This window comes from Microcoleus sp. FACHB-68 (genome assembly GCF_014695715.1).
Classification (GTDB): domain Bacteria; phylum Cyanobacteriota; class Cyanobacteriia; order Cyanobacteriales; family Oscillatoriaceae; genus FACHB-68.
Genome location: NZ_JACJOT010000001.1, coordinates 57,672 through 115,342, shown reverse-complemented (window position 1 = coordinate 115,342; position 57,671 = coordinate 57,672). Strand labels below are relative to the sequence as shown.

The following is a 57,671-nucleotide window of genomic DNA, read 5'->3' as shown; positions in this document are numbered from 1 at the left end:
GTTTCAACTTGGCCGTTTTCCTCGCTGGTCGAGGTAATCTCTTGATTGTTAGTGTCGGTAGTCTCGGTAGTCATCGTGGAAGCAGCTGAGTAGGTGGTGGTAAATTGACGGATGGCTTCTAAACCGGCCCGATCACAAAAATCCCCAAAACTTTCTGCAGGTTGCCGTTCTTTTTTGAAATAAACAAAAATCGGCTCTAGAAAAGTTTCCAGGTCATTGATATGCAGCCGGTCGTCGTAGGTTTGGGCTAGCCGCGTCTGGTTGGGAGAACCCCCCAGCCAAACCTGATAGGTTTCCGGGGCACGGCCAACAAACCCTAATTCCGCCATGTAAGGACGAGCGCAGCCATTTGGGCAGCCGGTCATCCGCACGACAAAATGCTCTTGTTCCATGCCCAGCTTGTCCAACAGCGCCCGAATCCGATCCAGTATACCAGGCATCGCCCGCTCTGATTCGGTCGTGGCCAAGCCACAGGTGGGCAAAGCTGGACACGCCATTGACAAGCGTAGCAAGGGATCGATTTCTTTGAGCTGTTGAATGCCGCAGCGATTGAGAATCTCTTGAATTTCGGCTTGGCTTGCTGGGTCAATATCATACAGCAGAACGTTTTGATGGGGCGTCAACAGCATCGGCACGTTGAACTTCTGTACGATTTCCCGCAGGGCAGTTTTTAGCTGGAATTGGTCTTCATCTTTAATCCGGCCATTTTCCACGGAAATGCCAACAAACAGCTTGCCATCTCCCTGTTCGTGCCATCCTAAGAAGTCTAAATACTTCCACTCAGGCAGCGGTTTTAACGGCTGGATCGATTTGCCGAAGTAGCCTTCTACTGTGCTGCGGAATTTCTCAACCCCCCATTCTTCAAGGAGATATTTCATTCGCGAATGACGCCGGTCTGTGCGGTCGCCATAATCGCGCTGCGTCGCTACAATGGCTTTCACCAGGTCGTAGACATCTTCTTTGGCAACATAGCCGATCGGGTCGGCTAAACGCGCAAAGGTTTCTTCTTTATTATGAGTGCGGCCCAAACCGCCGCCGGCAAACACGTTAAATCCTTCTAATTCCCCTGCTTCATTGGTCATTACCACCAAGCTCAGATCCTGGGAAAAGAGGTCTACTGAGTTATCGCCCGGTACAGTGACGGCGCATTTGAACTTGCGCGGCATATAATGAGTGCCGTAGATCGGCTCCACTGTGTCGTGGAAGATGGTGCCGTTACCGTTACGCTGTCTGGCTGCCACCACTTCTGGGTTTTCTTCAGCAGAAATAACTTTTTCGCCATCCAACCAAATTTCATAATATGCGCCGGTTTGCGGGGTCAGCAGATCGGCGATGTTATTGGCGTACTCGAAAGCATACTGATAGTCACGGCGGTTTCTGTACGGTGCCGGTGGTCCCATCACGTTACGGTTGACGTCGCCGCAAGCACCTAAAGTTGACCCCATGTTTCTGATAATGGAGGAGAAAGCCGCTTTGAGGTTTTTCTTTAAAATGCCGTGCAGTTGAACGCCTTGGCGAGTGGTGACGCGAAGGGTGTGGTTGCCGAACTCGTCAGATAGCCGGTCTAGTGCGAGATATAGCTGCGGCGGAGTGAAACCACCGGGGTTGCGGGTACGCAGCATGAACTGGTAGTCCTTCTCCTGCCCCTTAACCCGATTATCCCGGTTGTCTTGTTGATACGACCCATGAAATTTGAGAATTTGAATGGCATCTTCAGTGAAATGAGTCGTATCTTCTAGTAATTCACTTGCAACAGGTTCGCGCAAGAAATTGCTGCGTTCCTTAAGACCTTCCACTTTGGAAGGTTTGCGTTCAGTGGGAGTGGGGATGGGAGTTTTAACCATGAGAACGATGCAGTAGAAGTTGGCAAAAGGGCAAGGAGTTGAACAGGGTGTCTCTGTACGTGCGATGATTCGTCAGGCCGCGCACGATAGAGACTTGCTAGGGAAACAAAAATCTACAGACGCCTAACTTTGGGAATACGAACAACGGAAATCCGGTCGGAATTGTGATGAATACTCTAAGTTTATCATTGCCTGTCCTTTACTGGGACTTTTTTATAAATTATGAGTAAATATCTCGTCCTAAGCAGAGGGGATTGACCGACATTAAGACCTGTTGGGCAGTCTTTCAACAAATTTAATTAAATTTTCATAAAGCAAGTAGGGTGAGCATCGCCCACCCTACTGATAAGAAGCTGAGAAACCTTTACAGACGTGCCTACTCGGTTTTCTACAAGCTATTTCAAGTTTTTTGGAAACGATTAGAAGTGATAACCGGCACCGAATTGGAAGCTAAGAGCAGAAGCAGGACTATTTTGATAAGCATTAATTCCTAGCTTGGCATCTGAGTAAACAACAATGCTTTTAGCGACTTTCGCTTCTACGCCGGTTGTTAGCACGACTGCATCTTTATTGCCGGCAGGCGTGGGTTTTCCATTAGATTCTACAAAAGAGTAGCCAACGCCGGCATAAAGATTCGTGTTATTGTTAACGGCTAAATCGTAAGAAACTATTGGCATAATTGCACTGGTTTCATTACTGAAAAGCACTGCGCCCCGCAGAGACACCGGCACATTTGGAAGTGCATAACGCCCTTGAATATTTCCGCCTAATGTAGCCGCATCACCCTCTTGTCCACCATTAGTAACCCCAGCAGAAACGCCGGCACCAATATAGCTGAATTTATGGGGTTCAGGCTGGGCAGACGCTTTGCCGGCAGCTCCTAAAATGGGGGCAAAAATCAGAGCAGACAAAGCAGAAATTGTGAGGACAGACTTCATAGAAAATTTCATAGTATTCTCTCGAATCCTTGAGTTATGATTGCGTTCACTTACCTTTAAAGTCGTCTCCTCAAGTTTGAAAGTTCCAATTTTTTTTCAAAAATATCTTGACGAAAATCACTAGAAAGACTTTCGTTTATCTCTAAAGTTCCCAAGCATTTTTGCGCTCTTCTTTCCCTTCTACCGCAACCGAGGTAAACTATTGGAATGGCATATTAGAGAGCGAATTATTTCCTGAAAGACCGCTTATAGCGCAGTATTAAGATAGTAACCACCCTTAATAGACTGTTTGCAAACTGTCACAACTTGCAGCAAGAGGATTGTTAGATGGAATCTTTGCTAAACAGAAAAACCATAAATTATTAAATAAAAAGAATAACTAGAGAAGCTTTTTATTATTCCAAAGAAGACAAGCGCAATTGCCAAACATCCGATAGAAATAGGGAAAGGCAGATAGAAGGGAGGCAGGATGCCGGCATCCCAGATAAATTTTGCGATGTCACAGCACCGAAAAACACAAAACCCGCATGACAAAGCCTGAAATTGCTTCATCTTGCGGGTTTATTTAACCGCTCACCGGCAGCTCAATTGGAACCTAGAGCGCCGGCAAGATTTCAGTTAGTCTTCCTCAATATAGACTTCGTCTTCGTTATCTTCAGCCTCAATCTGCGTAACCGAGTTTGCTGAAACAACAGCACCGAGTTCCAGTTTTTGACGGACGAGCTTCTCAACTTCGTCTGCAACAGCCGGATTGTCTTCTAGATACTTAATCGTATTATCGCGTCCTTGACCGATGTTATCACCGTTGTAGCTATACCAAGCGCCCTTGCGGACAATCACAGCGGTTTCCTCGGCAATGTCAAGCATACAGCCGACGCGGGAAATGCCCTTGCCAAACAAAATGTCAAACTCGGCAATCCGGAAAGGCGGGGCAACCTTGTTTTTAGCCACTTTGACTTTGGCGCGGATACCAAATTCTTCGGTGCCTTTTTTCAGAGTTTGCGCCCGACGAATATCCAGGCGCACTGAGGCGTAGAATTTGAGAGCATTACCGCCGGTTGTGGTTTCTGGGTTGCCGTAGGTAACGCCGATCTTTTGGCGCAACTGGTTAAGGAAAATAACCGTACAGCCAGATTTACCGATGTTGCCGGTGATCTTCCGCAGCGCTTGGCTCATCAAACGAGCTTGTAAGCCCATGTGGGAGTCGCCCATGTCGCCTTCAATTTCAGCACGGGGCACCAGCGCGGCGACTGAGTCAACAACGACGATATCAACCGCAACAGAACGGACAAGCTGATCGACGATTTCCAGCCCCATCTCACCCGTATCTGGTTGGGAAACCAGCAGATTTGCGATATCGACATTCAGCGCGGCGGCATAGGTGGGATCTAGCGCGTGTTCCGCATCGACGAAGGCAGCAATCCCACCGGCTTTTTGCACTTCTGCGATCGCGTGCAGCGCCAGAGTCGTTTTCCCAGAACTCTCAGGACCATAAATTTCAATAACCCGTCCCTTGGGCAAGCCTCCGCCCAAGGCTAAGTCTAAAGTGAGTGCGCCGCTGGGGATGGTCTCCACCTTCATGCGGGTGGCATCTCCAAGTCGCATAATTGACCCTTTGCCAAAGCTGCGCTCAATTTGGTTGAGCACCATGTCCAAAGCTTTTTGCTTTTGGGCTTTATCAGTGGATTCTGTTGTTGCCATGCCTCGCCTCAAGGTGAGAATTGTGGGTCGTTAGGATTTGGATGAGAGTTTTATTTTAACGTTTAGCTGGGGGGGTGGGGTGCTGGGAAATACCGAAGAAGAGAGGGAGTAGGGGCATGGGGCATGGGGCATGGGGCATGGGGCATGGGGCATGGGGTCAAAAGCAAGCTGGAGTCTGGTTCCGGCATTGTTTAAATTTTTGTTAAGCATTTTAAGTTTCGCGCCGGCACTGAAACTGACTAGGTATTTCTGCCCTGTTTGCCTACTCTTCAGCACCCTAGACAAATTTTTGCCAAAACCATAGTTCAGGTTCGGATACCCGATGCCGGTTAGACTTCTAGGGTCTTTATCGCTCAGAATATACCAGCGCTCACACTGTCTGGTGTCCTATTATCCTTTTGTGCGAATTTTTGTATCATTTAAACCCCTCGAAAATCTCACTCATAAGAATAGTTCCGTGATTTCCCGGTCGCTAGCAGTTACCTTACCCTCAATACTAAAAAGAGAATTAACTGCTCTAACCATGAAAACAAAGTCGCCGCTTCTAATGATTTTAGCTGTCTTAGCTTCTTCTCTTGCTGTAGCGCTACCCGCTAAAGCTGAAAGAGTGTGCAAAGTAACAGACCCGACAGGAACTCCACTTAATGTGCGTGATCGACCAAACGGTCAAGTTATAGATACTCTACTCAACGGTTATAGGGTCTACATGGAAGACTCAGCTACCGACGACCAAGGGCGTACTTGGGTTAAAGTAGGCAGCTATACTGAGGAAGGCTTCCGCTCATGGGGTTGGGTTATTAGAGAGTTTATTAGCTGCTACGACCAGTGAGTTCACATTCCAATTCCAATGAGTTGGACTGCGTCTTTGACACTCGATTTCTGCTGATTTTGGGATATAAATTTTTCCTAATCTTTGGGAAAACAATTGAATAAACGTTTAATGGGTAAAGTAATGAAAAGAAATTGGCTAATTACACTCGCCCTTGTCTCCATCACACTTCCAGTTAGCGCAGAGGAAACTAGATGTGGATGGTTACATAATCCCACGCCTGGAAACTGGCTTCTAAGAGATAGAGATAACAATTGGATTATTTCCAGGCAAATGGGATATCAAGCAGAGGGAACGGACAACATACCCAATTTTAATCCACAGGAGTATGTTAAAACTAATCGTTTGTATGGATATGGCTGCGCTTGCTTAGATGTTGAAACAGATAGCAACACGGGGAAAATTCTCACGATTCAAGGTGGTGAGATATTACCATTAAATGCTTGTCGCACAGATCCAGACTTGCCACAATTTTGAGTTGTTGAATAAGCTTTAAAACTTTCTATACATAGCAGTTCTCAATTAGATGAAAAACTGGAAAAAGTCAAAAAGAGCTTGGAGGGAAGCTCCCTAAACCCCCTCCAAATGTGGTGATTTGCTGAGCGTCAAGACCCCCAAGGGCGATTGTGAAAGAGTCATTCGGATTTGAAACTCTAGATTGAATAAGAACGAGAAATTATACAGTTAAGCAATGCTGCCGCGCTTGCGGGCTTCCTTATACGATGTGCCCACATTTTGTAAGCCGGCTCTAATCATTTCTCGTTCCAGAAGCGAAAAGAAACGAGCGCGATCGCCTCCTCGCACCACTGCCTGATTGTGAGCTTCTGCAAGCGCAACGGGATAGCCATAGCCTTTCTGCACCTGGGCGATGGTTAAACTCAGGGTCGAGTCTAGCAGGGAAGGGTTTTCAGCCACCCAAGCCGGCACCTCTATTCGGGCAATTTCAGTCCCGACATGGACATAGCAGAAATATATCGTGTGAGGGCCATATTGATCCAAAATAGGGGCGGAACTGCGCCACAGGGGACTGCGCTGCCCCGGTTCCAGCAGGGATGCCCACAAGGCAGCATCTCGCAAGGGTTCAAAAACCTGACAGGGTGCTTTGATCGGTTTGCCGGCAGCGTCTAAGGGCATCGTCGGCGGGCAGTGGGTGACGCAGTTGGGAACTTCGTGAGGGCAAGCTTCTAAGCGCAGAAAGTTGATCGCTTCAATGCTGCGGGAGGCGCTGAGATAGCCGACAATGGGAATTTGAGCGGCTTGTAGCTTGTCCCAGGCATCGAGAATCGTGCAGAGGATGCGATCGCGTGCCTCAGTTGGCAGCGGTTCTAAAAACCAGTAAATTAGCGAACCGTCCACCATTGCGATGGTTGGAATCGGCAGCGCGGGAGCTGGTGCCCACACATTACACGCAAGTTCTGCTAATATCGTTGCCTCCGATGCCGTGCGCCGGTAGCCCATCCACTCTTCTGTGCGAATTCCCCATTGCCGAGATTCATACAGGTCTTCGGGCCGGTAGAATACTTCGGGAAGGCTGTCTAAAAGGGGATGCCGGCTTTCGCCATAGTGCAACACTACTCTGCCCACGTTAATTAAATAGCAGTAGGCGATTTCATGGTGGTTCGGGGCAATTTGAGAGCCATCTGTGGCGATGACGGTGTGGACGGGTGGTGCCGGCGCAATGTATACGCGAGTTTGTAAATCCTCAACCGGCTCAGCAGCGGTAAAGATCAGGCGATTTCGCCAAGCTTGTTGTTTCGTGACTAATTCCGCATAATGAGCTTCTGCTCTCTGCATCAGCTGCTGGGCTAAGTCTAAGCGGTGGCGACCTGCATGGGCTTCTTGGGTGAGGTGCTTGCTGATGCCGGGAAGTTGCCGTGCGAGTTGTGTGAGATCAAGCATAATAATTCATGGTTAGTCATTAGCAGTTAGTGGTTTTCTCTTCACGACTTTTTTTAAGCCACTAACCTGTCTCATGATTTTATGCAATTTCAAAGCAAAATGGGATGAAATTTTAGATTTCTAAGTGAATAAGCATCTAATTTGCCAATTTGGTGCCGGTTAAAATACCTCCCCATCTCCCACTCTCTTTTTAGAAAACCTCTGACTGAGCAGCTTAAGGCCACGCCGCAAAATCTCCGGCAAATTGCGAAAGAGATAACAGATGAATGTGTGGAGTTTGACCGGCTGCTTCCCGTTCAACGGCTGTATTGTACCCCCAATCTGCTAGATAAAGCCTAACTTGGTTGAGGTCTGGCTGCTGCTGCACAATCTGCAATGTTTTTAGCCGGTCTTCGACAAACCAAATCACCGGCTCATCAGCCGGCGGTTGCAATAATTCTGGCAGAATAAACGGTACTAAAGCGCAATTAAGTCTACAGGATATGATTGTTAAACCCTATAAATGCGCTATAATGTATATTTATTTATCTTGTCTTAATTGAAACCACTCACTTAGAGGCTAGTATACGAGTTCCCAATTTGGTAAATTGAGTTGTCACCAAACATATATTATTAAGTAATTTTAAATAACCTGAATTTAATCCATGACTCAAGTTCAGCTTCCTAAAAAAATTTTGATTCTCTCAGCTAATCCAATAAAAACTCCTCAACTACGTCTGGATCAAGAAGTGCGTGAGATTAAAGAGGTCTTACAAAAAGCTAGAAATCGAGATAGCTTTGAGGTTTTGATTGAAACAGCAGTTCGCACAAGAGATATTCAGCAAATCATGCTGGAACACAGACCACAAATTGTTCACTTCTGTGGACATGGTGATAGCAGTCAGGGTTTAGCATTTGAGGATATCGATGGAAGAGTAAAATTCGTTACAGCCAAGGCACTTTCAACATTATTTTGGCTATGTGCAGCTGATGTGGAGTGTGTGGTACTCAATGCTTGTTACTCGGTTGCTCAAGCAAAAGGTATTGCTAATCACATTAAATATGTAGTTGCTATGAGACAGGCAGTAGGTGACAAAGCTGCTATAGAATATGCGCGGGGTTTCTACTTGGCTATATTTTCTGGTAAAGCCTACGATATAGCTCATGAGTTTGGTCGCAGTGCTATCCAAATTGAGAACCTTGGTGAAGAAATGACCCCAATAATTAAAAAAAAAGAGAGGGATTAATTGCTGAAACTCAAGCAGATCTTTGTGGGGAGACTGCAAAATATCCGTTAGCAATCGTAAAAATTTTTAGTGGGCTGCCTGAAAAACTTCAGAAACCTGTGGTTGTAGCCATGATCACTATTAAGGTAATTAGAGACATCCTAAAAATTTGTCTTGTTATTTTCCTGCTATGGGCTTGTGGTTATATCACGCTAAAGCAGTTGTTACTGTTTTATTTCATTTTAATGATAGGAATTATATTGTCTGCTGTGGCACCTGCCATATCGTCTATTTACTCCGTTCGCTCTGAGTGGGTAGGCTTGAAGCCTGCAATGATTCTCTTTAAGAATTTTACAGATGAAAATATAGATACAATAAATTGTCTAGAAGAAGAGAATGAATTAGAAAAAGCTGTACAAAGATATAGCGAAGCAGCAGAGATTATTTCTAAACATTTGTCTAATTCTTCAGATTTGTTGAGTAAATATCCTGAAATAAGTGAAGTATTTAAAGAAGTTAACATCGGCCTTATAGAAGCTAAAAGTAGGCACAATGTAAAAAGACAACAACGAGAAGAAAGGGAAGAAGAAGAAAGACAACAAAGGCTTCGTAACGAAGAACAAAAAAGACGGGAAGAACAAGCCTACTGGCAGTCCGTCAAAGAAGAGCGGAGCAAGCGAGGATTCAGTTATGGTGTACCTCCTATAGACAACCGTTGTCCGGTGCAATTTCCTATCCGAGCTACGGCCAATATTGATGAATCCTCCGCACGAGGCATCTACTATTACGAGGATGAAAGGGCTGTGGAGGTTTGTTGGTGTTTTGCTAATCCAGAGGAAGCAAAAGCTGATAATTTTCGGCGTCCTAAAAAGAAACCACCCAAACGGCAACCCAGGTAAAAGTAAATTACACAGTAAGCACAGAGGGCTAACAAGTCAATTAAGCAGTTTTTATTTGGCAGCATAGCGGTTGTTTACCGGCACTTAGCATTACCATTGTGTAGCAAAATAATAATTGGTAGCAGTTGATAGCCTTGAATATGATTAGCGATATGAAGTCACCCAAAGAAGTTCTACGCGACTGGGTTGCTGCGTATAACGCTCGCGACCCTTACACACTTATCGATCTTTATCACGATGACGCTATCAACCATCAGGTTGCCTTTGGTGATCCTCTCCAGGGGCGCGAGGCACTGCTTGAGAGTTTCATCGCCTTCTTCAACGCGTTTCCAGACAACTACACGCATCCTGAAAATATCTTCGAGGATGGTAACTGGGCGATTATCGAGTGGAGCGGTGGCGGCACCTTCTTGGGTGAGCTTGGCGGCAACGCACCCACCGGCAAAAGTTTCACACTGCGCGGGTGTGGCTTCTTTCAGATCGTTGAGGGCAAAATCTGTTTCCAGCGTGGCTACATTGACAAGTACACTTGGTTCAGGCAAATAGGTTTACCAGTCTCATAGGCTTGTAAGTGCTGCACAACGGCTAAGTTTAATTGTGCTACTCCAACCCAGCCCTTAATGTTGAAGTGTTGACTGCGGTACTGCTGCACTATTTGAACTATCAGACAGTTTCTCTTCCTGGTTAAATCATTACTCCTTCAGCAACGCCAGAAAATCTAATGCTGAGCAGCTTAAGGCCACGCTGCAAAATCTTGAGAGAATTGAGAGAGAGACAGCAAATTGATGTGTGGAGTTGCACCGGCAGCTTCCCGCTCAAGAGCTGTATTGTAACCCCAATCTGCCAGAAAAAGCCTGACTTGGGTGAGGTCTGGCTGCTGCAGCACGATTTGCAATGTTTTGAGCCGGTCTTCTATAAACCAAATGATCGGCTCATCAACAGGCGTTTGCAATAATTCTCGTAGAATAAAGTGCTTAGGACGCTGCACTTCCTTGCCAAAAATACAGGCATCTGGCAGTTCAATGTCTTGTTGCTGCAACAGTTGCCGAACGAAGCGCCCTTCTTTGGTGGTAATAATTACTAAGCGCACCGGCATTTGTTGCAATTGCCGCAATCTTTCGATGACGCCTGGATAAAATCGGTGATAACTCAACCAGTCTGCGACATCAGTGGCGATCCATTCATCCCGCAGCCGATCAAGTTGCGTGCCGGTGTCTGCGGGTTTGAGTCCTTCTTCTAACAATAGTTGTGGCGCAATTGTTTGCCAATCGAGCAGTATTTTCTCTTCAGAAATGCCTAATAGCAAGGCGCGGATCAACACCGGCATCTCCCAGCCGGTTTCGATCACAGGTCGCAGCCGGTAAAATATGGGGGCTAACTCTGCCGGTGGTGTGGCGTCTGCCGGCGTCCAGATTTGACAGTAGGTGCGCCATGCAGCTTGGAAATACTCAAGCAGTCCATCACAAAGGACGCCATCAAAGTCAAGCGCGAGAAGTGTGGGATGGTTCGCCGGCATGGTTTGTCGAGATGCAACGTCGCTGTCTATGATCGCACAGTTGAGCAAAGCGTGAGCGCAGATATGTTGCACTCAGTAAGGCAGCAGGAAAAACTTAAATTATCACTTCAGTATTTATCTAGATTTTTGCTCAAAACTTGCATGATCTTTAATCTCACAATTTCCTTGCTTCTTTAAATTAAGCAATTCCAACTGTAAAACTTAAAATTCAAAATTGAAGGCCGGCAGATTAATCGCTGCCTTTTTTATCTTAAAAGAAAAAATAATAAGTTGCATTTAAATAGTGAGTTAATATAAATATTGATTCGCAGCGCATCCTGAGTCCGAAAATTTACACAAATCATTTATCCGGTAAATTACACAGATTAATCTCAATAAATTCACGGATAAACACTAATGATGAGTCTGCTTAATCTGTAAAGTTCTGAGTTCTGGCAACTTCAGAAAAAAGCTTTTCTTAACGTGTTTTTATGCACAATCTTGCAATCTTGTATAGTAAAGCGTTTAACTTTAACGTGAAGTTTTAATGAAGAACAATCTGAGTAAAGCACTTAAGTGGTAAAAGAAAGAATTAAGCAATATCACTGCCATTACTTCATGTAAATGGCTAATGTCATGTCAAGCCCGTCACCTGTCAAGGTTAGTTTTAACCAAAAAAATGCAAGGATAAATCAGCCCTCAGCCATGCGGTTGCCCCGGAGCCTCAGCGCCGTTGAAACCTGGGGTTTTGGTCTGACAGGTCACTTGGTATGGATTGGCACCGCACCGCTGATACACGCTGCGCTTGGACCCTCTGCGATTTTCGTGTGGTTGCCTGCCGTAGTTGTGGGGGTGTTACTAAACTTGCAGGTGAAGCGCTTAGGGGAAGAGTGGCCCGATGTATCGGGCGGAACGCCCAATTATACAACCAGGCTGCTCTCGAAGTATCCAGGGCTGGGTCGCTATGCGGCGATCGCATACTTCGTAAGCTGGGCCGGCTATTTGTCGATGAACCCGATCATCCTCACCGCGCTGATTAAAGCCAACCTGGAACCCTTGGGCATTGCTTGTCCGGAAACCGCGCTTAAAATTGGATTCACGCTAATCGCTTATATTGTGGCGTTGAGCGGCACCCGCACCTTGGGAATTTTGCACACATTTTTTATTTTCCCAGCCGTGGGATTCCTGCTGGTGTTTTGCGTTCAAGGTTTGGGATGGTTAGCCTTCTCGCCGGCTAGTCCGGGACTTTTGCCCAGCAGTTTCTCGCCCTTAACCTTTACTGACTGGGCGAAGTGGTTCTTCTTTGCCGTCTACATGGCTTATGCGTGCGAAACAGCCTCCTCATTTGTCGCAGACAGCCGACGTCCCGGAGAAACGTTGCGATTTCTCAAGCTAGCTGCTGGGCTGATCCCTGTTGTGGTTCTGGGCGGATCTTGGGTGCTAATGCGTTTGGCGACGCAACCGGGGCTGGGCGAGGACACATTTATGAATTTGTTCGCCGCAGCAAAGCCATTCTGGGGTGAGTCAGCCTCTTGGATCGTGACGCTACTGATTGCCTCCAGCACCCTTCTCACTTGTGCCACTACGGTTTCCAACTCTCCCCGCATTTTGTACCAACTCGCCTTAGACGGACACCTTTCACCCGTCTTCGCCATCGTCTCGCGACAGGGTGTTCTGCAACCCGGCCTGATTTTTTCCCTGTTCATCAGCCTGATTTATTTGGTTTGGGGAGATATCTCCCGGATTGTGGTCGTCACCGGCAGTGCCTATCTGGCAGCCATAATGTTAGTTCATCTGGGACTGTGGCTGCGCCGGGGCCGGCCAGAAGTACGATGGCCTTGGTGGTCGCTAGGCTTCTTCATCCTTGAGGCACTTGTCCTGGTGGTGGCAGGCTTCGCTTGGAGTTGGCAAGACGTGCTGATCGGGCTGCTGTTTCCCCTTGCCGTTTTGATAGTAGATGCCGTTAGCCGCCGCATTGCCTTTCCACCGTTTCATCCAGCCTGGTGGATTGAGCGTTACCGCCGGCGGAGTCGTCAGTTCCAAGATTTTGTTGCCTCTCAGGTTGTCATTCTACTGGTATTAGTTTGTAGCGCCACAGCAGTCACCTGGGTGATTCGGGACAAGTTAGAGCGCATCGATCCCTTCGAGCAGCTCAATCCCAATGCCACCAACAATCTTTTAGTTATTTTGCTCCTAACAAGTGCATTTGTGGCGATCGCCGTTGCCTGTTGGACAAGCTTGCCTCAAGTGGCTGCGATTGATGAAGCCCGCCAACACGCAGAAAATCTTTTTATTGCTGCCCTTGACACGGTTCCAGATACGATTCTTGTGGTCGGTGAAAACGGGGCAATTGATCAGGCAAACCCAGCCGCTGAGGCACTCTTCGGCTTAAATGCCCATGAATTGCTGGGGGAAAATTTGAACACGCTTTTACCCGGTTTAGGACATTCGCCGGCTCAGTGGTCAAACCAAAGCGAACAGGCATTGGAACGCTATCAAGGCTTACGCATCATTGAAGCGACAGTTTCCGAGCGTTCAAATCGCAATCTTCCAGAATATATTGTTATCCTGCGCGACATTACAGAGCGCAAGCACGCCGAGGCGGTTTTGCACGAAAGCGAAGAACGATTTCGCTTGATGGCAGATACCGCGCCGGTTCTAATTTGGGTTGCCGGCATTGATAAACGCTGTCATTACTTCAATAAAGTTTGGCTAGAATTTACCGGCAGAACAATGGAGGAAGAATTCGGCTACGGCTGGCTTGAAGGGGTTCATCCTGAAGATAGACAGCGCTGTTTAGATAGTTATATCACCGCATTTGACGCCCGCCAAAGCTTCCAAATGGAATACCGTATCCGGCGTGCTGACGGCGAGTATCGCTGGATTTTGGATACCGGAAATCCCCGGTTTTTAGCAGATGGCAGCTTTACTGGCTACATTGGCTCCTGTATTGACATTACTGAACGCAAGCAGATTGAGTCAGCACTACAAGCATCTAACCGGCGAACTGTAAATATTTTAGAAAGTATTACTGATGCTTTTTTGGCTTTAGACCGACAGTGGCACTTCACTTATATTAACCGACAAGCGCTTTATTTTTTTCAAAGAAGCACACCCGAAGAACTCCTGGGTAAGAATATTTGGCAGGAGTATCCGCAACCCGCTGATTCGCTCTTTTACCATCAGTATCATAAAGCTGTCGCTCAACAAATTCCTGTAGCATTTGAGAGCTACTCTCCACGTTTAAATATTTGGTTTGAAGTCCGCGCCTATCCGGCTGAAGATGGGCTTTCTGTTTACTTCCGCGACATCACTGAGCGCAAGCAAGCGGAAGAAGCACTACAAACATCAGAAGCTCGTTTGAGAGCGCAAGCAACGCAACTAGAACAAACGCTGCAAGATTTACAACGAACTCAAACTCAACTCATTCAAACCGAGAAAATGTCAGGTCTCGGTCAGTTGGTTGCCGGTGTCGCTCACGAAATTAACAATCCGGTTAACTTTATTTATGGCAACATCACTCACGTCAGCGAATACGCTCAAGATTTGCTGAATTTAATCCACCTTTTCGAGCAGGGTTATGGCTACAGCGCTCCTGAAATCCAAAATTGCATCGAAGAGATGGAACTTGATTTTATTATTGAGGATATGCCAAAAATGCTGTCTTCTATGAAAGTGGGGGCTGAACGCATCCGAAATATTGTGCTGACGTTGCGAAATTTCTCCCGGCTTGACGAATCAGATATGAAGCCGGTTGACATTCATGAAGGCATCGAAAGCACGCTGTTAATTTTGCAGAATGCGCTGAAAGCTAAACCGGATTTTCCCGGAATAGAAATTATCAAGAAGTATGAAGCGTTACCCCTCGTTGAATGTTATGCCGGCCAGCTAAATCAGGTGTTTATGAACATCCTCACCAATGCCATAGACGCTTTGCACAAGCATGACAGAAAGCGAACGCCCGAACAGATCAAAGACAACCCCAGTCAAATTACAATTTACACGCAATTGCTGTCTAGTTCTCGCGTGGGAATTCGATTTAAAGACAATGGGCCGGGAATGAGCAAAAGCGTTCTGGCGCGAGTGTTTGATCCGTTTTTTACAACGAAACCTGTGGGAGAAGGCACCGGCTTAGGATTATCGATCAGTTATCAAATTATCGCTGACAAGCATAGAGGCCGGCTAGAATGTCACTCAGAACCCGGAGAAGGCGCAGAGTTTCGGATAGAAATTCCCATTAGGCAAAGCTGAGTGGGAGTTAAATGAGCGCACTTGATAGCTGAGTTCAAATCCGCAGAAGCGAGCCGGTGCATCCAGCCGATCAAAAACTCAAATAATTATTTTATTTTCAATCAAAATTTAAGTAAAAATGCCTACACAGCCTTTTACAGGTGTGGATAATCCTCAGCGCGACGCTACGCGCCTACCTCGTAGCTTGAGTGCGCTGGAAACTTGGGGGTTCGGGCTTACCGGCCATCTGGGATGGGTCACCAATGCGCCGGCAATCCACTTGGCGCTGGGACCGGCTGCCATTTTTGTTTGGTTGCCGGCAGTATTCGTGGGAGTGCTGCTCAACCTGCAAGTGAAACGCTTGGGGGAACAGTGGCCAGAAATGTCAGGCGGAACGCCCAATTATATAACCAAACTGCTGAGTCACTATCCCGCTCTAGGCCGTTATGCCGCAATCGCCTATTACTTAGCTTGGGCCACCTTTCCGCCGGCAAGCGCCATCATCCTCACAGAAATTGTCAAAGCCAACTTAGAACCCTATGGCATCACTTCTGGCGAACTCATTCTAAAAATTGCATTTACCCTCATCGTTTATATTGTGGCGTTGAGCGGCACCCGCACCTTGGCGATCTTGCAAGCATTTTTCATCTTCCCAGCCATTGGATTTTTGCTAGTCTTTTGCGTTCAAGGTCTTGGCTGGTTGGCCTTCTCGCCCGACAGTCCCGGATTTTTTCCTACCAGTTGGCCGAACTTAACCTGGATCGAGTGGGGCAAGTGGTCTTTATTCGCAATCCTGAGCAGCTGTGCCTGCGAAACCGCTTCATGTTTTGTTGCTGACAGCCGGCGTCCAGGGGAAACCCTGCGATTTCTAACCTTCGCCGCTTGGCTGATTCCTCCCGTCTGTCTGGGGGGTTCCTGGGTGCTCGCGCGGTTAGCAGCCTCTCCAGGCGTGAATGACAACTCTTACTCGCTCTTAGTAACCGCTGCCACCATGTTTTGGGGCACTTGGGCAACATTACCTGTAACACTCCTGCTTGCCTCAAGCTGTCTCGTAATTGCCGCAACTTCCGTCGCCAATGCGCCTCGCGTTTTATACCAACTCGCGCTAGACGGATACCTTTCACCCGTGTTCAGCATCGTCTCTCCAGAGGGCGTTCTGCAACCGGCCCTTATCTTCTCCCTTTTAATCAGTTTGATCGCGTTGGGTTGGGGAGATTTAGCGCAACTGGTTGTACTCACCTGTACGCCCATGATTATAACTTTCATGGCGCTACATCTAGGACTGTGGCTGCGTCGGGTTCAGCCAGAAGTGCGCTGGGGGTGGTTGTCCCTAGGCTTTTTCGCCTTTGATACGCTGGTGCTAGTAATGGTTGGCGTGGGATGGGGTTGGCAAGATTTAGCCATCGGGTTGCTATTGCCGGTGGCAATTGTAGCAGCGGATGCAGTGATCCGCCGTGTTTCCTTGCCACCCTTCTCCCCACAGTGGTGGGTGAGGCGAAGCGTTGTGCCTTTCAATAGCAAGTTTAAAGATTTTCTGGTGCTTCAGGTCGTTACCCTACTCGTATTAGTCTGTGGCGCTACGGTTATAGGCTGGGCGCTCAGGGCAGTATTAGATAGAAGCGCTGAAAGTGCCGGCAACGATCTTTTAATTGTCTTATTGCTAACAGTTGCCTTTTTTGCGATTGCAATTGCTTGCTGGACAAGCTTGCCCCAAGTTGCTTCAATTGCCAAAGCACGGGAACAAGCAGAAAACTTGTTTATCACTGCCCTTGATACCGTTCCAGATGCCATTCTCGTCGTGGGTAAAAACGGCGTAATTCTGCAAACTAACCCAGCCGCATCCGCACTTTTTGGCATCGGCACCGTTGAGCTAGTGGGGCGTCATCTTCATGATTTTCTGCCGGCAATAACGTTGGAACCAGAGTTAGGGCAAAGCAGAAGCGAACAGATATTCAAGCGGGGAGAGCAAGACTTACGCACGCTTGAAGCAACGATTTCACACCGAGCAAATCGAAAGCTGCAAGAATATATTGTGATTTTTCGCGATGTGACTGAGCGCAAGCAAGCTGAGTTAGAATTGCGGCAAACATTGCAACTTAAAGAAGAACTTGCTGTTACAGCTACAGAGCAAGCCGAACAATTAGAAAAAGCGCTTCAGGAATTACGGCAAACTCAAGAACGGTTGCTTCAATCGGTAGAATCTGACCGGGTTTTAACGCACGTTACCGACCAAATTCGCAGAACTTTAGATTTAAAGACAATTCTGGAAACGATTGTGCGAGAAGTCCTCGCGTTACTTCACACAGATCGAGTTGTAATTTACCAATTCACCCAAGACTGGCAAGGCAAAATTGTTGTAGAAGCCGTCAGCGGTAAGTGGCAATTACTTCAGGGTGAGGAGTATGCGGATGAATGTTTTCCCACAGATTACGCTCGCCTTTACAGTTACGGACGCGTCAGAGCGGTTAATAATATTGCTGAGTCAGATTTAAATCCCTGTCATAAAAAGTTTTTGCTAGAACTTAACATTAAAGCCAATCTTGTTGTACCAATTCGGATTGATTATTATTTGTGGGGGTTGCTAATCGCGCATGAATGTTCTGCGCCTAGGGTTTGGCAGCCGGCAGAAATTGAATTGCTGCAACAATTAGCCAACCAAGCAGCAATTGCGATACAGCAAGCTGAACTCTATCAACAAAGCTGTTCTGCTGCTCAAACAGCAACCGCTCAAGCTCAGAAACTAGAACAAGCGCTGCAACAGCTTCAACAAGCCCAAGCTCAACTCGTTCAAAGTGAGAAGATGTCTTCTCTTGGTCAGTTAGTTGCCGGTGTTGCCCATGAGATTAATAACCCGGTTAATTTCATTTATGGCAACCTCACGTATGTTAGTGATTATACTCAGGCGCTCATGACGTTAATCAACCTTTATCAAGAAGGTTATTCCCAGACTGACCCCAAAGTTCAAGACATTATTGAAGAGATTGATCTTGAGTTTTTGCTAGAAGATTTGCCGAAGACAGTCTCTTCCATGAAAATGGGAGCGAATCGTATTCGGGAGATTGTTTTAACCTTGCGAAATTTCTCCCGGCTTGACGAAGCAGACATGAAGCCGGTGGATATTCATGAAGGGCTTGACAGTACGCTTTTGATTTTGCAAAATCGCTTGAAAGCAAAACCGGAATTACCGGGGATTACAGTTATTAAGGAATACGGTAACTTGCCGACAGTGGAATGTTATGCCGGCCAGCTCAATCAAGTCTTTATGAATATCCTTAGCAATGGGATTGATGCGCTGCACAAATATGACGAAGCCCGAACACCTGAAGAAATTGAAGAAACCCCCAGTACAATTGCAATTAGCAGCCGAGTTCTCGACAGCAATCGCGTAGAAATTCGCTTTAAAGATAATGGGCCAGGATTGAAGGAAACGGTTCGTCAACGGATATTTGATCCGTTTTTTACAACGAAACCTGTGGGAGAAGGCACCGGCTTAGGATTATCGATTAGTTATCAAATTATTGTAGATAAACATGGAGGCCGGCTAGAGTGTGTGTCGGAACCCGGACAGGGGGCAGAATTTATCATTGAAATTCCGATCACGCAGAAGCTAAAGCACGGCAATAATTAACCGTTTTTTGACTGAAAATGTCATGATGGAAATACAGCATCAGCCGGCAATTTTTTATGTTAGCAGTTTCAACCTCTAAAACTCCCCTGTTAGGGGCTTCTTTGGCAGAGTTAACCGAGTGGGTTCAGCAACAGGGGCAACCGGCTTATCGGGGGCAACAGTTGCATCAATGGATTTATCAAAAAGGGGCGCGATCGCTTTCTGAAATTACGGTATTTTCTAAACAGTGGCGTGAAACGGTTGCAGATTTCCCAATAGGCCGGTCAACCATTCACTACCGCTCAGTTGCCCCGGATGATACGGTTAAGTATCTCCTGACGCTGGCAGACGGTCAAATTGTCGAAGCGGTTGGCATTCCCACAGAAAAGCGCCTCACGGTTTGCGTGTCTTCCCAGGTGGGTTGTCCGATGGGGTGCGATTTCTGCGCCACCGGCAAGGGCGGTTTTAAGCGCAATCTCGCCACGCATGAAATTGTTGATCAGGTTTTAACAGTTCAAGAAGACTTTAACCGGCGCGTCAGTCATATTGTCTTTATGGGCATGGGCGAACCGTTGCTGAATACGGATAATGTTTTGGCTGCCTTGCGATCACTCAACGAAGATGTGGGCATCGGGCAGCGAAATATCACGGTTTCTACGGTGGGAATCCGCGATCGCATCCGCCAACTGGCAGAACATAAACTCCAAGTCACCCTAGCAGTTAGTCTCCACGCTTCTAATCAAGAGTTGCGCGAACAGCTAATTCCGAGTGCCCTCCGCTATCCCTTGCCTGAGCTTATCTCAGAATGTCGGGAATATGTCAAGACAACAGGCCGCCGGTTGAGTTTTGAATATATTTTGCTTGCCGGCGTGAACGACTTGCCGGAACACGCGATTGAACTTGCGGAGTTAATGCGGGGATTTCAATGTCATGTCAATTTGATTCCCTACAATCCGATCACTGAAGCCGGCTATCAGCGTCCCAGCCAGCAGCGAATTCAAACCTTTGTGAAGGCATTGCAAGATCGCAAAGTTGCGGTGAGTGTGCGTTATTCTCGCGGGTTAGAAGCGGATGCGGCTTGCGGGCAACTGCGAGTTTCTCAAAGTTAACAATTCTTTGGCTAAATTTTACCGCAAGCATCTCGAAAAACTCGAATTTCCTGATTCCCTAATCCTGGCTTCTCGCCCAAATATTTACAACCGCAGAGGGATGCAGAAAGTAATATTTTTTCTGCATCCCTCTGCGGTTAAGTATTGGATTACCTGCCGAATGGATAGTTTGATTAAAAACTCTGTTCCCTATGCCGGTGCAAAAGCACACTGTAAATTCCCCTGATATTTTTTTTGCAGCAATGCGATAGCTGATTAATCGTCCAATTTTAGTGCCCTTACCGGCACTTTTGGTAGTGATGATTTCGGGAGGGAAGGATTACTGGGGGGCGTAGATGCCAGGGGCGTACGCTTCTACCACTTTGCCGGTGTCAGAGCAGGTAATCATAAAATAGTCACAGGCAGGGCATTGTGTCCGCGTTAATTGACTGATTAACAGGTAGTGGCGCTCAGCATGGCTGCCACAGTTTGGACAGTGAATTGTCATTTTTATCTGCATATTAAACTCTCTCTCTTTAGACGTATACATGAAACAATCTCAAAAAAAATGGGGTAGAACGTAGCAACAGTTACAGTGCCAAAAACACTCAAGAAAACTTAGCGACTCGATTTATTCAGTGACGAATAAGCGAGTCAAGCTTTTTCAACATTATCTTTTATTATGTCAGTAATAATGCCGAGTGTCAATTTTAGGATTGCGGGGATCGCCTTCTGGGTCAGCGATCCCCGTGATGAATCAATTCAGGTCATAAATTGTTGAGTCCGCTTATATCCGAAGTGTTACTTAAAAAGCTAGAAAGAAATCATTAAATTTTTGATAAGGGATGGGTTAATTGTTAGGTTTATAAATAAACCTAAAATAAATATAAAAGTTGCAATTCTAAAAAAGCGCCAGCTCTTGAGTGGGTTTGGCTTGAGTTGGTTTAAAGACAACAAAAAAAAGCGCAACCGGGTTAAGAGATCAATTCGAGACGCGACTGAGCGCGTCTCGACTTATCCTGGAGATTAAACCCGCATTCCCATATCTTTCAAACTTTGGCGCAACTGGCTCGCTGCCGGCGACTGACGCTGCTCATAAAGTGAGATCGCCTGACGAAAGGTGTCTAAACTCTCCACGACACTGCCGGCTTTCAGCAAAGCCACGCCTAAATTTTGGTAAGCTTCGGCATAATTGGGATTAAGTTCAATCGCTTGCCGGTAAGATGCGATCGCCTCCTTTAAGCGTCCCTTCTCTTTTAAGGCAATGCCTAAATTAAAATGAGCAGTGGCTAAATTGGGTTCTATTTGCAAAGCAATCTCGTACGCACTTTTTGCCCCCGTCAGATCGCCGCTTTCCAGCAGTAAATTACCGAAATTGTTATAAGCGCCGAGTTTCAGTTGAGGCAGGAGTTCCTGCTCAAGGGCAGCCCGATAGTGAAATTTGGCTTTAGATATCTGTTGCCGGCGCGCGTAAGCAATGCCTAAATGGTAATGAAGTTCATACAACACCGGCACCTCAACCGATTTTGGTTCACCCCAGCTAGGCACCCCTTTCAATCCCACCTCTAGCAATTGAATGCCGCGTTCCACCTCACCCATTTGTACATACAAAGCCCCTAACTTACTGCAAGTGTAAGGATCAGAAGGGTGCTGAGCGAGATAGCTTTCCATCGCCTGCCGCGCTCTGGTAAATTTGTCTAACGCGGCGATTGTCCCCGGTTTGTAGCCTTCATGCAAAATCGCCACCGGCGCTAAATCAACCACCTGCCATCCCTGAGAACTTTTCAACAGGTTGGCAACGCTGTCATCCACCATCGAATGATAAGGATGGGAGAAATAAATATATGGGTGATTGCGAAACAGCCTGGATACCAGAGAGTAAGGAGATTGTGCCGCACCCACCTCTTGACGCATCAAGTTAATTAAGAGGTAATCCTCATTCTGAATTGCCTCTTTGATCTGTGGCACAACCTCTCGCACCAGCATTTCATCCGCATCTAAAACTAAAATCCAGTCACCCGTCGCATATTTAAGGCATTCATTTCGCGCCGCCGAATAGTCATCGCACCATTGAAAATCATAGACTTGCGCCCCAAATTCACGGGCAATTTCAGCCGTGCGATCCGTTGAGCCGGTGTCAAGCACCACCATCTCATCCACCACATCTTTAACACTATCGAGACAACTAGGCAGCGCCGCCTCCTCATTTTTCACAATCGCGCAAAGACTCAGTTTCATTTTGTGCCGGCACTCCCAACTTAAAAGCATCGCTGTCATTTTAGAGGCAAACCCACCCCGCCATAACTTCTGCCCTGATTGGGAACGATCCGCCACGTGCCGGCACAACAATTAAATACATTTAAAAACTCATCCTGATTGAGAGCGATCCGCCACCTACCGGCACAACAATTAAAAACATTTAAAAACTCAAACCATAGCAATTCTCCCGACTGTTCAATTTAGAATTTCAAATTCTAAGCACACCTGCACTAGACGCTCAGCAGATCAACCCTTTTGGAGGGGGTTTGGGGGACGCAACCGTCCCCCAACGGGGGGTTTGGGGGGCTTCCCCCCAATGCCTTTCTGACTTCCCATCTTTTCTAGCAATAAAAAATTAGTACAATGTCTAAAAAAAATCTGCTGCCCACCCAGTAACTTTACTCACAATTTTCAACATTCCACCCCTCCCCTCCCTTGCATTTTTTCCCCAAGCTGAAAATCCCAACCAAACTTTGTGCCAAGATCGAAATCGATAACAAAGCCAATCACCGGCTTTCCTTCTACCACACCGGATAAAACTCATGCTCGGACAAACCATCGGTGGGCGCTACTCTCTGATCAGCGAATTGGGAGAAGGGGCATTTGGCAAAACGTACCTCGCAGAAGACCGGCATTTACCCGGCAACCCCGTCTGTGCGGTTAAACAACTCAAACCCGCCAGCACAGATCCCAAGACTTTAGAGGAAGCAAGACGCTTATTCCACACAGAAGCAGAAACCCTTCAGCAGCTTGGCCCCCATGAGCAAATTCCCCGGCTTTTAGCTCATTTTGAAGAAAATCGAGAATTCTATTTAGTTCAAGAATTCATCAAAGGTCACGATCTGAGCTACGAAATGACTGCCGGCAAACAATTGAGCGAATCCTACACCATTGCGCTTTTACAAAACACGCTCAAAGTCTTGGAATTTGTTCACCAGCAGCAAGTCATCCACCGCGATATTAAGCCATCCAACCTGATGCGACGAGAAGCAGACGGCAAACTGATTCTGATTGATTTTGGTGCCGTTAAACAAATTAGAACTAAGGTGGTCAATAGTCAAGGAATGACGAGATCGACGGTGCAAATTGGCACTTTTGGCTATATGCCAAGTGAACAAGCCCAAGGCCGGCCAAAATTAAGTAGTGATATTTATGCTTTGGGCATGATCGCCATTCAAGCACTCACCGGCATCTTTCCGGATGAACTACCAGACGATCCTGAGACGGGTGAAATTTGCTGGCGAAACCTAGTGCCGGTGCGCGCAAACCTGGCAGATATTTTAGACAAAATGGTGCGTTACGACTTCCGGCAGCGCTACCCCTCTGCAACTGAGGCATTACAAGCATTAACCGGCTTGGAAACTTCACCCATTTCAATGGTTCCCAATAAAGCCAAAGCTTGGTTAAAACATAGCAAAGTGCTGTATCAAGCTAAACGTTATCAGGAAGCAATTTCTGCCTGTGAGCAAGCAATTTCAATTAAATCAGACTTTTATGAAGCTTGGGATATCCTTGGCAATGCGCTTTATGAATTAGGCCGGTATGACGAAGCACTAACATCGTATGACAAAGCTATTCAAATTAAACCTAACTTTCCTGAAGTTTGGAACAACCGGAGCAGAACACTCTTTAGTTTACAGCGCTACGAAGAAGCAATTTTTGCCTTAGACAAAGCGATTCAACTCAAGCCAGATTACTATGCAGCTTGGAATAACCGAGGCTTCGCGCTTTTTAGTTTGCAGCGTTACGAAGAAGCAATCGCTGCCTATGAACAAGCGATTTCTATCAAGCCAGATTTTGAGGAAGCTTGGTTTAATCGCGGTAGCGCGTTTGAGGAATTGCAGCGCTATGAAGAAGCCATTGCTTGTTATGACAAAACCATTCAACTCAAGCCAGATTACCCTCAAGCTTGGAATAGCCGAGGCTTGGCGTTTGATAACTTGCAACGCTACTCAGAAGCCATTGCCTGTTATGACAAAGCCATTCAACTCAAGCCAGATTACTATCAAGCTTGGAATAACCGAGGCGTGGCATTGGATAACTTGCATCGGTACCCTGAAGCCATTGCCTCCTTTAATCAAGCGATTCAACTCAAGCCCGATTTTCAATTAGCCCTAGATAACCGAAACGAGGTAGTGAGTAAGTTGGGATGGTATTTATAGATTCTCTAGTTTTATGCTTCAGGATTTTCGCTTGCCGGCATTTAGGCTCAAGCTGCCAACTTGCAAGCGTTTGAGCGATACCGGGCGAGCAGCAAAACTCTGTTATCATTAAACAGATCCGATCCGCTTGAGTCTGCCGGCATACTTGGCTAAAACACACTACGACTTTTGGCTGCCGGCCCCCCCATAACGAAGCTGAAGCGTTTAACATAAAAGCCATAGAACACTGCTTTAAATTCTCAACTACTCAGAATTTTTAACCTATACAAACCTTTAATCTATCTTTTGACCGATTGACAAAAATTAAGTCTAGCGAACGAACTCAAAAATTTCTATTCCTATTGTTTCTTCCCTATGATAGAGGGAATCCCTATTAATCAATTGATATTCTTAGGAAAGATAAGACGCAAAGAAAAAAAGAGTTTATCTTTCAAGGAGAAAATGACATGGGAATTCTAGCTTGGGTTGTTTTAGGTTTAATTGCCGGCGCACTTGCCAAAGCTATTTATCCAGGGCATCAAGGCGGTGGATTTCTAGCAACAACAGCGTTAGGGATTTTGGGTGCAGTTGTTGGTGGTTATTTAGGTAGTATGTTCTTGGGAACAAGCGGAGGCGCAGCTTATGGTGCGCTCTCAATCCCCAGTATTGCTTTTGCAGTCTTAGGTGCAATCCTCCTCCTCTTCATCTGGGGTTTGGTAACTCAACGGGCTGCTTAATTGTTTCAAAGCTTCAATGGGTGGTTTAATTCGTGTCAATCCTCCAGCTTCTCGTTGGGGGATTGTTTGTTTTTAGAGCAAATTGATGGAGTTTTTTGAGAAAATTGTTTTCCCTTGAAATGAAGGAAGTGATAGCAATGCCTTGGAATAAAAACAATTATCCAGATTCCATGAAAAACCTCACCGAGGAAGTGAGGGAAAAAGCGATTGAGATTGCCAATGCTTTGCTAGAAGAGGATTACGAAGAAGGCAAAGCCATTCCCATTGCGATTGCTAAAGCAGAAGAGTGGGGTAGCCGGCGCGGTAAGCAAGTGAAACAGAAAGATTCTGAATAAATCTGTATAGTCAGAGAAAGTGAGCAGCAACCAACACAAGCCTCAGCCGGCCAAACAAGCCAAAGCCGGTTAAGACCCGAACAATTCACGATACAGTGAAGAGTGACGGCTTGGAAAAAACTTGCTAAATTGCATACTATAAATTTTTCTATTAAAACAGGGACAGTCCCAAAGCCCCAAATCCAGGCTGATCGCCGAAAACGCGCCGACTGTAAATCCTGCCGGCAGCAATCGGGCAACTCCAAATCCCAAATTTTGGCCTTCAGATCGGAAAATTTACAGATAGGCAAATAGCTGCGCTAAGTGTGCCGGCACTGCTCTCACCCCTACATTTATGGACACTTTTTTACTCGGACAAATACTGGCAGGACGGTACAAAATTGTCAGCTTCTTGGGAGGAGGGGCGTTTGGCCAAACTTACATCGCACAAGACTTGCAACTACCCGACTACCCGCGCTGTGTCGTCAAACAACTTAAACCGCAGACAACCGATCCGCTGACATTAGAAACTGCTAGACGTTTATTTGATACCGAAGCAAAAGTTTTACATCAATTAGGCCGGCATGATCAAATTCCTCGTCTGCTTGCTCACTTTGAAGAACAGCAAGAATTTTACCTCGTGCAGGATTGCATAGAAGGCGAACCGCTCAATCAAGAAATCAAAGCCGGTAAGCGTTTAAGTGAAGCAGAAGTCATCGTTTTATTGCGCGATGTATTATCAACCCTAGCCTTTGTCCACCGGCAGAATGTCATCCACCGCGATATTAAACCCTCCAACTTAATCAGACGCAACTCAGACGGCAAAATTGTTTTAATCGACTTTGGCGCAGTCAAGCAAGTCAGTACCCAAGCTGGGGACGAGAGTTTTACCGTTGCCATTGGGACTCCTGGCTATATGCCAAACGAACAGTTGGGAGGACAACCGCGCCCCAACAGCGACATCTATGCGTTAGGCGCGATCGCCATTCAAGCATTAACCGGCATCTTGCCCTCCCGGTTGCGGCAAGACGCGCAAACCGGCGAACTTATTTGGCAGAATGACGTGCAGGTGAGCGATCGGCTAGCAGCGATTATTGATAAGATGGTGCGCTATCACTTTAAAGATCGCTATCAAACCGCTGAAGAAGCCCTCGCGGATCTTGAGGATCTGGAAAATTATGCGATGGCTTCAACCATTGCCTCTTACTCCAAACCAGCAGCGCCAATTGATGCGCCCAGAATGCCAACTGGCGAAACCCTGCCCCAACCGAGTGCAACAGTGCATTCAACTCCACCCTTGCCGCGTTCTAAAAAGTTGTGGTACATCTTAATACCAGGACTGATTGCCGGTTTAATTGTCGGATTTTTTAAGTTTTTTCCCACCACCGATTATCTCGCTCAAGCCAATCAGTTTCTCGACACGCAACAACCGGAAGAAGCGATTTCAACGATTGATAAATCCCTCATAACTAACCCGAATCAAGCAAAAGCCTGGAAAATTCGCGGCGATGCCCTCTTTTTATTAGAACGTTATGAGGCAGCGCTGGCAGCTTATGAAAAAGCCAGTCAAATTGATCCAAAAGACCCCAAAGCTTGGAACAACCAAGGAGAAACGCTTTATTTACTGCAACGCTATGAAGAAGCCCTCAAAGCCCACGACAAAGCGCTGGAACTCTCTGCTAATAATATTGAAGCCGTGAATGGGCGTGGGATTGCTTTGCTTGGTTTGAAGCGTTACCAAGATGCCCTTTCTGCTTTTGAAAAAGCTCTGCAAATCCAGCCGAATCACCCCAAATCTTGGGAAAACCGAGCTTTAGCGCTAGAGTATTTGCAACGTCCCCAAGAATCGCGTAAAGCGTTTGAAGAAGCGCTGGCTTCTTATAATGACACAATTAAATTAAATCCCAATGATTTACAAACTTTGATTAACCGGGGGCGCGTTTTAGGAAAATTGCAGCGTCCCACAGAAGCGCTCGCTTCTTATGATAGCGCGATTAAAATTAACCCAAACTTTTTCCCCGCTTGGGTGGGGAAAGGCAGTACACTATTTTTTGCACAGAAACCTGAAGAAGCGCTGAAAGCGTATGATAAAGCGCTTGAAATTAGGCCGAAATCTTATTTAAGCCGGCATAATCGAGGGTCTTTACTCGCCGCAATGCAGCGCCCCGAAGATGCTATTAAAGATTATGACAAAGCTATCGAAATTCAAAATAACTTTTATCCGGCTTTAAGAGACCGAGGATTTGCACTTTTGCAATTGCAGAGAACTCAAGATGCGATCGCTTCTTTTGATAAAGCGATAAAATATGAAAGTAAGGATCATAAATCTTGGGTGGGTCGAGGCATTGCGCTCAAGGAACTTAAGCGTAACGAGCAAGCGCTAGCAGCCTTAGATAAAGCGATATCGATTGAGCCAAACGATCCGGTTGCCTTGCTTCACCGGGGGCTGACTCTAGAGGAAATGCAACGAAATGAAGACGCACTTAATGCTTATAACCAAGCAATTGCAGCAGATGCGACATTCGCGCCGGCTATCGAAGCTCGTTCTAAGCTACAACAGAAATTAGGGCTGTAATTTCTTTCTTCTCCACTCAACACTTAGCACTTAAAATACTATGAAATGGACAAACTTTTTTCGCCGGCATCGTCAATCATTTTTAGGGACAAGTGCTAGTATCTTGCTCTTGGGTGCGGGTGTTATGGTGCCGGCAACCAACGTCAACGCTGCTGAAAAGGTGCTGATTAAAGTCGGCATTATTCAAGCTTCAGTTCCCGTCGGCGATCTGGAAAAGTTCGCTGAAACCGGCGAAATCGCTCCTTCCTTACGAGATATTTTCAGAGCGACAAAACAAGATCCCGAAGTTACTCGCAATGCCTTGACGGAAGAAGTCTCGGTTGATTTTTTGTTCTTAGATCGCGCCCTCAATCACCCGTTTGGCGAAGCTTTATTAGATGAATTGGGGAAAGTCGTACATACGCGAGCTGATAGCGCCAACCGGCAAGCTTTGCGCTCTGCTGTCATCCTCTCTGCAACGAAAGATAGCAAAATATCGCTGTTAGAAGTTATTCAAAACTATCCATCCCCTGAAGTGCAAGTAGAGGGTGATCGCCTCATCGAAGCTGCGGCTCAACTGAGCCGATTTAGTGATGTGTTGCAGGTAATTTTACAGCACTGGCCAAATGTTTTCCGATAACAAATTTTCCTTTCAATACAAATCTGTTGTAGAAACAAAAAACCCGTCACCCATTCTTAAAAAGGAGTTAAAACGTCTCCTTTTAAAGCTGCTCAAACTCGGCAAACTCCTGTTTCTCAATCCAGGCAGGCAAACTTCTTTGCGTAACAGCTTATCAGTTTGCCGGCGCTGATTCTTGAAGATCAGGTGGCATCAACACTTTGTCAATCACCACAAATGTGATGTTGTTGTTCCTGCCATTCCTAATCTTAAATGAATTATCTGTGACTTTCGCATCATTTAGTAATAGCTCATTTGCAGCAGCATTCACTTGAAGTTTCACGGGGTTGCCTTCCACAGTTTTCACCTGTCCTGCTGCGAGATCGGCTTCCGTAACTTCGCCGGCAATCACATGATAAGACAGCAGTTTTGCCAGTTTTTGTTTGTTTTCTGACTTCATCAATTCCTCAAGCGTTCCTGCCGGCAACGCCTCAAATGCTTCATCCGTGGGCGCTAAAATTGTAAATGGCCCTTCTTGATTCAGCGTCTTTTCTATCTCTGGGGTTTCATTGAGCGCAGCAGCCAATTTATTAAAACCCAACTGTTTAAATTGCCCAATCAGTGGCCCTCGCGTGGGATAATAAGCACCGGGCGTGAAAAAACTTGGCCCGTAATAATACTGCGCCAGTACCGGCCAACTAATCAAGGTACTCGCACTCATCACTCCAATCAAGCTGACTAGCTTTTTCATTAAGTTTTTACGCTGGGCACTCATTGATACCTCTCCACCCTTCTATTGCGGGATATAATGCATTTTCCTGGCATTTGTGACGTTCATTATAATTGTTCGTTCCAAGTTGTCATCAAAATTGCGAACCTGAACAAATCTTCACATTAGTTTAGCTTTTCAACTCCTGCCGGCGCTAACGGGTAAAAATTAAGAAGAGTTTGGCCAAACTTAGAAGATTGGCAACAGGCCGACTATAATTTTTTCAATCAATCAATAGACATGAATAAACGATACACCTTTTGTTAATCGCTGTGAAAATAAAGGAAATTTTGGCTGAAATTCCAGAGTTAGAAACTGAGCGGCTGCTGCTGCGAAAAATGTGTTTGGCGGATGTGGAAGATATCTTTGAATATGCCTCCGTTCCTGCGGTTTCCCAATATACAACTTGGGAACCTCACAAATCGATTGAAGATAGCCAGCGCTTTCTCAAGGCTACGATTGAGGGCTACAATCAGCACGACATAGCTTGTTGGGGAATAGTAGAAAAAGCCGGCAAGAAATTCATCGGCGCTTGTGGGTTTGCCGAGTGGAGGGTGGATTGTGCGCGGGGAGAAATCGGTTACGTTTTGTCTGACAAGTATTGGGGAAACGGATACATGAGGGAGGCTGTCCGGGCGATGATGGGGTTTGGTTTTCGCACCATGCAGCTAAATCGCATTGAAGGGAGATGTATGGTTGAAAATACTGCTTCCGCAAGGGTTATGGAAAAAGCCGGCATGAAATTTGAAGGCGTACTGCGACAGCATCTATTTGCCAAAGGCATTTATCACGATGTAAAAATGTACTCGAGTCTCAGGCAAGAATGGATTGAGTAAAAAATTGAAAAAACCCCGCTTCTAATAATTTTAGGACGGGGTTTATATTTAATTTCACCGATTTATTTAAAATCAAATTAGTCGCGTTACATCTCAGAAAGCACTATGACCGGGCCGAACACATGAATGATGCTTTTGCTTACTTTAATGTGCGTTTTGATGGCGTTTTAACCGGCTGCTTTGAGTGATGTTAACGATGCTGGCTTCGCTCGCTGTTACCAGCTATTTAAAACGTGGTAGCCGGCTGATCCTCAGAAGGCATGGTGTTTTCCGGTTCTTCAGTTGGTGAAGTCACACTTCCTTCACTGGAAGGCTTGTCATCCGATTCCATTCCAGAAGGCATAGTTGCGGGACGGTCTCCAGAAGGCATGGTAGTCGGCTGGTCAACAGAAGGTGTGGTTGCGGGCCGTTCTACAGAAGGCATGGTTTCAGAGTCTGCCCCAGTCGGCGTGGTCATGGGCCGTTCCCCACTCGGTCTTGCCGAAGGCCGATCTCCAGCCGGTGTGGTCATGGGCCGTTCCCCACTCGGTCTTGCCGAAGGCCGATCTCCAGCCGGTGTGGTCATGGGCCGTTCCCCAGAAGGCATGGTTTCGGACTCTGCCCCAGTCGGTGTGGTCGAGGGCCGATCCCCAGCAGGCGTGGTGTTCAGTTGCTCTTCTACGGGTGAGGTGACACTTCCTTCACTAGAAGGAGCGTCATCAGGCCGCTCTAAACTCGGCGTGAGTTCTGGCTGTTCCTGCGTAGGCGTACTCGTTGGCTGTTGTGCACTGGGGGCGGATTCTGCTCTAACAGCAGCTGGCAGACTGAGCAGGAGCGCGACGCTGGCGGTGCCGGCAATGCTGGCTACTTTTTTGCTTAAAACAAGAAAATTCAGTGTTTTCATGGATATTCCTCCGGTTTTGTGTAAATATTTTGTAAAGACCTGTTAAAGATTATGACATTTTTTGTAGCAGTTGCACTCGTAGAAAAAACTAACAGGAGATCCCAATGCTAGAGCTATACCAATTTGAACTGTCTCAGTATAGTGAAAAAGTGCGTCTAATGCTTGACTATAAAGGATTAGCGTACCGCAAAATCGAAGTGACACCAGGGGTGGGCCAGCTAGAAGTCTATCGGCTATCTGGCCAGCGGCAATTGCCGGTGCTCAAGGATGGGAATATTGTTATTGCGGATTCTACGGAGATCGCCAAGTATCTTGACCAGCAGTATCCAGACCGACCGATGATCCCCACCGCCCCGAAAGAACGGGCGCTGTGTTTGCTCATGGAAGAATGGGCGGATGAGTCGATTGGTGTGAAAAGCCGGAAAGTGCTGTTTAACGGACTCAGCCAAGATCAGCGCTTCCGCAGTGCTATGTTGCCGGCGAATACGCCCGATGTTCTCAAAAATCTAGTTGAATCGGTGCCGTCTGAGATTCTCAAGACGTTAGGATTTGGGCTGGGAGTCAGTCCTGATGCCGTGAAATCCGCGACAGAAGCGATCAAGCAAGACTTAGAAGCCCTATGCTTGTTGCTGCGTGAGCAAGCTTATTTGGTAACAGATCGTCCAACAATGGCAGATTTTGCCGTAGCTGGGTTATCCATATTGCTCAAGTTTCCAGCCGGCCCTTATTTGGATCTGCCGGCAGACTTGCGCGGCAAAGGTGTCCCCGGCATTGCCGATAACCCGCTGTATGAGACATTTTTCACCTGGCGCGATCGCCTCTATGCAGACTACCGCCAGCCATTAAGTTCCGCCAGCGCCAGCGTCAGCGCTAGCCGGCCAACTTCGATTGAGATAGATTAATCTTTCGGGCATGGGGCATGGGGCATTGGGCATTGAATGAGAGGGAGAGTAGGAGACGAGGAGAAATTTTTAATCCCAATCCCCATAGCTTTAGGTTGGCGAAGCCTTGCCCCATGCCCATACTTTTAGGTTGGCGCAGCCTTGCCCAATGCCCAATGCCCCATGCCCAATCCCCAATGCCCCATGCCCAATTCTCCGTAACGTGGTTTTAAATCAAAATTCAGCATAAGATCAGCCACAGGGTTAAGCGATTTGTGGCATGAATCCAGAAAAGCCTTTAGGCTCGGTTATTCAAGGTTCCCTTAGTCAGGGACTCGAAGTGCGACTTCATCCGGATGTATCTGTAGAAGATATGCGGGTGGGTAAATTCCTGGTTGTTCGGGGCACGCGATCGCACTTTTTTTGTATGCTCACAGACGTTTGTCTGGGAACGTCGAGTGCTCGGATTGTGGCGAATCCTCCCCTCCCGGAGGATGATTTTTTGCAGGCGGTTCTAGCCGGCAGCGGTACTTATGGCACGATTAGTCTGTCGCCGATGCTGATGCTGACGCCAGATGAACTGGAGGAATGGGAGAGAGGCGGAACGGCGGGAGTGCAGCGGCGTGCCGGCGCAGAAGAAAATGATGGTAAAGGGGTGCTTGCTTCTTTCCAGGCACAAAGCGGCAGGCAGATCGAATTGCTGCCGGTGAAAACAATTCCCAGCCATTTCTCTCAGGTTTTTGACGCCAGTGAACGCGATTTCCGCAGCGTTTTTGGTTGGGAAGATGATCCCCACCGGCGCAATTTTGCTATTGGCAAACCGCTTGATATGGATGTGCCGGTTTGTATTGACTTAGATCGGTTTGTGGAACGCAGTAATGGTGTGTTTGGCAAATCTGGAACCGGCAAATCATTTTTAACTCGCCTGTTGCTATCTGGGGTGATTCGCAAGCAAGCAGCGGTGAACCTGATTTTTGATATGCACTCCGAGTACGGTTGGGAAGCGGCAACTGAAGGCAAACAATTTAGCACTGTTAAAGGTTTGCGACAGTTATTCCCCAGCCAAGTTGAAATTTACACCCTCGATCCCACCTCAACAAAACGCCGTGGGGTGCGAGATGCTCAAGAACTTTATCTTAGCTACGATCAAATTGAAGTTGAAGATATTAGCCTTGTTCAAAGAGAGTTAAATCTTTCAGAAGCCAGCATCGAAAATGCCATCATTCTCCGCAACGAGTTTGGCAAATCTTGGATTACTCAGTTGTTGGCGATGAGCAATGAAGAAATTCAGATGTTTTGTGAGGAGAAGCGGGGTAATAAATCTTCAATTATGGCGCTGCAACGCAAACTCATGCGTTTGGATGAACTCAAGTATATGCGGAACAGCAGCCCGAAGGATTATATCGGTCAGATTTTAGAATCGATCACTGCCGGTAAACACATCGTCATTGAATTCGGGTCTCAATCGGATATGCTGTCGTATATGCTGGCGACGAATATGATTTCTCGCCGCATCCACGCCAGTTATGTTCAAAAATCCGAGCGGTTTTTACAGTCAAAAAATCCCATTGATCGCCCTCGGCAACTGGTGATTACCATTGAAGAAGCGCACCGTTTTCTTGATCCAGCGATTGTGCGATCAACAATTTTTGGCACCATTGCACGAGAAATGCGGAAATATTTTGTCACCCTACTGATCGTCGATCAGCGTCCTTCGGGAATTGATAATGAGGTGATGTCTCAAGTTGGCACCCGCATCACTGCTTTGCTGAATGATGACAAAGATATTGATGCAATTTTCACCGGCGTCTCTGGCGGACAAAGTTTGCGCTCAGTTTTGTCTAAGTTGGATTCCAAGCAACAAGCCCTGATTTTAGGTCATGCCGTGCCAATGCCGGTGGTTGTGCAGACTCGTCCCTATGATGCAACCTTTTACAAGGAAATTGGGGAGGTTGCCTGGGAAGAAATGCCTACTGAAACAGTGTTAAAAGCTGCCGAAGCGGCTAGAGCGGATTTAGGCTTTTAGAAGCGAAGAGGTAGAAGATCAAAGCAAAAACTTTTTCTTGTACCTTTTCTTAAACGATTTATTAAAAAAAACAAAAATTATCAAGAAATCCTGAAGAGTCTGTTAGCCTCTAGGAATATGGCCTGTGCCCATCAGTTTGCTTATATTTTTGTGAGGACAGCAAGTTATGGATCTGGTTTCACTTTTAATTACTTGGCTAATTACTGCGGTTAGTTTGTTTGCCATTTCATATCTGCCTATCGGGGTGGAAATCGACGGATTTAATAAAGCATTACTTTCCGCAGCAGTTTTTGGACTTTTGAATGCTTTTGTGCGTCCAATTCTACAGATTTTGGCGTTACCCCTAACGGTGGTAACTTTTGGCTTATTCTCAATTATTCTCAACGCGATTATCTTTGGATTAGCCGCTTATTTAGTCACCGGCTTTAGACTGCGCTATGGTTTTTGGAGCGCTTTGCTGGGTGCGATTTTATTAGCTTTCGTGAGAAGTCTAATCTATCAGTTTCTAAAAATTTAGAAGGATGGGAAATTCATCTACCAGATTGTAGGGTGCGTGACTTACGCACCCTACTTTGAGGATTTCCTTAAAAACGAACATCATACTCAACCGTTGCACGACTTTCTCCAGAGAAATCGGTTGAACCCCTTAGAAGAAGTTGCTCGTTGAGCCGGTAGCGGAGACTGAAATCCGTGGGTTGATCGTCAGTGAGAACCCTTAAAATCGAAGCTGAGATATTGCGAGTGATATCAAAGCCGGCTTCAGCCGCCAAATCCAAACTCGAAGAACTCGTTCCATCCTTCGTCGTGATCGTCGGAAATAGACGAAACTCACTAAGTCCCAAAGCTCGACCCAGCAATGATTCAATCGGACTGAGCAAAGCGGAACCGGCCAAGTTAGCGATCGCCAGCGTCGTGTCTCCTCGTCCCAAGGTATTCACAAAGCCGCCACCCAGCAACCCTACAATCTCAGATTCGCTGCGCCCTGGAGAACTCGTCAGCTCCAGATTATCAAACAGTTGGCTCGCCGGCCCTTCTACTTTGGCAATAATCCGAACCGTTTGCGCTTCTCCCAAACCAGTGAGAGCGTCATTAATCTCAGACGACCCAGCCTTGATAGGCTGCAGGCTTCCCCTCACCTCAGCAACAGACGCTGCTAACCGGACATCCAGATAGGGGTTTAAACCTCCTTCAGGGGTAAACGTCGCCGTCTGTGGGTAGCCACCATCTAGCCTGAACTGAGTGGTAAATAAATTGACCTCGCCGCGCGTCAAGCTAATCGTTCCACTCGGTTGCAGGTCATACAGAGGGCCATTAATTGTTAGATTGCCGGTCGCTGCGAAATTCAACACCGGCTGGCGGGTAATTCTGAGATTATCGCCCAGAACCAACACCAGTTGGTTAAAACTAACCTCTGGGCCACCGCCACCGGCACCCCCGCCGGCAGCGCCACCGACACCGCCGCCGCCGCCACCCGCCGCCGCCGCGTCAGCCAGCAAAACCTGACCATCATTGAGCTGAATGCGCCCGCTCACTACAGGTTGTAGGGCCGTCCCACCAATTCCAACTAAGCCGGTGACACCGCCGCGATATAAGCCTTTGAGATTCACCGCCAGCCGGTCAAGACTGATCCGCAAAGGATTCTGCCGGCCTGGATCATCGGGTGCAAGTTCATTCACAATCGGCAACACACCCTGAGCCACAACTTGGCCATCACTGAACTGACCTTGAATGCCTTCTACCACAATGCGGTCACGGTTAAACAAAACTCTTCCCGTCACATCGGTTAAAGGTTCCGGTAGCAGCCTCGCTTCCAGCGTTGCATTCTGAACCTGAGCAACCCCCGTAATGGTCGGCGCATTTAAAGTCCCCTCTACACGCACCTGTACCTGTCCCTGACCATCAACCCATCTAATCTCCTGGCCGCTAAGCACATTTAACAGCGCCAGACCCTCATTTTGCACATTCACCGCCACATTGATCTGGTCATTCCCTGGCAGCGCCGGGAAAGGCACACTGCCAACCACTTGAATCGGATCGGGACCGGAAACCACCGCCGTCGCGCCAAACTCCAAACGAGCTTGTGAATAAGAGAAACTCGCCTGTGCCGTTTGAATGGGCGTCTGGTTCAGCGTTCCCTCTTCCAGCCGGATTTCCCCGATCGCTTGCGGATTCAACAAACTGCCGCCCAAAGTTGCCTTCGCATTTAGCTTGCCGGTGACATCCACCGGCACCGGCCCAAACTGCGCCGCAAAATCCTGCAACGGTTCTACCGGGAAATTTTGCACTTGCAACTGTCCCGATTGATTTTCACCGCCAATTTTTCCAGAGAAAGCCACCAGCGTGTCTCCCCGTTCAAAGCGTAGCGGCAGCAGCGTCAGCACCCCGTCATCAAAACTGCCATCGGCAACCACCTGATCCACCGTGTAGCGCCCCCAGTTCCAATCTTGGCCGCGCACCTGAAATCTTGCTTCCTCCACCCCAGTCTGCAAGGAACCGGCTACGTTAATTTCCGCCCCAAATGCGCCATCCAACTCGGCTAAATCTGGCAATGGCGAAGACTCTTCTCGCGCCGCCCTTTGCTGATCTAATAGGGCATCAATTTCGGAAAACCGGCGCAATTGAGTCAGCAAATCCGCATTGGGCAAACCGACTCCCACAGGGGCTACCTCAGCCCCACTGGCGTAGTCAGGTGCCTGCGCTCCTCGCGTGAGATCCTGTAGCCTAAACACTTGCAGCGATGTCAGGATTTGCTGCAACTTGCCTTGCACCACCCTTACCTGAGCTTGGTATTGCGGGTTCGGGCCGGCTGTGACGCTGCCGGCTAACAAATACTGACTTTCTCCAATCTGCAACTCGCCGCCGGTGAGGCTTGCCGCCCCATTAACAAAGCTGAGCTGACCCTCGAAACTATCCGCTTTGATATATCCAACGCGGGGATCATCAATCCTAACGGCTCCAGCCAACTGTAGAGACGTGAAATCTCGCGTTGCAAGGTAATTTCCCAAATTCACATCAAAGTTGCCAGAAACCTTGCCAGTAACAAATCCTGGCCCTGCAACTGCCGGCGCTGGCAAGTTCAGTGCGGTTAAAGGAAACTGTTCGACACTGAGTTGCAACTGATTGCCGGTGCGAGTGCCGCTAGCAAAGGCTTCCCCGCGACGGACGAGAAAATTCGTGGGAAGGTTATTTTCATCTAAATTGAAGGCAATTTGGTCTTGAGTGCCAGCCAGTTGCAAGTTCACTTGTTTGCCGGCAGCATAATTCACACTACCGCTAAGAACCGGCTCGAATGCAACTTGATTCAGCACCAAGTCATATACCCGCACATCTCCCACCACCTGGGGCGTACTGGGCGTGCCGGTGATGCGTCCAGTAAAATCACTCAGGCCGGTAAATGCCACCGCATCGGGAAGTTGTTCCAGCGGGAGGTTTTTAAGATTAAACTTACTCGCTTGTACATTTAAATCAATGCCCGTCAATTGAGGCGCACCGGCACCTTCTAGCTGTGCGTAGAGAAAGCCTCTGGCGTCTACACCAGGGGCGGTTGCCTGGTTAATTTGCACCTTTTCACCGTCCCAGACAATCGCAGCCGTCAGAGGATCGTTGATGATCGCCACCCCTTCAGAAAAACGCACATCGCCTTGAGCGCGAATCGCTGCCGGTGTTAACTGCGTTAAACTACCGGACACATTTAAATCACCACTAAATAACCCCCGCAAATCGGGAGAAAACCGGCTCAGTTGAACGCCGGTTGGTTCCACATTTGCCTGCCATTGACCGTTAGCCACCCGCACATTTTGGGCCTCAACTGTCCCACCGGCAACCCCCAAGCTTCCAGAGCCGGTGGCATTGATCGCGGCTAAAGTTAAGGAATCGGTACGTCCTGATAAATTAAACGTGCCGGTTAGCTGTCCCAAATCATCCGCAATTCCTGCTGCTTGTGCCGGCAAAAAGGGAGCCACCGGCACGGCTGCGGCTTCAACGGTTGCCTGCCACCGTCCATTCGTCGTTGCCACGCTCAGATCAGCCGAACCTCCTGCCACAGCAAGGCTTCCAGATCCATTGACGCGAATTTTTTCCACAGCAAAGGATTCGGTATTTCCAGATAAATTGAACGTGCCATCAAACCGGCCCAACTGACCGGCCACTGCTGCCGCTTGATTGGGTAAAAAGGGCGTCAGCGGCACTTGGTCAGCGTCAACCGTCGCCCGCCACTGTCCAGCATTGGTTGCAACCGTCACATTGGCAGAACCATCGGCAACGGCAAGACTGCCGGAACCATTCACACTCACGGTATCGGCGGCGAAAGAACTGGTGCTGCCGGCTAAATCAAACGAGCCGGTGAAGCGTCCCAAGGTTTTCCCATAAGCTCCTACAGACTCTGGCAAGAAGGGATTGAGCGCTAGCCGATTTGCATCCACCGACGCCTGCCAGCGACCATTTGCAACTCGCACATCCTCAATGCTGAGAGTGCCGCCGGCTACCCCAATATTGCCTGATCCATCAGCATTAATGGATTCAACTGTCAAGCTATCCGTTGTCCCTGACAGATTCACCCGTCCGCTCACCGGGCCAACTTGCGATAAATTATCGGGCAAGAACCGGCTAATTTGAACTTCCGAACCTTCAACCGACGCTTGCCACTGCCCGCCGTCGAGTTGGCCGGTGACGTTCGCCGTACCGCCGGCAACCCGCAAACTCAGATTTCCCTCAGCATCAATGGCTGCCGGTGTTAGTTCAGCAACCGGCCCGGAAAAAGTGATTTCTCCCCCCGTCACCTGACCCTGTAACGATGCGAGATTTTTCTGAGATAAGGGAGATTTGCCCTCCTCTGAGACAGAGGCGGCAATTTGTGCCAGCTGGTCTACTTCCAGTCCCGAAGGCGCAACGGTGGCCTGCCATTGGCCCTCATTCAGCTCACCATTCACCTCAGCCGAACCGCCGGCAATGTTGACGAGCACCTGACCGCTAGCATCAATTGTTTCGGCGTTGGCATTCTCTATCGGGCCAGACAAGCGAATTCGACCTCTAAGGATGCGTCCGGACAGGTTATTCAGCTTCTGGAGGTCTGACACCTTTATGTCCGGTGAGACGTTTGCTACCACCTCTGGCAGTTCGCTCAAAGCCAGCCCCAAAGGCTCAATCGTTGCCTCCCACGCCTTGCCAATCACCAACTGGCCTTGGGCTGCCACAGTGCCACTGGCAACCGTCGCAACCGTATCCCGAAACAACACACTTTCCCCCAGCACGATGGCTGTTCCCTTCGCTGGGTACGCCGCTTGCGGTGCTTGCCATCGCACCGTAGTTTGGAGGTTGGTGTTAGGGCCAACAATTTCGCCGGCAGCCGCAACCTGGCCTATATTAATCGGCGCAGGGATGTTATAAAGCTGGGCGAGGGCATCCCCCGGCAGTTTTTCGCCCTGAAATACGATGTTTAAAACAGGGGGCGCTTGATTTAAACCCAAGCGAATGGTGCCCTCGCCGGTGACTTGGCCGCCAACAGTCGGAGCCGCGCGAATATTATCTAGAGCAACTAATCCTTGGGTGAACTTAAAGCCGGCGGAAAGCCGGTCTAAATTCACTTTGTCTACCAATAAAGGTGGCTTGTCCGACTTCACCGCTTCAGGTGTTGTCACGGTTCCAGTCACCACGGGATCGGTAATCTGACCCCGCACCAGGATGTTGGCTTGGACAATTCCTTCCGTTGTAAATGGAATTTCCACAGTCAGTGCTTCCAAAGCGTCCGCCACGCTAACAGGTGGAACTTGGATTGCTAGATTAGAATCTTCCTTGAGTGAAATGAAGCCTTGAGCTTGCGCCGGCACTTTTCCGTAAATTGTCGTAACATTCTGCACGCCCACATTTTGGCCGGCAAACTGCAACTGACCATTTGTCTGAAACAGCGGTTGTGGCAGGGGATCGATTTTAGCCGTCACGCCTTTAACTTGTGCGGTTCCCCTTAAGTCTGCCTGTTCGTCCCGCCGCACTTGAACTTCTAAGCTTCCGTCTAATCTGCCGGCATATAAGGCAATGGGAAGTGTAACAGTCCGTTTTAGTAATCGATCCAAGTCAACGGCCAAAAAATCCCGCGCTTGGATGTTTAAATTCGTTGCTAGACTCGGCAGCACCGTATTACCGGCCACGTTGAAACTGCCGCCGGTGGTAGGCTGGCCGGTTACATCATAGATAAATCGTTGATTTCGATCCCGCAGTTGCAGTGAGCCATTAACCGGCGTCAATGTAATTGGGGTGTTGGGAGTGGGGGGTAAATTGTTCGTCGGCTGACCTTGTGCGGGGGCTGGCTGCCCTGGCGCTGGAGCCGGCACGGGGGCACCGCCAGGAATTTCCTGACCCTTTACTTCTCTGCCTCCACTCGGCAGCAGCACGACATTGGCATTTCGCACCCGAATCGTGTCAATTTCGGTTCTGATTGGCCCGGATGCCGCTCTTTCAACCAGTTTTGGAACTGTAATCCACTCTCCGTCGGGATCTTGCTCGATATACACATCCGGCTTAACCAGGGTGATATCTAAAATTAAGTTTCGGGTCGCCAACAGTTGCAGGATGTTAAACCCGATTTCCACGGCTTCCACAGAAGCACGATCCGGATCAGTAGCAGTCGGGGGAAGCCGTGAGGGGCCAAACCGTAAGCCGGCGAGGGTAAAGCGGTTTACCTGCCCTAGCTGGACGGGCCGCTGTAGGGTTTCAGTGAGTTCTTTTTCGACGAGTGGAGCCAACTTATTGTTGACAAAATACCACACATACCCACCACCAGCCACCGCTCCAACGCCCAAGGTAAGACCCAAGGCAATGCCGGTGCGCTTCAATAAGATCGGCCAGCGACGCCGATTAGAAGTGGGTTCTGTTTGGTTGCCTGAATTTGGAGAGTTGGTCATCTCATCGTTACCTCATAAGGAGGCTTTCCGAATCTGTTCCGGAATTTTTGTGTTACCTATTCAGGCAATCGGAACGGAAAGCTATTGCAGAGTCAGGAAAACGTGCCAAAGTTATGTTAACGAAGACTCTGTCTCAAGAAGATCGTTTCAACCGAATTGATCCGTTTTTCTGAGGCTGCCGGTAAACACAGAACTGAAAACCGATCAATTTGTTTCACTTTTCACCCGAAGAAAAAAGTAACAGCCGGCAAATCGGGCGACATAAGGTGAAAGTGCTTTAATCGCCGAGTTTGAGATAATCTAGTAAAACGTGAGGCATCTTTTCAAGTTTCCAGTGAGGTAAAGCCATGCCAACTGCTGTTCTTCCAGAGTTCGTGCAAGACAAAGAGTTGCTGGAAGGTTTTTATGAGGGAATTATCGAGCTTCCTGATTTGAATGATGGTGCTGCAGTCGGTGGCACAGCTGGCGGGAATACAGCAACAGGACAGGGGACAACCGGCAATGATACCCTTACCGGCGGCGCTGGTGGCGATACGCTTCAAGGCGATTTGGGGGATGACAGTCTTATTGGCAATGGCGGGAACGATACGCTTTTGGGCAGCGATGGCGATGACACAATCCTAGGAAATGCCGGCAATGACCAAATTTTCGGAAACCGAGATTTAGACTCACTTTTAGGCGGCGAGGGTGACGATACAATCCTGGGCGGACAAAGTGGGGATCAACTCTTTGGGGAAGCCGGCAATGACTATGTCAATGGCAACCGAGACAGTGATACGGTTTATGGTGGCGCTGGGGATGACACGGTGCGTGGCGGGCAAGAGGCTGATAGCCTTCTCGGAGAGGCCGGCAATGATACACTATTTGGCGATCTGGGTCCTGATACGTTAACTGGCGGGGATGGGCTAGACAGGTTTGTGATCGGTAAAGGAACCGGCGGCTCATCCCTCACGGGTGCAGACTTCATTGTTGATTTTGTCAATGGTCAAGATTTAATTGTATTAGCAGAGGATCTGACGTTTGCAGATTTACGAATTTCCGCCGGCACAGAGGCTCAGAACGGCAACGTAATTATTCAAATTCAAGACCCCGATCAAGATCAAGGCACGAATCTCGTCTTGGCGATTGTCCAGGGTGCGAACACCGGCTCCATCAATACGAGTGCTTTCACTCCGCTAGTTATTTAAATAAATTGGGGAATGCAAGATTGCCGGCAATCTGAGAGGATGTTTGATAAAGTCTAGAACCAAACTTTGAAGCGCCCTCACCCTAATCCTCTCCCACATCAGAGGGAAAACCGGAAACTCCCTCCCCTTCGCCTAGGAGAGAAGGGGTTGGGGGATGAGGGTTATCTGTTTTGCAACTTTTCAAACATCCTCTTAGAAAGATTGTTTCTGGCAATCCGACAGCGTTGAGCGGATGGTAGGATGTGAAAATATGAGGCAAGGAGTTTAGCAAGTCTTTTGAGGTCATGCGAGTGTTCGTCTTAATCTTTAACGCCCGAACCGAGAATGAGGGAATTCATACGCTTAAGGATCTGCGATCGCAACGCAATAAAGTTCTCATGTTCGAGTCTGAAGACGATGCCACGCGCTACGCATTGCGTTTAGAAGCTCAAGATTTTCCTGCTCCATCGGTGGAAACGGTAGACGACGAAGAAGTTATAGAGTTTTGCCGCAGCGCCGACTATGACTGGGAATTAGTGCCGGCAGGTGAGCTGGCACTTCCCCCAGAAAGCAATGTGGAAGAAACAGAATGGCAAGCCGACAGTGTTGAGGAAGAAGAGATGTCTCAATCTGAACTTGATCGCATTCGCCGGCAACTCGAAGGTCTTTTATAAAGGATAAACGGTGAAGAATTTGGAGGAACGCGGTCATCTGCTGACTGAGCAAATCAATCCCAACAGTCAAAATTTAGACCAGTTGAGTTCGCTGGAATTTGTAGATTTGTTCAATCGGGAAGATGCTCAGACGCTTGCGGCAATTGCAGCGGCGCGGGAAGAACTGGCACAGGCAATTGACCTGACGGCAGAGAAACTGCGTAGCGGCGGACGCTTGTTTTATGTGGGTGCCGGCACAAGTGGTCGTTTGGGGGTGCTGGATGCGGCAGAGTGTCCGCCTACCTTCTGCACGCCGCCGGAACTGGTGCAGGGAATTATTGCTGGGGGTGCCGGCGCTTTAATCCGCAGTTCTGAAGATTTGGAAGACAAGGCTGAGGATGGATCGGAAGCGATTGCTCACCGGCACATTACGAAACTAGATGTGGTGGTAGGAATTACTGCCGGTGGGACAACTCCGTTTGTTCATGGTGCCTTGCAAGCCGCGAAAGCACGGGGTGCGACGGCAATTTTGATTGCGTGTGTGCCGGCAGAACAAGTGAGTGCAGAGGCTGACTTGGATATTCGGCTGATAGTTGGCCCAGAAATATTGGCCGGTTCAACTCGACTGAAAGCCGGTACGGTTACGAAGATGGCGTTAAATATCCTCTCCACCGGCATTATGGTGAAGTTGGGCAAAGTCTACGGTAATCGCATGGTGGATGTTGCGGTTACGAATAAAAAGCTCCATGATCGTGCTTTGCGAATGCTGCAAGACTTGACTGATCTTAACCGCGACGATGCCGGTTATTTATTAGAGCGCAGTGGTCGTTCTGTGAAGTTAGCGCTGCTGATGCACTGGACAGGTTTGGAACGTGAAGCCGGTCAGCAGTTGCTCGATAAGCACCAAGGTAATCTTAGAACAGCCACAGTTAGTTATCAAAATCAACAGGATTGAGCGTTTAATTTCAGAGGTGCGGATTTGAGATTTTGGAGGGATTCAACCCAATCCAAAACAAGTTTCTGTGCCTTTGAATCATACACAGTCAACCTCTTGCAAAAGGCAATTTTTAGCTGTAAAGGCTAAGTATTTGGCCCGGATTTATCGGTAAAATTCGGGCTTTTATCCGCAAATGCTTTGCTTTTCTTGTATTTATGCAAGAAGTTTACTGTGTACAGCATTGCTACTATGAAATTATAAACAACTTGAATAACAAAGCGATGGACGTTGAAGAACTTTATCGGCGTTACGCTGCGGGAGAGAGGGATTTCTCAGGCGTTGCTTTAAGTCGTGCTAACTTAAACATTGCTAAAGTGAAATCCCTTGAAGACCTCGAAGCCGGTGAGAATGACTTGAGCGGTATCAATCTCAGTGGTGCAAGCCTGAGTAGTGCCAATCTGAGTTTTGTTAATCTCAGTGGTGCTAACTTAAGCAGTGCTCAACTTGATAGCGCTAAGCTAGCTGAAGCGAACCTATCGGGGGCAAATTTCAGCAATGCTAGTTTATTTTCTGCCAGATTAGGTCACTCAGATTTGAGTGGAGCTGATTTAAGTGGAGCCAACTTGGATTGTACTGACTTAGAATATGCAAACCTGAGTCAATCCATATTGAGGAGAGCGAGCATCGGCGAAGCTAATCTGAGTGGGGCTAACCTAAGTGGAGCGGATTTGACAAAAGCTAATTTTGTACAAACTGCTCTTTGCGAAGCTAACTTAACAGGAGCTTTTTTAAGAAACACTAATCTAATAGAATGTTCGCTAGCTGGAGCTAATCTAACAAATGTAGACTTAAGTGAAGCTATTATTTGTTTAGAGCTAGCTGATATTAACAGAATTAGTGGGGCCATATTGTGCAATACAACGATGCCAGACGGCAGTATTAGGAATGACCATTGCCAGTCAGTGATTGTTGAAACTATGTTATGAATCCTTGAAATCAATTAATTTGGTAGAAAAGTTGTGGACGCGGAAAAATTACTGAGAAAATCTGCGAATGGAGAGAAAAACTTTGCCGGCATTAGTAAAGCCCACAATCAGTTTAAAGGAAGTATATGAGCCGAACGATGAAACTCACAATGGGGGAATTCAATAGACGTTATCAAGCCGGCGAACGAGATTTCACTAGAGTCTCAATCCTAGATGCTGATTTCAGGTTTCAAGGGATTCCCCGCGATATCATTTTGAAAAAAGCCAACCTCACTGGAGCGCTGCTTGAAGAATTGATGATCCCCCCCATAGACATGAGCTATGCCAAGTTCAAGAAAGCTCGGCTTGGTAAAACTGTCTTCTGCGGCACGAACCTAGAAGGAGCTGACTTTCGGGGCGCTCATTTTTGCCAAACTTATTTTAGCAAGTGCAACCTCCGGCACGCCAATTTTAGTAAAACTGTTTTGACAGAAATCCTCTTCAAAGAAGTTGACCTCAGCTATGCCAATTTTAGTGGAGCAGCACAGTTCAGTCCTCTTGGATATAAGGGTGTTATCTTCCACGAGACTATCATGCCAGACGGCAGCCTTTATAGTAACAATCCTACCGATAATTCCTGAATTTTAAACCAGGTATAAACAGCGGAGTAAAGAGTTGAATTTTAAGGAATGAAACTGTCAATCCACAGACGAATTTTCTGAATAGTTCTGTTTTTAATGAAATCTTTAACTTTTGTTAGAATATTGGTAGGAAAATCATAATCATTAATTATGGATGCCAAAGAATTGCTTGAACGTTATAAATCTGGAGAGAGAGATTTTACGGGAGTGAAGCTCCCTGGCGTCCGTTTGCTTGATGAAAATCTCCGAGGAGTTATTTTCAGAGAAGCTGACCTCAGTAACGCTTTTCTGGATTGGAGTAAACTGGATTATGCCGATTTGAGCTATGCCAACTTGAGCGGGGCGAAGCTTGGTGAAGCTGCTTTAGAAGAGGCTAATTTAGAGGGGGCTGACTTGAGTCATGCTATATTCGGTCAAACCTATTTCGCAAAAGCTAACCTCAGTCATGCCAGTTTCAGGGGTGCTATTTTAACTGAAACTTCTTTCTTCGATGCTAACCTCAGCTATACCGATTTTACTGGCGCTCGTGACTTTTATATTCTCAGATGCAAGGGAGCGACTTTTTGTGAAACTATCATGCCTGATGGAAGCATCAGAAGTGATAGTGTTTGAGGGAAGAAGCCAAGAATGAAAAGATTTGAGTAGGCCACAATCGCCCTATTAATGTTTATTTTAATGTATTGCAACTACGCGGGGGAGGCCGGCTACTCTAGAGAAGAGAGTGATTAATTTTGGAGAAAAATTATGGACGCCGAAGAATTACTTAGACGTTATGAGGCTGGGGAGAGGGATTTTACTGGAGTTTGGTTGATTGATAAAAATCTATCGGGTATTCTCTTGAGGGAAGCTGATCTGAGTAATGGTCATTTGGATGGGGTAACTCTCGATGATGCCGATTTGAGAGGAGCCAACTTGAGCAAAGCGCGTCTTCGTGAAGCCGCTTTTAATGGAGCCAATCTGGAAGGGGCTGACTTAAGTTATGTTGTTTGCGGACAAACTTCTCTCAGTGAAGTTAACCTCAGTCACGCCAAATTGAGAAAAGCTAAATTGACTGAATCCTCTTTCTTGAATTTAAACCTCAGTTATGCCGATTTTACAGGCGCTCGTGACTTTGAGATTGGGCGATGCAGGGGAGCGACTTTTTTTGAAACTATTATGCCCGACGGAAGCATCAGAAGTGAGGGTTAAACAGAGACTTCTAGAAGGTGAGTCAGTTATCTTTGAATGTGTTGATTAATGTAAGAGTAGAGTTATGGAGGCTGACGAACTGCTAAGACGATATGCTAATGGGGAGAGAGATTTTTCAGGGATAAATCTGATCAATGTTGATTTGGCTGGCATTGATTTAAGTAGCGCGAATTTTACAGAAGCTAATTTAAGAAATATAAACTTGCTTAATGCCAACTTGAGTTATGCCAAGTTTCCAAATTCAGAGTGGGAAGAAAGCAATCTGCGGGGGGTGAATTTGAGAGGAGCTAACTTAGAAGGTATTGTGATGAGAGATATTATTTTAGAGAACGCTGATTTAACTAATATTAACTTAAGCAATGCTGATCTAAATGAAGTTTACCTCATGGGTGCTAATCTAACGGGTGCCAACTTGAGTAATGCTTGTTTGTATATTGTGAGTCTTGCCTCTGCTAACTTGGAGCGAGCTAGATTCAGCAATACTACGCTTGATGAAGTTAGCTTTGAGCCTCCAATTCAACGAATTATAGAATTTCGTAAATTGCTTCAACAGTACGCTGCTGGTGAAAGAAATTTTGCTGGGATTAAACTTTGTGGGGGAGCGGTTAGTGGCTGCGATCTTAGTGGCATCAATTTAAGCAAAGCTAAACTCTCGGCTCTAAATCTAAGTCAGGTCAATTTGAGTAATGCTCACTTGCAGGGAGCGATAATGCTTGGTACTGACCTGAGCAGTTCTAATCTCAAGGGTGCCAATCTCAAGGGTGCCAATCTCAGTGGTGCCAATCTGAGAAAAACTAATTTGAACTATGCCTATTTAACAGATGCTATTTTGAGTGGTGCCGATCTTGAGGGTGCTGAGTGCGAGGGTGCCAATACGGATAACGTCATTCTAGTAGCAACTAACTTGCGGGGAGCCAGAGGTTTCCGTAGCGGCATAGGAGCTTTCTTTTGCAAGACTATTGAACCTGGAGGGGAATTCATAGAGGGAGCCGATTGGATAGAGTGAAGGTGCTATTAATCTATAGCAAAAAATCCTGTGCCAGCCGCAACCGGCCCCTACCCTAAGCCTATACTTGACCGATTTACCAACCGCTATATTTTAAAAATGCCTGACAAAATTATATTTTTTGTAGGTACTCTGTAATAACATTTACCCAAAGAAAACCGGCTCTCATAAAGCTCTGAGGTTTGGGGAGGCAGGAGCCTCCCAACCCTAGCGTCTAAACTCAACTTGGGAAGGCCAAAGTAAGGTGGGGGATGCCCACCCGACTTTGCTAGTCTGTACTGCCGTACTGATGTAAAACTTCCCCAGGATCTTGGGCTTGAAGCGGCTCAGGCGTAGAGGTTTGCAGGGTCTCTTCGTCAATTTTCGTCCATTCGGTATGGAAGAAACCAGCCTTATCAACGCGCTCGTATGTATGAGCACCGAAGTAGTCGCGCTGAGCTTGAGTGAGGTTTTGCGGCAAGCGATTGCGCCGGTAGCTGTCAAAATAATCCAGCGAGGCGCTAAACGCCGGCACGGGAATACCTAGCTTGGCTGACTGTGATAGCACTTCCCGCCAAGCGTCTTGCCGGTCGAGAATGGTCTGCTTAAACTCAGGGGCAAGCAGCAAATTAGGCAACGTTGGGTTGTCCTTGAAAGCTGATTTAATCTTATTCAAGAACCCAGCCCGAATAATACAGCCGCCCTTCCAAATCCGAGCCGTTTCACTCAGGTTGAGATCGTAGGAATAAGCTTGCGACGCGGCACTTAGTAAAGCCATTCCTTGCGCGTAAGAGCAAATCTTCGAGCAGTAAAGGGCATCGCGGATCTGGTTAATGAAGGTTTTCGGATCTCCCTGATACTTGCCAGTCGGGCCGGTTAAAACCTCTGAAGCAGCGACTCGCTCTTTCTTAAAGGAAGACATGATCCGGGCATTAACAGCCGCCGTCATGGTGGGAATGCAGATCCCCATTTCGAGAGCACTCTGTACTGTCCAGCGGCCTGTACCTTTTTGGCCGGCAGCATCCATAATCACATCAACCAAAGGCAAACTCGTATCTGGATCGATGCACTTGAAGATATCTGCCGTAATCTCAATTAAATAGGAATTGAGTTCGTCAGTGGTATTCCACTCGGCAAAAATTTCGTGCAACTGCTTGTGATCAAGGCCCAAAGCATTTTTGAGCAAGTCATAGGCTTCTGCAATTAGCTGCATATCGCCATACTCAATGCCGTTGTGCACCATTTTGACATAGTGGCCGGCACCGGCAGGGCCAATGTAGGTCACACAAGGGCCATCATCTACCTGAGCCGCAATCTTCGTCAAAATTGGCTCTAAATACTCGTAGGAGCTTTTCGTGCCTCCTGGCATCAAGCTAGGGCCATTTAGCGCTCCTTCTTCACCGCCGCTAACGCCCATGCCGATAAATCTAAATCCCTGTGGCTCTAGCTCACGGGTACGACGAGCGGTATCGTCATAGAGGGAGTTGCCCCCGTCGATGATGATGTCACCTTGATCCAGCAGCGGTTGAAGCTGGTCAATAACTGCATCCACCGGCGCGCCGGCTTTCACCATGATCAGGATTTTGCGGGGACGTTCTAGGGATTCGACAAATTCCTCTATGGTATAGGCGGCTTTAACATTCTTTCCCTGCGCCCGTGTCGCCATAAAGGCATCAGTTTTTTCGGCAGTTCGGTTATAAACCGAAATGGGGAAACCATTACGCTCAACGTTCAGCGCCAAGTTTTCCCCCATGACGGCTAAACCAATCACACCAAAGCTCTGCTGTGTCATAAGACTCTTTGCTAACTCTGCACTTTAGGAACCGTCGGTTCTTTTACTCAGGGTAGCCCGATATTTAGGCTTTTCCCGTAAAGAAGACCTTAAGACTCAAGTATCTTGTGTCTGTTATGGATAATTCACGGTTAATTGTCAGTAAGCACTGACAAATTACGCATCTGTCAACCGGCTTAGTTCGTTCAAAAATAATTGCAGTTGTTCTATGCTGGGTGTGAGTGCCGGCTAGCCCCTTTTTACGCGAAAAATACTGAGCTATATGCGGCAAAGAATGCTTACACAGCAATAATTTTAGACCGGCAATCCAGTGAAAAAGATGCGTGCGCTCGCCCACTTGGCTAACCTGACAGGGTGTAGCGGCAAGCTCATCGTGCCGACAAAATTAATTTCAGTCCAAAAGAGTTCTCGTCAATTTATGCATCTCATTCCCAGAATCAAGTTTGGCAAAATTTGCGTCGGTGCCGGCTTGGGAATTGCCACCGTACTGAACACTCTCATCCCTGTCGCCCAAGCAACACCGGCACCTCATCCATCGAAACCTCACACAGTCCAGTTGAGTGCGGAAAACTCCGCCGTCCCTCAACAGGCAAGCAGTCAAGCTGAATTCCTTGGTGATCCCGTCGGCTATTCTCTCAACGGACAACACATCGTTTACCGGGGCGAAGATGGCCACATCTACGAACTTTGGTTTGACCGTAACGAATGGAAGCAGACCAACTTAACGAAAGCAGCGAACGCACCTCTAGCAGCCGGCAACCCCACCGGCTACTCGCTGGGAAGCTTGCACGTCGTCTACCGGGGAAACGATAACCACATCCACGAACTTTGGTTTGACGGCGATCAGTGGAAGCATACCGACTTAACCCTAGAAGCCCAAGCACCACCGGCAGCAGGAGAACCTGTGGGATATGTTCTCGAAAGCCAGCACGTTCTCTACCGCAGTTCAGATGGTCACATTCATGAACTTTGGTTTGACGCGGATCAGTGGAAGCACACCAACTTAACTCAGGAAGCCCAAGCACCGCTAGCTGCCGGTGATCCGTCTGGCTACTCCCTAGGCAGCCTGCACGTCGTCTATCGAGGCGAAGATGGCCACATCCACGAACTTTGGTTCGCCCCAGATGCACTCAATAATAAGTGGCGTCATGAAGACTTAACAGAGGCAACAAAAGCCCCCTTAGCAGCAGGAGAACCTGTGGGTTATGTCCTCAAAAGTCTGCACGTCCTCTATCGGGGGGCAGATGGTCAGATCCACGAGCTTTGGTTCGACACTAAAGCGTTTAATAAAAAATGGCGTCACAGCAATTTAACTGAAGCAGCGAAGGCACCTCTAGCGGCGGGAGATCCCACCGGCTACTCGCTGGGAAGCCTGCACGTCGTTTACCGGGGAAACGATAACCAAATCCACGAACTTTGGTTTGATAACAAAGGATTTAATCAGGAGTGGGAGTACACAAACTTAACCGAGGAAGCCAAAGCACCACCGGCAGCCGGAGATCCATCGGGATATGTTCTAGGCAGTCAGCACGTCGTCTACCGGGGCGAAGATGGCAAAATTCACGAACTTTGGTTCGACAATAAGGCATTTAATCAACGGTGGAAATATGCCAACTTAACCGAGGAAGTCAACGCGCCGGCATCGGAAACAGGTCAAAACTAGCGAGAGAAAGTGACGGCAGGGGGCACTCTTTCACTCACTTAATTCCGTCATTCTCAATGCCGGTGTAGGTGCCGGCGGGGAATAGTCCTAACCAGGGATCAGAACTAGGAGTGAGAAAGAGTTCTGCATACACCCGTTCGTTTAACGTTGCCACATCGTCGGTACTTTCTCCGCGCACAAACCACTCGTGAATCTGCGTGTGAAATAAATACTCGTTGCGAACCGTATCTAAAGCGATCGCTTGCTCAAAATTAGGCAGAACCGGCACTAAAGCATTTTCACCTTTGCCGGCATAGGCTTGCGGATTCTTACTTCGCATCAACGCTTGGCTATTGGCATCAAGACGGGCGTCTGCGGCGTGGAGTTCGGCGAGTTTTGCCCATTTTGCATCATCCATGACGGTTGGGAGTGTCTGGAGTGTGGGCGAAATCGCTCGCACAATGGGCAATTCGATCCTCGATTTGCTCATTGCCAATTCACCGGCTTCTAAAGCGGTGGGGGGATTGCTTCCCGGCTGAAGATTATTCACTCCCACCGGCAACGGCAAGGATATCCCCAGTTTGGATAAATCTGCTGTCCAAGCGACTTCAATATCCGCAAGGCGGGCGCTGTGATACTGGCTTAGAAATGCTTGGCGCTGGCTGCCGGTGAGCTGAGAAGATTGCTTGACAAGTTCTTCTATTTTTGATAAATGTTTCACAAAAGCTTGAGGGCCATACAATCCGGGCAAAGCATCAACGGGGCGTCCGTCAGCATCAAGGATGTAATGAATACTATTGCCGGTGAGGGTGCGCTCTAACCGGCGTCCGTCTCCAAAATCAATCGTTACTCTAGGTGCCGGTCGTACTGATTGCCAGTGCAGAACAAAGCGATCTCGCAGAATCTTAGAAACTTCAGCATTTGGATACAGCGCGATGCGGAAAAACCGGCTATTGGCACAGCTCAACTCTTCATCAAGCCGGCCTAGCAAACGCAACGACAGAATTGGTTTGCCGGTGGCTTTTGCAACAGCCTTGGCTTGTTCTAAATCCGTATGCCAGTACAAGCGTGAGGCGTAGCAGTCTCGCTGCTGACAAATTGCGTCTAGTACACTACCGAGTCGTTGCATTTGGGAACGGTTGCCTTGAAGTTGGCTGCGCTGCAACTCACTGCCATAGACTTCTAAAAACGCCTCAATTCCTTTTGCTCCTTGGGCGCGTAACGCTGCAATTGCCTTGGCAGACTCAGAAGAACTTTCAGAGATAGCAGCGCGTGCTAGGACTTGCAAAGGCGTTTGAGCGAACACCGGCTCTATAAAAAGGCCGGCGCAAACAAGCATTACAGCAGAAAGCGAACGATTCAATCTCATCACAACTCCCCCGTTGATCGTAGCGTTCCGGTGGTAGCGCCCAGATTGCAAAATTTGTCAGACTTTGTACAGCAAGACGATGGTAACAGTTACGCCCGGTTCCGTCACCGACAAGCGAGATAAAATCCTTTACCCATAACCAGCGCCGGCAAGCCGAGATCACAGCATTGTCCCAAAAGATAGAGATCAAGAGGCTATAGGAACGATAGAATGAGCCTGATAAGACGAATCGGCGGTTTGTCTAAATAGTTCACAGCGGGAGATACCGGCAAGATGCTTTCATACATTCTGGCGTTGACAGTCGCTCTTGGTAGCTTCGCCCTTTACATGGCTGCTTTCTTTTTTCCTGAAGTCCATCGTAAAGGGGACTTTATTTGGAGTGGCGTAGGACTGTTTTATGCCTTGGTGTTGTGGTTCTGTGCTGGACGAATTACCGGCGCTGTACTATTGGGAGAAACAGCCAGCATTAGCTTACTCGGTTGGTTGGGTTGGCAAACTTTGAAATTAAGAAGGGAAGTCACCCCCTCTCAAGAACGCACTCAAATCGCGGAACCAGAGAAGTTAACGGCGGGTGTATCTCAGGTAGGCGGAGGGTTGACAAACCTCTTCAAACGTAAGTCTAAACCGGCTCCGGTTCCCGTTGAAAATAAAGTTGTGCCGGTAGCAGATATTCCCCAGCCGGCTCAAATCCCCCAGCCTGTCGCTGAAGTTGAGGGTTCCTCGGTTAATGAGCTGGTTGAAGCTGCAACTGAGTTAGAAACACCGGCTTCTCAGGAAACGATTAGGCAAGAAATGCCGGTTTCAGAAGAAGCCATTGTGGCGGCAATGGCAGAAACGCTTTACGAGGAAATCGAGCAGGCAGCCAAGTCAGTCCCCTTGGAAGAAATCTTGCCCCCAGACGCACGCCCAAACGCAACGCCTGCGCCTGAAGTCTTAGATGCACCTCTGCAAGAAGCCCTGAATTTAGAAAGCCTGCCGCCAAAGCCTGCGCCTGATGCTTTAGATGCGCCTCAAGAAGAAGTTTTGAATCCGGAAATTTCTTCGGTTAAAGAAGCGTTTATTTCCGCAAGAGAGGAAATGCCTTCAGCGCCCGAACAAGTTGAACCGGCAACCGGAGATACTCAGCCGGTAACAACAAATGCGGAAGCGCCCGAACAAATTGAGCCGGCAACCGGAGATACCCAGCCGGCGCAGATGCCGGTAACAACCAATATTGAAAATATGCCTGCCGCCGCCGCACTAGAAGGCGCAACCGGCGAATCTGACACATTTGACACATTAGAAGAAGACGAATTTGACGATGAGCTGTTTGAGCCGGCACCCCCAACACCTGTAAAACCACCCCAGAAGCCCGCTGCACTGAAGGGCAATCAGGATTCACGCCCGACTAAACCGACCACAGCAGCCGGTGGTGGGGCAAATCAACTGCTTGCGCCGGTAGCCGGTTTGATCTCCACTCTGCAAAATGGTATTCAAGGGTTGCTGAATAAAGTTAAAAAACCGAAAACTCAGCAAACTCAGCCTGAAAGGAAAACACCCTCATCGGCAACTGTTTCCAGGAGGGCAAAAGAACAGTCACCCCTGGAAGTGGATGCAGTGCTTGAGGTATCTGTGGTTGAGACACGGATTACCGATGCAGAGATTGTCTCAGAATCAACAACAATTATCACAGATGCGAATAATCCCGATGCGCCTGTCACAGTTGTTGTTGAAGAATTAACGATTCAAACTGAGCCGACAACCTTTACTGATAGCAGCATAGAGACGACAGCAGACGCCCCTACTCCAAGTATTGAGATCCCAATTCAACCCACCGCGCCAGAGACAGAAACCTCTAAACCAGAAAGCCGGCTGGAAGCAATTCCCCCCAATCCCCCTAGTCCCGAACTCGTAGAAGCAGCCCAAGAATCGGCTCACGAAGTCACGGATTTCTTACAATCTCAAGTTCCGATTGAGGAAATTGCGCCGGAAGTCGAACTCGCCCCGCCGGCAGAAGGTTTTGAGGAGGAAAACCTGGAAGTGAGCGCTGAGGCGGAACCTGAGCCGGCAGAAGCGCTTGATATTCCTCCCCTGGAAGCAACCCCGTTAGAATTAGAACCCACCTCATCGGCACTAACAACCCCATCTGCATCAGAAGCACAATTCCCGACGCCAAGTATTGAGATCCCAATTCAACCCACCGCGCCAAAGGCAGAAACCTCTGAATCAGAAAGCCGGCTGGAAGCAATTCCCCCCAACCCTCCAAGTCCCGAACTCGTAGAAGCAGCCCAAGAATCGGCTCACGAAGTCACGGATTCCTCACAATCTCAAGTACCGATTGAGGAAATTGCGCCCGAAGTCGAACTCGCCCCGCCGGCAGAAGGTTCTGACGAGGAAAACTTAGAAGTAAGTGCAGAGGCGGAACCTGAGCCGGCAGAAGCGATTGATATTCCTCCCCTGGAAGCAACCCCGCTAGAATTAGAACCCACCCCACCGGCACCGGCAACCCCATCTGCATCAGAACCCACCCCACCGGCAGCCCCAACCCCGCCCCAAGCCGCCCAAAAGGATAACGTAGCCAAAGTAATGCGAGCCGGCAGACAAGATCCCGCCCTCGTAGAACCAGCTAAACGCTCTGCGGAAGCCAAATCTAAGAACAATCCCAATGGTGACGAGGGAAAAGGGGCATAGGGCATGGGGCATGGGGCATTGGGCATGGGGCATGGGGCATCGGTCAAGGCTTCGCCAACCTAAAGGTAGGGGCATTGGGGATGGGGCATTGGGCATGGGGCATCGGAGTCAGCACTCAGCACTCAGCTTGAGCGGCTGTGCTGGGCGGAGGTGAAGGGAGGGGAGCCAAGCTTACTCTCCATGCTCTTTCACTCAAAACTCAATCTCAAATCTCAAATCTCAGCACTCTCCTCTTCCAATGCCCAATCCCCTATGCCCATACCTTTAGGTTGGCGCAGCCTAGCCCCATTCCCAATACTCCTAACTGAACTCAAAGCGATAGAATGAGGGTTTAATTACCCTTCTACTATCGTTCGGGGTCGATTGTGACAGAAGCGAAAACTTACAAAGATACCGTCAACTTGCCCCAGACTAAGTTTGATATGCGGGCTAGCGCTGTCAAACGGGAACCGGAATTGCAAAAATTTTGGGCAGAGCAACAGATTTATGAACGGCTGTCGCAGGAAAATCCCGGCGAGTTGTTTATTTTGCACGATGGCCCACCCTACGCTAATGGCGCACTCCACATTGGGCACGCCTTAAATAAAATTCTCAAAGACATCATCAACCGCTACCAACTGCTGCAAGGGCGCAAGGTTCGCTATGTCCCTGGTTGGGACTGTCACGGCTTACCCATTGAGCTGAAAGTGTTGCAAGAAATGAAGCAAGAGGAGCGCAAACAACTCACGCCCTTGCAATTGCGCCACAAAGCCCGTGACTTTGCCGTTAAAACGGTGGAACAGCAAAGCCAGGACTTCCAGCGCTACGGCGTTTGGGGCGACTGGGCACACCCTTACTTGACTTTAAAACCCGAATACGAAGCAGCACAAATTGGCGTATTTGGCCAGATGGTCTTGAAAGGCTATATCTACCGGGGACGCAAGCCGGTGCACTGGAGTCCGAGTTCAAAAACAGCCCTCGCTGAAGCCGAACTGGAATATCCCGAAGGGCACACTTCGCGCAGCCTCTATGCTGCCTTCGAGATGACAGATTTGGCGTCAACTGTGCCGGCACAATGGCAGAGTTATTTACCGGCTCTCGGCGTCGCTATCTGGACAACAACCCCTTGGACAATCCCCGCTAACTTAGCTGTCAGCGTTAACCCTGAACTTAGCTACGCCCTAGTAGAAACGGCTGAAGATTCAGTTAAATACAAATATTTAATTGTCGCTGCTGATTTAGTTGAACGCCTTTCCGCAACACTAGGTGTAAATTTAACCGTCAAAGGCACAGTGAAAGGCGCGGCGCTAGAACATTCCAGCTACCGGCACCCATTATTTGACCGGCAGAGTGAAATTGTCATCGGCGGCGATTATGTCACCACCGAATCCGGCACCGGCTTGGTACACACCGCACCCGGACATGGTTTAGAAGACTATCAAGTTGGACAGCGTTATGGGTTGCAGGTGCTTGCGCCGGTGGATGAAGATGGCAACTTTACCGCAGAAGCCGGTCAGTTTGCCGGTATGAATGTGCTGGGAGAAGGCAACGGCGCTGTTGTTGAAGCTCTTGCAGAAGCCGGTTCCTTACTTAAAGAAGAACCCTACGTTCACAAATATCCCTACGACTGGCGTACCAAAAAACCGACTATTTTTCGGGCAACGGAACAGTGGTTTGCTTCCGTTGAAGGCTTCCGGGAAGAAGCGATGAAAGCCATTGCCGAAGTGAAATGGATTCCCAGCCAAGGGGAAAACCGGATTAAATCAATGGTTTCAGAACGTTCTGACTGGTGTATCTCCCGTCAGCGTAATTGGGGCGTTCCCATTCCCGTTTTCTATGACGAAGAAACCGGCGAACCCCTGTTGAATGAAGAAACTATCTCCCACGTTCAGGCAATTGTGGCAGAAAAAGGTTCAGATGCTTGGTGGGAACTGCCGGTTGAAGAATTGCTGCCGGCATCCTATCGCAACAACGGCAAAACCTACCGCAAAGGCAGCGACACAATGGACGTTTGGTTCGACTCAGGCTCATCTTGGGCAGCAGTCGCCAGACAGCGCGAAGAATTGCACTATCCAGTTGATATGTATCTGGAAGGTTCCGATCAGCATCGCGGTTGGTTCCAATCCAGTTTACTCACCAGCGTGGCAAATAACGGCTGTGCGCCCTATAAAACGGTCTTAACTCACGGCTTTGTTCTCGATGAAAAAGGCCGCAAGATGAGCAAATCGATGGGCAATGTTGTTGACCCAAAAATTGTCATTGAAGGCGGCAAAAATCAACAAACAGAACCGCCTTATGGGGCAGATATTCTGCGTTTGTGGGTGTCATCGGTCGATTATTCTTCCGATGTTCCTCTCGGGAAAAACATTCTGAAACAAATGTCAGATGTTTACCGAAAAATTCGCAACACAGCGCGGTTTTTATTAGGCAATGTGCATGATTTTGAGCCAACTCAAAATGCTGTGCCTTACGAACAACTGCCGCAGCTTGATCGATATATGCTGCACCGGATGACAGAAGTTTTTGCAGAAGTTAAAGCAGCCTACGAGAATTTTGAATTTGATCGAGTTTTCCAAGCTGTACAGAATTTCTGTGTCGTCGATTTATCGAACTTCTACTTAGATAGTGCCAAAGACCGGCTTTATATCAGCGCCCCCGATGCTTTCCGACGTCGCAGTTGTCAAACTGTGCTAGTCATTGCTCTGGAAAACTTAGCCAAAGCGATTGCACCGATTCTCTGCCACATGGCAGAAGATATCTGGCAGTATATCCCTTATTCAACCGCTGAAAAATCAGTGTTTGAAGCCGGCTGGGTAAAAGTAGAAGATAGCTGGAAAAAACCAGAATTATCGCAAGTCTGGCAGCAATTGCGGCAAATTCGCGGTGAAGTTAACCAAGTTCTAGAAGAAGCCCGCAAAGATAAAACAATTGGCTCATCTTTAGAAGCGAAAGTGCTGCTCTATGTTGCTGATGCAGAATTGCGCCGGCAGATGCAAACGATCAACCCTGATAGCTTAGACGGAAACGGCGTTGA

General features: G+C 47.9%; 41 protein-coding genes and 1 pseudogene (2 of these 42 cut by a window edge). 29 read left to right on the top strand and 13 right to left on the bottom strand.

Features of this window, described 5'->3' with window-relative positions; genetic code table 11:
- From sir to recA, 3 genes are all read right to left on the bottom strand, one after another.
- On the bottom strand, positions 1-1,844 hold the 5' portion of the coding sequence (gene sir / locus H6F73_RS00470) for a sulfite reductase, ferredoxin dependent (protein ID WP_190756868.1). Its footprint begins 166 nt before the window's first position; the window shows 1,844 of its 2,010 coding nt (coding positions 1-1,844); the start codon lies at positions 1,842-1,844; the stop codon falls past the left edge of the window.
- 419 nt (positions 1,845-2,263) lie between these two features.
- Complete coding sequence (locus tag H6F73_RS00465) at positions 2,264-2,794, bottom strand: outer membrane beta-barrel protein (protein ID WP_190756867.1); 531 nt, start codon at positions 2,792-2,794, stop codon at positions 2,264-2,266.
- 606 nt (positions 2,795-3,400) lie between these two features.
- Complete coding sequence (gene recA, locus H6F73_RS00460; protein ID WP_190756866.1) at positions 3,401-4,483, bottom strand: recombinase RecA; 1,083 nt, start codon at positions 4,481-4,483, stop codon at positions 3,401-3,403.
- A 646-nt stretch (positions 4,484-5,129) separates the two neighbouring features.
- Here recA and H6F73_RS26285 point away from each other — a divergent pair.
- Together H6F73_RS26285 and H6F73_RS00450 are read left to right on the top strand one after the other, a co-directional pair.
- Complete coding sequence (locus H6F73_RS26285; protein ID WP_242072287.1) at positions 5,130-5,312, top strand: SH3 domain-containing protein; 183 nt, start codon at positions 5,130-5,132, stop codon at positions 5,310-5,312.
- A gap of 96 nt (positions 5,313-5,408) precedes the next feature.
- Positions 5,409-5,789: a DUF4087 domain-containing protein gene (locus H6F73_RS00450; protein ID WP_242072286.1), complete on the top strand. Its 381-nt coding sequence runs from the start codon at positions 5,409-5,411 to the stop codon at positions 5,787-5,789.
- Between the two features lie 207 nt (positions 5,790-5,996).
- Here H6F73_RS00450 and H6F73_RS00445 read toward each other — a convergent pair whose 3' ends face one another.
- The gene (locus tag H6F73_RS00445; RefSeq protein ID WP_190756864.1) at positions 5,997-7,211 is read right to left on the bottom strand and encodes a DNA double-strand break repair nuclease NurA; all 1,215 of its coding nucleotides are present in this window, start codon (positions 7,209-7,211) and stop codon (positions 5,997-5,999) included.
- Between the two features lie 214 nt (positions 7,212-7,425).
- Positions 7,426-7,623, bottom strand: a pseudogene (locus H6F73_RS00440) (HAD family hydrolase); the annotation flags it as partial.
- Positions 7,624-7,855: 232 nt separating this feature from the next.
- Between H6F73_RS00440 and H6F73_RS00435 the strand changes: the two are divergent.
- From H6F73_RS00435 to H6F73_RS00425, 3 genes are all read left to right on the top strand, one after another.
- Entirely contained in the window at positions 7,856-8,437 is a 582-nt protein-coding gene (locus H6F73_RS00435; RefSeq protein ID WP_190756863.1) for a CHAT domain-containing protein, read from the top strand.
- Between the two features lie 98 nt (positions 8,438-8,535).
- Positions 8,536-9,315, top strand: a complete 780-nt coding sequence (locus H6F73_RS00430; RefSeq protein WP_242072285.1) for a hypothetical protein — start codon at positions 8,536-8,538, stop codon at positions 9,313-9,315.
- A 152-nt stretch (positions 9,316-9,467) separates the two neighbouring features.
- Positions 9,468-9,878 (top strand): ester cyclase, encoded by a 411-nt coding sequence (locus H6F73_RS00425; protein WP_190757071.1) that lies wholly within the window; start codon positions 9,468-9,470, stop codon positions 9,876-9,878.
- A 170-nt stretch (positions 9,879-10,048) separates the two neighbouring features.
- On the opposite strand, the gene H6F73_RS00420 is transcribed toward H6F73_RS00425, so the two are convergent.
- Positions 10,049-10,831: an HAD family hydrolase gene (locus H6F73_RS00420; protein WP_190757070.1), complete on the bottom strand. Its 783-nt coding sequence runs from the start codon at positions 10,829-10,831 to the stop codon at positions 10,049-10,051.
- Positions 10,832-11,515: 684 nt separating this feature from the next.
- On the opposite strand from H6F73_RS00420, the gene H6F73_RS00415 reads away from it, so the two are divergent.
- The 3 genes from H6F73_RS00415 to rlmN all read left to right on the top strand — a co-directional run bounded on the left by H6F73_RS00415 (position 11,516) and on the right by rlmN (position 19,756).
- Positions 11,516-15,061 carry a PAS domain S-box protein gene (locus H6F73_RS00415; protein WP_190756862.1) on the top strand — a complete coding sequence of 1,182 codons (3,546 nt, stop codon included), beginning with the start codon at positions 11,516-11,518 and terminating at the stop codon, positions 15,059-15,061.
- Between the two features lie 118 nt (positions 15,062-15,179).
- Positions 15,180-18,668 (top strand): amino acid permease, encoded by a 3,489-nt coding sequence (locus H6F73_RS26280; RefSeq protein ID WP_242072284.1) that lies wholly within the window; start codon positions 15,180-15,182, stop codon positions 18,666-18,668.
- A 56-nt stretch (positions 18,669-18,724) separates the two neighbouring features.
- Complete coding sequence (rlmN, locus tag H6F73_RS00405; protein ID WP_190756861.1) at positions 18,725-19,756, top strand: 23S rRNA (adenine(2503)-C(2))-methyltransferase RlmN; 1,032 nt, start codon at positions 18,725-18,727, stop codon at positions 19,754-19,756.
- 319 nt (positions 19,757-20,075) lie between these two features.
- On the opposite strand, the gene H6F73_RS00400 is transcribed toward rlmN, so the two are convergent.
- Positions 20,076-20,243 carry a replication restart DNA helicase PriA gene (locus H6F73_RS00400; protein WP_347239440.1) on the bottom strand — a complete coding sequence of 56 codons (168 nt, stop codon included), beginning with the start codon at positions 20,241-20,243 and terminating at the stop codon, positions 20,076-20,078.
- Between the two features lie 518 nt (positions 20,244-20,761).
- Positions 20,762-21,973, bottom strand: a complete 1,212-nt coding sequence (locus tag H6F73_RS00395) for a glycosyltransferase family 2 protein (RefSeq protein ID WP_190757068.1) — start codon at positions 21,971-21,973, stop codon at positions 20,762-20,764.
- Positions 21,974-22,536: 563 nt separating this feature from the next.
- On the opposite strand from H6F73_RS00395, the gene H6F73_RS00390 reads away from it, so the two are divergent.
- From H6F73_RS00390 to H6F73_RS00370, 5 genes are all read left to right on the top strand, one after another.
- A complete protein-coding gene (locus H6F73_RS00390; protein WP_190756860.1) occupies positions 22,537-24,156 on the top strand; it encodes a serine/threonine-protein kinase in 1,620 nt (539 codons plus the stop codon).
- A 446-nt stretch (positions 24,157-24,602) separates the two neighbouring features.
- Entirely contained in the window at positions 24,603-24,872 is a 270-nt protein-coding gene (locus H6F73_RS00385; protein ID WP_190756859.1) for a GlsB/YeaQ/YmgE family stress response membrane protein, read from the top strand.
- A gap of 137 nt (positions 24,873-25,009) precedes the next feature.
- The gene (locus H6F73_RS00380; protein WP_190756858.1) at positions 25,010-25,207 is read left to right on the top strand and encodes a DUF2188 domain-containing protein; all 198 of its coding nucleotides are present in this window, start codon (positions 25,010-25,012) and stop codon (positions 25,205-25,207) included.
- A gap of 334 nt (positions 25,208-25,541) precedes the next feature.
- Positions 25,542-27,761, top strand: a complete 2,220-nt coding sequence (locus H6F73_RS00375) for a serine/threonine-protein kinase (protein WP_190756857.1) — start codon at positions 25,542-25,544, stop codon at positions 27,759-27,761.
- Between the two features lie 40 nt (positions 27,762-27,801).
- Positions 27,802-28,380, top strand: coding sequence for an alpha/beta hydrolase (locus H6F73_RS00370; protein ID WP_190756856.1), 579 nt, complete (start codon positions 27,802-27,804; stop codon positions 28,378-28,380).
- A gap of 154 nt (positions 28,381-28,534) precedes the next feature.
- Here the strand turns inward: H6F73_RS00370 and H6F73_RS00365 are convergent, their stop codons facing one another.
- Entirely contained in the window at positions 28,535-29,134 is a 600-nt protein-coding gene (locus H6F73_RS00365; RefSeq protein WP_190756855.1) for a fasciclin domain-containing protein, read from the bottom strand.
- Between the two features lie 284 nt (positions 29,135-29,418).
- Between H6F73_RS00365 and H6F73_RS00360 the strand changes: the two genes are divergently transcribed.
- Positions 29,419-29,964 (top strand): GNAT family protein, encoded by a 546-nt coding sequence (locus H6F73_RS00360; RefSeq protein WP_242072283.1) that lies wholly within the window; start codon positions 29,419-29,421, stop codon positions 29,962-29,964.
- Between the two features lie 226 nt (positions 29,965-30,190).
- Here the strand turns inward: H6F73_RS00360 and H6F73_RS00355 are convergent, their stop codons facing one another.
- Positions 30,191-30,847: a hypothetical protein gene (locus H6F73_RS00355; protein ID WP_190756853.1), complete on the bottom strand. Its 657-nt coding sequence runs from the start codon at positions 30,845-30,847 to the stop codon at positions 30,191-30,193.
- 104 nt (positions 30,848-30,951) lie between these two features.
- Between H6F73_RS00355 and H6F73_RS00350 the strand changes: the two genes are divergently transcribed.
- The 3 genes from H6F73_RS00350 (at position 30,952) to H6F73_RS00340 (ending at position 34,271) form a co-directional block, all read left to right on the top strand.
- Positions 30,952-31,749, top strand: a complete 798-nt coding sequence (locus H6F73_RS00350) for a glutathione S-transferase family protein (protein WP_190756852.1) — start codon at positions 30,952-30,954, stop codon at positions 31,747-31,749.
- Between the two features lie 259 nt (positions 31,750-32,008).
- Entirely contained in the window at positions 32,009-33,754 is a 1,746-nt protein-coding gene (locus tag H6F73_RS00345; RefSeq protein ID WP_190756851.1) for an ATP-binding protein, read from the top strand.
- 166 nt (positions 33,755-33,920) lie between these two features.
- A complete protein-coding gene (locus H6F73_RS00340) occupies positions 33,921-34,271 on the top strand; it encodes a phage holin family protein (RefSeq protein WP_190756850.1) in 351 nt (116 codons plus the stop codon).
- 67 nt (positions 34,272-34,338) lie between these two features.
- On the opposite strand, the gene H6F73_RS00335 is transcribed toward H6F73_RS00340, so the two are convergent.
- The gene (locus H6F73_RS00335; protein WP_190756849.1) at positions 34,339-40,650 is read right to left on the bottom strand and encodes a translocation/assembly module TamB; all 6,312 of its coding nucleotides are present in this window, start codon (positions 40,648-40,650) and stop codon (positions 34,339-34,341) included.
- Between the two features lie 347 nt (positions 40,651-40,997).
- Here H6F73_RS00335 and H6F73_RS00330 point away from each other — a divergent pair, with 347 nt between their 5' ends.
- From H6F73_RS00330 to H6F73_RS26275, 8 genes are all read left to right on the top strand, one after another.
- Complete coding sequence (locus H6F73_RS00330; protein WP_190756848.1) at positions 40,998-41,837, top strand: calcium-binding protein; 840 nt, start codon at positions 40,998-41,000, stop codon at positions 41,835-41,837.
- Positions 41,838-42,121: 284 nt separating this feature from the next.
- On the top strand, positions 42,122-42,490 hold the full coding sequence (locus tag H6F73_RS00325) for a DUF3110 domain-containing protein (protein WP_190756847.1): 369 nt from the start codon (positions 42,122-42,124) through the stop codon (positions 42,488-42,490).
- A 10-nt stretch (positions 42,491-42,500) separates the two neighbouring features.
- Entirely contained in the window at positions 42,501-43,424 is a 924-nt protein-coding gene (gene murQ, locus H6F73_RS00320) for an N-acetylmuramic acid 6-phosphate etherase (RefSeq protein ID WP_190756846.1), read from the top strand.
- Positions 43,425-43,621: 197 nt separating this feature from the next.
- Positions 43,622-44,392: a pentapeptide repeat-containing protein gene (locus H6F73_RS00315; RefSeq protein ID WP_242072282.1), complete on the top strand. Its 771-nt coding sequence runs from the start codon at positions 43,622-43,624 to the stop codon at positions 44,390-44,392.
- Positions 44,393-44,517: 125 nt separating this feature from the next.
- Positions 44,518-45,012, top strand: a complete 495-nt coding sequence (locus H6F73_RS00310; RefSeq protein WP_190756845.1) for a pentapeptide repeat-containing protein — start codon at positions 44,518-44,520, stop codon at positions 45,010-45,012.
- A 150-nt stretch (positions 45,013-45,162) separates the two neighbouring features.
- Positions 45,163-45,624 carry a pentapeptide repeat-containing protein gene (locus tag H6F73_RS00305; protein WP_190756844.1) on the top strand — a complete coding sequence of 154 codons (462 nt, stop codon included), beginning with the start codon at positions 45,163-45,165 and terminating at the stop codon, positions 45,622-45,624.
- Positions 45,625-45,756: 132 nt separating this feature from the next.
- Positions 45,757-46,200, top strand: coding sequence for a pentapeptide repeat-containing protein (locus H6F73_RS00300; protein WP_190756843.1), 444 nt, complete (start codon positions 45,757-45,759; stop codon positions 46,198-46,200).
- A gap of 64 nt (positions 46,201-46,264) precedes the next feature.
- Positions 46,265-47,206: a pentapeptide repeat-containing protein gene (locus H6F73_RS26275; RefSeq protein WP_190756842.1), complete on the top strand. Its 942-nt coding sequence runs from the start codon at positions 46,265-46,267 to the stop codon at positions 47,204-47,206.
- Between the two features lie 268 nt (positions 47,207-47,474).
- Here H6F73_RS26275 and gndA read toward each other — a convergent pair whose 3' ends face one another.
- Positions 47,475-48,977, bottom strand: a complete 1,503-nt coding sequence (gene gndA, locus H6F73_RS00290; RefSeq protein WP_190756841.1) for an NADP-dependent phosphogluconate dehydrogenase — start codon at positions 48,975-48,977, stop codon at positions 47,475-47,477.
- Positions 48,978-49,296: 319 nt separating this feature from the next.
- Between gndA and H6F73_RS00285 the strand changes: the two genes are divergently transcribed.
- A complete protein-coding gene (locus tag H6F73_RS00285; RefSeq protein ID WP_190756840.1) occupies positions 49,297-50,640 on the top strand; it encodes a hypothetical protein in 1,344 nt (447 codons plus the stop codon).
- Between the two features lie 34 nt (positions 50,641-50,674).
- Here H6F73_RS00285 and H6F73_RS00280 read toward each other — a convergent pair whose 3' ends face one another.
- Positions 50,675-51,988: a hypothetical protein gene (locus tag H6F73_RS00280; RefSeq protein ID WP_190756839.1), complete on the bottom strand. Its 1,314-nt coding sequence runs from the start codon at positions 51,986-51,988 to the stop codon at positions 50,675-50,677.
- Positions 51,989-52,261: 273 nt separating this feature from the next.
- On the opposite strand from H6F73_RS00280, the gene H6F73_RS26270 reads away from it, so the two are divergent.
- From H6F73_RS26270 to ileS, 3 genes are all read left to right on the top strand, one after another.
- Complete coding sequence (locus tag H6F73_RS26270; protein WP_242072281.1) at positions 52,262-54,658, top strand: Ycf66 family protein; 2,397 nt, start codon at positions 52,262-52,264, stop codon at positions 54,656-54,658.
- Entirely contained in the window at positions 54,633-54,812 is a 180-nt protein-coding gene (locus H6F73_RS00270) for a hypothetical protein (RefSeq protein ID WP_190756838.1), read from the top strand. The genes H6F73_RS26270 and H6F73_RS00270 overlap by 26 nt, the downstream gene beginning before the upstream one ends.
- Positions 54,813-55,023: 211 nt before the next feature.
- Positions 55,024-57,671 carry the 5' portion of an isoleucine--tRNA ligase gene (ileS, locus tag H6F73_RS00265; RefSeq protein ID WP_190756837.1) on the top strand. Its footprint extends 229 nt past the window's final position, so 2,648 of the gene's 2,877 nt are visible here — the first part of the coding sequence; it begins with the start codon at positions 55,024-55,026; its stop codon lies beyond the right edge, outside the window.

Excerpts from the sequence above, each read along its gene's own strand:
- H6F73_RS00445 (WP_190756864.1), bottom strand. The coding sequence starts at position 7,211 with ATGCTTGATCTCACACAACTCGCACGGCAACTTCCCGGCATCAGCAAG.
- H6F73_RS00300 (WP_190756843.1), top strand. The coding sequence starts at position 45,757 with ATGGACGCCGAAGAATTACTTAGACGTTATGAGGCTGGGGAGAGGGAT.
- H6F73_RS00385 (WP_190756859.1), top strand. The coding sequence starts at position 24,603 with ATGGGAATTCTAGCTTGGGTTGTTTTAGGTTTAATTGCCGGCGCACTT.
- H6F73_RS00315 (WP_242072282.1), top strand. The coding sequence starts at position 43,622 with ATGCAAGAAGTTTACTGTGTACAGCATTGCTACTATGAAATTATAAAC.
- H6F73_RS00395 (WP_190757068.1), bottom strand. The coding sequence starts at position 21,973 with ATGAAACTGAGTCTTTGCGCGATTGTGAAAAATGAGGAGGCGGCGCTG.
- H6F73_RS00375 (WP_190756857.1), top strand. The coding sequence starts at position 25,542 with ATGGACACTTTTTTACTCGGACAAATACTGGCAGGACGGTACAAAATT.
- H6F73_RS00435 (WP_190756863.1), top strand. The coding sequence starts at position 7,856 with ATGACTCAAGTTCAGCTTCCTAAAAAAATTTTGATTCTCTCAGCTAAT.
- H6F73_RS26275 (WP_190756842.1), top strand. The coding sequence starts at position 46,265 with ATGGAGGCTGACGAACTGCTAAGACGATATGCTAATGGGGAGAGAGAT.
- H6F73_RS00325 (WP_190756847.1), top strand. The coding sequence starts at position 42,122 with ATGCGAGTGTTCGTCTTAATCTTTAACGCCCGAACCGAGAATGAGGGA.
- H6F73_RS00400 (WP_347239440.1), bottom strand. The coding sequence starts at position 20,243 with ATGACAATTCACTGTCCAAACTGTGGCAGCCATGCTGAGCGCCACTAC.
- H6F73_RS00280 (WP_190756839.1), bottom strand. The coding sequence starts at position 51,988 with ATGAGATTGAATCGTTCGCTTTCTGCTGTAATGCTTGTTTGCGCCGGC.
- H6F73_RS00420 (WP_190757070.1), bottom strand. The coding sequence starts at position 10,831 with ATGCCGGCGAACCATCCCACACTTCTCGCGCTTGACTTTGATGGCGTC.
- H6F73_RS00415 (WP_190756862.1), top strand. The coding sequence starts at position 11,516 with ATGCGGTTGCCCCGGAGCCTCAGCGCCGTTGAAACCTGGGGTTTTGGT.
- H6F73_RS00380 (WP_190756858.1), top strand. The coding sequence starts at position 25,010 with ATGCCTTGGAATAAAAACAATTATCCAGATTCCATGAAAAACCTCACC.
- H6F73_RS00340 (WP_190756850.1), top strand. The coding sequence starts at position 33,921 with ATGGATCTGGTTTCACTTTTAATTACTTGGCTAATTACTGCGGTTAGT.
- H6F73_RS00425 (WP_190757071.1), top strand. The coding sequence starts at position 9,468 with ATGAAGTCACCCAAAGAAGTTCTACGCGACTGGGTTGCTGCGTATAAC.
- rlmN (WP_190756861.1), top strand. The coding sequence starts at position 18,725 with ATGTTAGCAGTTTCAACCTCTAAAACTCCCCTGTTAGGGGCTTCTTTG.
- H6F73_RS00355 (WP_190756853.1), bottom strand. The coding sequence starts at position 30,847 with ATGAAAACACTGAATTTTCTTGTTTTAAGCAAAAAAGTAGCCAGCATT.
- H6F73_RS00370 (WP_190756856.1), top strand. The coding sequence starts at position 27,802 with ATGAAATGGACAAACTTTTTTCGCCGGCATCGTCAATCATTTTTAGGG.
- H6F73_RS00390 (WP_190756860.1), top strand. The coding sequence starts at position 22,537 with ATGCTCGGACAAACCATCGGTGGGCGCTACTCTCTGATCAGCGAATTG.
- H6F73_RS00330 (WP_190756848.1), top strand. The coding sequence starts at position 40,998 with ATGCCAACTGCTGTTCTTCCAGAGTTCGTGCAAGACAAAGAGTTGCTG.
- H6F73_RS00305 (WP_190756844.1), top strand. The coding sequence starts at position 45,163 with ATGGATGCCAAAGAATTGCTTGAACGTTATAAATCTGGAGAGAGAGAT.
- gndA (WP_190756841.1), bottom strand. The coding sequence starts at position 48,977 with ATGACACAGCAGAGCTTTGGTGTGATTGGTTTAGCCGTCATGGGGGAA.
- H6F73_RS00270 (WP_190756838.1), top strand. The coding sequence starts at position 54,633 with ATGGTGACGAGGGAAAAGGGGCATAGGGCATGGGGCATGGGGCATTGG.
- H6F73_RS00310 (WP_190756845.1), top strand. The coding sequence starts at position 44,518 with ATGAGCCGAACGATGAAACTCACAATGGGGGAATTCAATAGACGTTAT.
- H6F73_RS00335 (WP_190756849.1), bottom strand. The coding sequence starts at position 40,650 with ATGACCAACTCTCCAAATTCAGGCAACCAAACAGAACCCACTTCTAAT.
- H6F73_RS26280 (WP_242072284.1), top strand. The coding sequence starts at position 15,180 with ATGCCTACACAGCCTTTTACAGGTGTGGATAATCCTCAGCGCGACGCT.
- H6F73_RS00345 (WP_190756851.1), top strand. The coding sequence starts at position 32,009 with ATGAATCCAGAAAAGCCTTTAGGCTCGGTTATTCAAGGTTCCCTTAGT.
- H6F73_RS00465 (WP_190756867.1), bottom strand. The coding sequence starts at position 2,794 with ATGAAATTTTCTATGAAGTCTGTCCTCACAATTTCTGCTTTGTCTGCT.
- H6F73_RS26270 (WP_242072281.1), top strand. The coding sequence starts at position 52,262 with ATGCTTTCATACATTCTGGCGTTGACAGTCGCTCTTGGTAGCTTCGCC.
- recA (WP_190756866.1), bottom strand. The coding sequence starts at position 4,483 with ATGGCAACAACAGAATCCACTGATAAAGCCCAAAAGCAAAAAGCTTTG.
- H6F73_RS00285 (WP_190756840.1), top strand. The coding sequence starts at position 49,297 with ATGCGTGCGCTCGCCCACTTGGCTAACCTGACAGGGTGTAGCGGCAAG.
- H6F73_RS00365 (WP_190756855.1), bottom strand. The coding sequence starts at position 29,134 with ATGAGTGCCCAGCGTAAAAACTTAATGAAAAAGCTAGTCAGCTTGATT.
- H6F73_RS00350 (WP_190756852.1), top strand. The coding sequence starts at position 30,952 with ATGCTAGAGCTATACCAATTTGAACTGTCTCAGTATAGTGAAAAAGTG.